General features: G+C 60.4%; 47 protein-coding genes and 1 pseudogene (1 of these 48 running past the window's edge). 21 read left to right on the top strand and 27 right to left on the bottom strand.

Going from position 1 to position 57,671, the window contains the following annotated elements; all coding sequences use genetic code 11:
• The 8 genes from PMI21_RS19145 to bioB form a co-directional block, all read right to left on the bottom strand.
• Positions 1-132, bottom strand: the 5' end (the start) of a protein-coding gene (locus PMI21_RS19145; protein ID WP_033063903.1) for a GGDEF domain-containing protein. 1,158 nt of this gene lie to the left of the window's left edge; the window shows 132 of its 1,290 coding nt (coding positions 1-132); the start codon lies at positions 130-132; the stop codon falls past the left edge of the window.
• A gap of 227 nt (positions 133-359) precedes the next feature.
• Complete coding sequence (locus tag PMI21_RS19150; RefSeq protein WP_007936490.1) at positions 360-2,165, bottom strand: phenylacyl-CoA dehydrogenase; 1,806 nt, start codon at positions 2,163-2,165, stop codon at positions 360-362.
• Between the two features lie 277 nt (positions 2,166-2,442).
• A complete protein-coding gene (locus PMI21_RS19155) occupies positions 2,443-2,739 on the bottom strand; it encodes a hypothetical protein (protein ID WP_007936482.1) in 297 nt (98 codons plus the stop codon).
• 120 nt (positions 2,740-2,859) lie between these two features.
• Complete coding sequence (gene bioD, locus PMI21_RS19160) at positions 2,860-3,540, bottom strand: dethiobiotin synthase (protein ID WP_007936480.1); 681 nt, start codon at positions 3,538-3,540, stop codon at positions 2,860-2,862.
• Positions 3,537-4,349 carry a malonyl-ACP O-methyltransferase BioC gene (gene bioC / locus PMI21_RS19165; protein ID WP_007936479.1) on the bottom strand — a complete coding sequence of 271 codons (813 nt, stop codon included), beginning with the start codon at positions 4,347-4,349 and terminating at the stop codon, positions 3,537-3,539. The genes bioD and bioC overlap by 4 nt, the downstream gene beginning before the upstream one ends.
• The gene (locus PMI21_RS19170; RefSeq protein WP_007936478.1) at positions 4,342-5,073 is read right to left on the bottom strand and encodes an alpha/beta fold hydrolase; all 732 of its coding nucleotides are present in this window, start codon (positions 5,071-5,073) and stop codon (positions 4,342-4,344) included. Before PMI21_RS19170 ends, bioC begins: the two co-directional genes overlap by 8 nt.
• The gene (gene bioF / locus PMI21_RS19175; protein WP_007936477.1) at positions 5,066-6,244 is read right to left on the bottom strand and encodes an 8-amino-7-oxononanoate synthase; all 1,179 of its coding nucleotides are present in this window, start codon (positions 6,242-6,244) and stop codon (positions 5,066-5,068) included. Before bioF ends, PMI21_RS19170 begins: the two co-directional genes overlap by 8 nt.
• A 140-nt stretch (positions 6,245-6,384) precedes the next feature.
• A complete protein-coding gene (gene bioB / locus PMI21_RS19180) occupies positions 6,385-7,440 on the bottom strand; it encodes a biotin synthase BioB (RefSeq protein WP_007936476.1) in 1,056 nt (351 codons plus the stop codon).
• 90 nt (positions 7,441-7,530) lie between these two features.
• On the opposite strand from bioB, the gene PMI21_RS19185 reads away from it, so the two are divergent.
• The 5 genes from PMI21_RS19185 (at position 7,531) to rarD (ending at position 13,287) form a co-directional block, all read left to right on the top strand.
• Positions 7,531-8,271 carry a ComF family protein gene (locus PMI21_RS19185; RefSeq protein ID WP_007936474.1) on the top strand — a complete coding sequence of 247 codons (741 nt, stop codon included), beginning with the start codon at positions 7,531-7,533 and terminating at the stop codon, positions 8,269-8,271.
• Positions 8,272-8,334: 63 nt separating this feature from the next.
• Positions 8,335-9,099, top strand: coding sequence for a TOBE domain-containing protein (locus PMI21_RS19190; RefSeq protein WP_007936471.1), 765 nt, complete (start codon positions 8,335-8,337; stop codon positions 9,097-9,099).
• Between the two features lie 94 nt (positions 9,100-9,193).
• Positions 9,194-11,095: a PhoX family protein gene (locus PMI21_RS19195; protein ID WP_007936470.1), complete on the top strand. Its 1,902-nt coding sequence runs from the start codon at positions 9,194-9,196 to the stop codon at positions 11,093-11,095.
• Between the two features lie 192 nt (positions 11,096-11,287).
• Positions 11,288-12,262, top strand: coding sequence for a serine/threonine protein kinase (locus PMI21_RS19200; protein WP_007936469.1), 975 nt, complete (start codon positions 11,288-11,290; stop codon positions 12,260-12,262).
• Between the two features lie 137 nt (positions 12,263-12,399).
• Positions 12,400-13,287, top strand: coding sequence for an EamA family transporter RarD (gene rarD, locus PMI21_RS19205; protein ID WP_007936468.1), 888 nt, complete (start codon positions 12,400-12,402; stop codon positions 13,285-13,287).
• A gap of 215 nt (positions 13,288-13,502) precedes the next feature.
• Here the strand turns inward: rarD and PMI21_RS19210 are convergent, their stop codons facing one another.
• Positions 13,503-14,021, bottom strand: a complete 519-nt coding sequence (locus tag PMI21_RS19210; protein WP_007936467.1) for a glycine cleavage system protein R — start codon at positions 14,019-14,021, stop codon at positions 13,503-13,505.
• 476 nt (positions 14,022-14,497) lie between these two features.
• Here PMI21_RS19210 and PMI21_RS19215 point away from each other — a divergent pair, with 476 nt between their 5' ends.
• Positions 14,498-16,675, top strand: a complete 2,178-nt coding sequence (locus PMI21_RS19215) for a malate synthase G (RefSeq protein WP_007936466.1) — start codon at positions 14,498-14,500, stop codon at positions 16,673-16,675.
• Positions 16,676-16,848: 173 nt separating this feature from the next.
• On the opposite strand, the gene PMI21_RS19220 is transcribed toward PMI21_RS19215, so the two are convergent.
• A complete protein-coding gene (locus PMI21_RS19220) occupies positions 16,849-17,301 on the bottom strand; it encodes a response regulator (RefSeq protein WP_007936465.1) in 453 nt (150 codons plus the stop codon).
• Positions 17,302-17,560: 259 nt separating this feature from the next.
• Between PMI21_RS19220 and PMI21_RS19225 the strand changes: the two genes are divergently transcribed.
• The 8 genes from PMI21_RS19225 to PMI21_RS19260 all read left to right on the top strand — a co-directional run bounded on the left by PMI21_RS19225 (position 17,561) and on the right by PMI21_RS19260 (position 26,710).
• Complete coding sequence (locus PMI21_RS19225) at positions 17,561-19,495, top strand: putative nucleotidyltransferase substrate binding domain-containing protein (protein ID WP_338010000.1); 1,935 nt, start codon at positions 17,561-17,563, stop codon at positions 19,493-19,495.
• Positions 19,492-20,199 carry a 3'-5' exonuclease gene (locus PMI21_RS19230; RefSeq protein ID WP_007936456.1) on the top strand — a complete coding sequence of 236 codons (708 nt, stop codon included), beginning with the start codon at positions 19,492-19,494 and terminating at the stop codon, positions 20,197-20,199. The genes PMI21_RS19225 and PMI21_RS19230 overlap by 4 nt, the downstream gene beginning before the upstream one ends.
• A gap of 282 nt (positions 20,200-20,481) precedes the next feature.
• Positions 20,482-21,000 (top strand): RNA polymerase sigma factor, encoded by a 519-nt coding sequence (locus PMI21_RS19235; protein ID WP_033063900.1) that lies wholly within the window; start codon positions 20,482-20,484, stop codon positions 20,998-21,000.
• On the top strand, positions 20,997-21,968 hold the full coding sequence (locus PMI21_RS19240; protein ID WP_007936451.1) for a FecR domain-containing protein: 972 nt from the start codon (positions 20,997-20,999) through the stop codon (positions 21,966-21,968). The genes PMI21_RS19235 and PMI21_RS19240 overlap by 4 nt, the downstream gene beginning before the upstream one ends.
• A gap of 234 nt (positions 21,969-22,202) precedes the next feature.
• Positions 22,203-24,632, top strand: a complete 2,430-nt coding sequence (locus PMI21_RS19245) for a TonB-dependent siderophore receptor (RefSeq protein WP_007936449.1) — start codon at positions 22,203-22,205, stop codon at positions 24,630-24,632.
• A gap of 72 nt (positions 24,633-24,704) precedes the next feature.
• Positions 24,705-25,835, top strand: a complete 1,131-nt coding sequence (locus PMI21_RS19250; RefSeq protein ID WP_007936448.1) for a PepSY-associated TM helix domain-containing protein — start codon at positions 24,705-24,707, stop codon at positions 25,833-25,835.
• A complete protein-coding gene (locus tag PMI21_RS19255) occupies positions 25,832-26,011 on the top strand; it encodes a hypothetical protein (RefSeq protein ID WP_007936447.1) in 180 nt (59 codons plus the stop codon). Before PMI21_RS19250 ends, PMI21_RS19255 begins: the two co-directional genes overlap by 4 nt.
• A gap of 69 nt (positions 26,012-26,080) precedes the next feature.
• Entirely contained in the window at positions 26,081-26,710 is a 630-nt protein-coding gene (locus PMI21_RS19260) for a glutathione S-transferase (RefSeq protein ID WP_007936445.1), read from the top strand.
• 181 nt (positions 26,711-26,891) lie between these two features.
• Here PMI21_RS19260 and creD read toward each other — a convergent pair whose 3' ends face one another.
• From creD to rloA2, 4 genes are all read right to left on the bottom strand, one after another.
• Positions 26,892-28,262, bottom strand: coding sequence for a cell envelope integrity protein CreD (gene creD, locus PMI21_RS19265; RefSeq protein WP_007936443.1), 1,371 nt, complete (start codon positions 28,260-28,262; stop codon positions 26,892-26,894).
• 119 nt (positions 28,263-28,381) lie between these two features.
• Positions 28,382-29,809, bottom strand: coding sequence for a two-component system sensor histidine kinase CreC (creC, locus tag PMI21_RS19270; protein ID WP_007936442.1), 1,428 nt, complete (start codon positions 29,807-29,809; stop codon positions 28,382-28,384).
• Positions 29,809-30,489 carry a two-component system response regulator CreB gene (creB, locus tag PMI21_RS19275; RefSeq protein ID WP_007936441.1) on the bottom strand — a complete coding sequence of 227 codons (681 nt, stop codon included), beginning with the start codon at positions 30,487-30,489 and terminating at the stop codon, positions 29,809-29,811. Before creB ends, creC begins: the two co-directional genes overlap by 1 nt.
• A gap of 59 nt (positions 30,490-30,548) precedes the next feature.
• Positions 30,549-31,055 (bottom strand): retropepsin-like aspartic peptidase RloA2, encoded by a 507-nt coding sequence (rloA2, locus tag PMI21_RS19280; protein WP_007936440.1) that lies wholly within the window; start codon positions 31,053-31,055, stop codon positions 30,549-30,551.
• Positions 31,056-31,323: 268 nt separating this feature from the next.
• Between rloA2 and PMI21_RS19285 the strand changes: the two genes are divergently transcribed.
• The gene (locus tag PMI21_RS19285; protein ID WP_007936439.1) at positions 31,324-32,208 is read left to right on the top strand and encodes an acyltransferase; all 885 of its coding nucleotides are present in this window, start codon (positions 31,324-31,326) and stop codon (positions 32,206-32,208) included.
• A 1-nt stretch (position 32,209) separates the two neighbouring features.
• On the opposite strand, the gene PMI21_RS19290 is transcribed toward PMI21_RS19285, so the two are convergent.
• On the bottom strand, positions 32,210-32,824 hold the full coding sequence (locus PMI21_RS19290) for a DUF2780 domain-containing protein (protein WP_007936434.1): 615 nt from the start codon (positions 32,822-32,824) through the stop codon (positions 32,210-32,212).
• A gap of 373 nt (positions 32,825-33,197) precedes the next feature.
• Here PMI21_RS19290 and PMI21_RS28745 point away from each other — a divergent pair.
• Together PMI21_RS28745 and PMI21_RS19295 are read left to right on the top strand one after the other, a co-directional pair.
• A pseudogene (locus tag PMI21_RS28745) lies at positions 33,198-33,320 on the top strand (cold-shock protein); the annotation flags it as partial.
• 255 nt (positions 33,321-33,575) lie between these two features.
• A complete protein-coding gene (locus tag PMI21_RS19295; RefSeq protein WP_007936432.1) occupies positions 33,576-33,926 on the top strand; it encodes a hypothetical protein in 351 nt (116 codons plus the stop codon).
• A gap of 74 nt (positions 33,927-34,000) precedes the next feature.
• Here PMI21_RS19295 and fdhA read toward each other — a convergent pair whose 3' ends face one another.
• The 8 genes from fdhA to PMI21_RS19335 form a co-directional block, all read right to left on the bottom strand.
• Complete coding sequence (fdhA, locus tag PMI21_RS19300; protein WP_007936430.1) at positions 34,001-35,200, bottom strand: formaldehyde dehydrogenase, glutathione-independent; 1,200 nt, start codon at positions 35,198-35,200, stop codon at positions 34,001-34,003.
• 138 nt (positions 35,201-35,338) lie between these two features.
• Complete coding sequence (purU, locus tag PMI21_RS19305; protein WP_007936422.1) at positions 35,339-36,196, bottom strand: formyltetrahydrofolate deformylase; 858 nt, start codon at positions 36,194-36,196, stop codon at positions 35,339-35,341.
• A gap of 142 nt (positions 36,197-36,338) precedes the next feature.
• Positions 36,339-36,971: a sarcosine oxidase subunit gamma gene (locus tag PMI21_RS19310; RefSeq protein ID WP_007936420.1), complete on the bottom strand. Its 633-nt coding sequence runs from the start codon at positions 36,969-36,971 to the stop codon at positions 36,339-36,341.
• 58 nt (positions 36,972-37,029) lie between these two features.
• Positions 37,030-40,047, bottom strand: a complete 3,018-nt coding sequence (locus PMI21_RS19315) for a sarcosine oxidase subunit alpha (protein WP_007936417.1) — start codon at positions 40,045-40,047, stop codon at positions 37,030-37,032.
• The gene (locus PMI21_RS19320; RefSeq protein WP_007907563.1) at positions 40,044-40,373 is read right to left on the bottom strand and encodes a sarcosine oxidase subunit delta; all 330 of its coding nucleotides are present in this window, start codon (positions 40,371-40,373) and stop codon (positions 40,044-40,046) included. Before PMI21_RS19320 ends, PMI21_RS19315 begins: the two co-directional genes overlap by 4 nt.
• A 14-nt stretch (positions 40,374-40,387) precedes the next feature.
• Positions 40,388-41,638: a sarcosine oxidase subunit beta gene (locus PMI21_RS19325; protein ID WP_007936415.1), complete on the bottom strand. Its 1,251-nt coding sequence runs from the start codon at positions 41,636-41,638 to the stop codon at positions 40,388-40,390.
• Between the two features lie 23 nt (positions 41,639-41,661).
• The gene (glyA, locus tag PMI21_RS19330) at positions 41,662-42,915 is read right to left on the bottom strand and encodes a serine hydroxymethyltransferase (protein ID WP_007936413.1); all 1,254 of its coding nucleotides are present in this window, start codon (positions 42,913-42,915) and stop codon (positions 41,662-41,664) included.
• Between the two features lie 181 nt (positions 42,916-43,096).
• Complete coding sequence (locus PMI21_RS19335) at positions 43,097-43,813, bottom strand: TraX family protein (protein WP_007936411.1); 717 nt, start codon at positions 43,811-43,813, stop codon at positions 43,097-43,099.
• Between the two features lie 127 nt (positions 43,814-43,940).
• On the opposite strand from PMI21_RS19335, the gene PMI21_RS19340 reads away from it, so the two are divergent.
• From PMI21_RS19340 to PMI21_RS19350, 3 genes are all read left to right on the top strand, one after another.
• Entirely contained in the window at positions 43,941-44,981 is a 1,041-nt protein-coding gene (locus PMI21_RS19340; RefSeq protein ID WP_007936409.1) for a threonine aldolase family protein, read from the top strand.
• Positions 44,982-45,218: 237 nt separating this feature from the next.
• Positions 45,219-45,752, top strand: coding sequence for an REP-associated tyrosine transposase (locus PMI21_RS19345; protein ID WP_007936408.1), 534 nt, complete (start codon positions 45,219-45,221; stop codon positions 45,750-45,752).
• Between the two features lie 230 nt (positions 45,753-45,982).
• Positions 45,983-46,807, top strand: coding sequence for an SDR family oxidoreductase (locus PMI21_RS19350; RefSeq protein ID WP_007936407.1), 825 nt, complete (start codon positions 45,983-45,985; stop codon positions 46,805-46,807).
• A 72-nt stretch (positions 46,808-46,879) separates the two neighbouring features.
• Here the strand turns inward: PMI21_RS19350 and gbcB are convergent, their stop codons facing one another.
• Complete coding sequence (gene gbcB, locus PMI21_RS19355; protein WP_007936406.1) at positions 46,880-47,980, bottom strand: glycine-betaine demethylase subunit GbcB; 1,101 nt, start codon at positions 47,978-47,980, stop codon at positions 46,880-46,882.
• 282 nt (positions 47,981-48,262) lie between these two features.
• On the opposite strand from gbcB, the gene gbcA reads away from it, so the two are divergent.
• On the top strand, positions 48,263-49,558 hold the full coding sequence (gene gbcA / locus PMI21_RS19360) for a glycine-betaine demethylase subunit GbcA (RefSeq protein ID WP_018928791.1): 1,296 nt from the start codon (positions 48,263-48,265) through the stop codon (positions 49,556-49,558).
• A gap of 133 nt (positions 49,559-49,691) precedes the next feature.
• Here gbcA and PMI21_RS19365 read toward each other — a convergent pair whose 3' ends face one another.
• The 3 genes from PMI21_RS19365 to PMI21_RS19375 form a co-directional block, all read right to left on the bottom strand.
• Positions 49,692-50,936, bottom strand: coding sequence for a metallophosphoesterase family protein (locus tag PMI21_RS19365; RefSeq protein WP_007936404.1), 1,245 nt, complete (start codon positions 50,934-50,936; stop codon positions 49,692-49,694).
• Between the two features lie 26 nt (positions 50,937-50,962).
• A complete protein-coding gene (locus tag PMI21_RS19370; RefSeq protein WP_007936403.1) occupies positions 50,963-52,831 on the bottom strand; it encodes a hypothetical protein in 1,869 nt (622 codons plus the stop codon).
• A gap of 184 nt (positions 52,832-53,015) precedes the next feature.
• Positions 53,016-56,468, bottom strand: coding sequence for a GMC family oxidoreductase N-terminal domain-containing protein (locus PMI21_RS19375; RefSeq protein ID WP_007936402.1), 3,453 nt, complete (start codon positions 56,466-56,468; stop codon positions 53,016-53,018).
• Positions 56,469-57,671: the final 1,203 nt, after the last annotated feature.

Raw genomic sequence — 57,671 nt, 5'->3', positions numbered from 1 at the left:
AGTAGGCAGCACGTTGAACAGCGAAGTGAAGAAGACGTTGAGATCCTTGACGTAGGCAGCCGCAAGCCCCGCGAGCAACAACAGCAGCGATGGCAAAAAATGGCTGAAACGTACAGCGGAAGAACGCGGCAAGGGTAAAGCTCCGACCCGGCAAACAAAGATGGCATTGTGCCTGCATTTGGCGCAGCTAAGCACGTGTAATGTGACGCACATCACATTGCAGCCTCTTTAACGGCAGCCAAGTCGTTTTTCTTAGCGTTTTGGTCGGGAATATTTACCGGTACAGTCATTAGCGCCGGGCACAAAAAAGCCGCTGCCTCCGAAGAAGCAGCGGCTTTTGTGAAGAGACTGCGAAGGGCTTAGTAACCCAGTGCGAAGTCTTCTTCTTTCATGTCCATCAGGTTGTTGGCACCCGACAGCATAGTTGCAACGTGAGTGCGGGTACGCGGCAGGATACGCTGGAAGTAGAAGCGCGCAGTCTGCAGCTTGGCGGTGTAGAACGCCTCTTCGGTGGTGCCGGCAGCCAGTTTCTCGGCCGCCAGACGCGCCATATCGGCCCAGAAGTAGGCCAGGCAGGCGTAACCGGAGTACATCAGGTAGTCCACCGACGCCGCGCCGACTTCTTCGCGGTCTTTCATGGCCGCCATACCGACCTTCATGGTCAGCTCGCCCCATTCTTTGTTCAGCGCAGCCAATGGCTCGACGAACTCTTTGACCGCGTCATTGCCTTCGTTGCTCTGGCAGAACTTGTGGACGATCTTGGTGAAGCCTTTGAGTGCTTCGCCTTGAGTCATCAGCACTTTACGGCCCAGCAGGTCGAGTGCCTGGATGCCGGTGGTGCCTTCGTACAGCATCGAAATGCGGCTGTCGCGAACGTTCTGCTCCATGCCCCACTCGGCGATGAAGCCGTGGCCGCCGTAGATCTGCACGCCGTGGTTAGCGGATTCGAAACCAACTTCAGTCATGAAGGCTTTGGCGATCGGCGTCATGAAGGCCAGCAGTGCGTCGGCTTTCTTCTTCTCTTCTTCATCGACGCCATATTTGACGATGTCGACTTGCTTGGCGGTGAAGTAAACCATCGCACGGTTGCCTTCGGCGAAGGCCTTCATAGTCAACAGCATGCGACGTACGTCAGGGTGAACGATGATCGGGTCAGCGGCTTTGTCTGGTGCTTTCGGGCCAGTCAGGGAGCGCATTTGCAAACGATCGCGAGCGTATTTCAAACCACCCTGGAAGCCGATCTCGGCGTGTGCGAGACCTTGCAGCGCGGTACCCAGACGTGCGGTGTTCATAAAGGTGAACATGCAGTTCAGGCCTTTGTTCGCCGGGCCGATCAGGTAACCGGTGGCTGCGTCGAAGTTCATCACGCAGGTGGCGTTACCGTGGATGCCCATCTTGTGTTCCAGGGAACCGCAGCTCACAGCGTTGCGTGCGCCGATGGAGCCGTCTGCGTTCGGCAGGAATTTCGGCACGATGAACAGCGAGATGCCCTTGGTGCCGGCCGGTGCATCCGGCAGACGTGCCAGCACGATGTGGACGATGTTGTCGGCCATGTCGTGTTCGCCGGCGGAGATGAAGATCTTGGTGCCGGACACTTTGTAGGAGCCGTCGGCCTGAGGCTCGGCCTTGGTACGCAGCATGCCCAGGTCGGTGCCGCAGTGCGGTTCGGTCAGGCACATGGTGCCGGTCCATTCGCCGGAGACCAGTTTGGTCAGGTAAGCCTCTTGCTGCTCAGGCGTGCCGTGCTCGGAAATAGTGTTCATCGCGCCATGGGACAGGCCTGGGTACATGCCCCACGACCAGTTGGCTTCACCCACCATTTCGCTGACAGCCAGGCCCAGAGACTCCGGCAGGCCCTGGCCGCCGTGCTCTACGTCGTGGGCCAGGCTTGGCCAGCCGCCTTCGACGAATTGCTTGTAGGCTTCTTTGAAACCGGTCGGGGTTTTAACGCCGGACTCGCTCCAGGTGCAACCTTCAGTGTCACCCACGCGGTTCAGCGGAGCCAGCACCTGCTCACAAAACTTGGCGCCTTCTTCGAGAATGGCGTCAACCATGTCCGGAGTTGCGTCCTGGCAAGCCGGAAGGCTCTGATAGTGCGCTTCGTAGCCGAGCAGTTCGTCACGAACGAAGCGAATATCACGCAAGGGGGCCTTGTAGTCAGGCATAGCGATAAACCTCTGCTGATGTAACCGGGAATGAACGACCGTGATGATTTGTTGTGACGGTCAAACAGTTGTTTGAAACATACGTTTACGCCCAAATCTTGTCAAGCGCCGATCTTTTGCCGTTCGTCTTCGATCTATGGAAATCACGGGCGCGCAGTTGCGCAGCGCCGTTGATTGAGCAACACGCCATGTAGGAGAGATTAGTTGAGGCAGAAGGACTTACGCAGAAAAACGCCGCGAACAAGCGCGGCGTTGGGGTAGCGGATTCAGCGAGGAATCAGGCGAAGGTATCGATCAGCGTACCGAGCATTTCATCCGAGGCTTTGGCGACTTTGACACCGAGTTCCACCTGGAACTTGCCTTGGGACATCTCGACCACATTGCTGGCCAGATCCGATTGCTGGCTACGGTCTACCGAGCGCAGACGATCGACCTGAACCTCGGAGGACTGACTGGTGACCGAACGCTCGATGGTGTTGTTGGCGATCTGCCCTGAAGCCTGATCGACACGGTTCTGCCCTGTCTGAATAGTGCTCAGACCGGCATAAAAAGCGGTGTTTCCTGAGATTTCCATTGGGGAACTCGTCCTACAGAGGATCAACAGCGGCCATTGAACCAGACACGCCGCCAAAAGGCCCGACAAAAACACTAATGGCACTGTGCCTTATCATAGGTAAAACCCACGCCAGAAACTTCAGTCCAGCAGATCCAGCTGTAGATGCTCCGCCACCGCTTCGGCTGTCACCGACTTGAGTTTCGGCACCCGCCCCAGGCACGGCGCGGGAATGCGTTCGGCCAGCGTCGCGAGGTTTTCTTCCAGGCGCGAGGTTTTCGGATCGATGATGTTGGCCACCCACCCTGCCAACTGCAAACCATCCCGAGCAATTGCCTCGGCCGTCAGCAGCGCATGGTTGATGCAGCCCAGGCGCACGCCGACCACCAGGATCACCGGCAGATCCAGCGCCATGGCCAGGTCCGACAGATTGTCCTGATCCGCCAACGGCACTCGCCAGCCGCCAGCGCCTTCGATCAAAGTGAAGTCCGCCTGCAGATCAAGAATCTGCCGCATCGGCGTCAACAACGATTGCACGGTCAACGCCACACCAGCCTCCCGCGCCGCCAGATGCGGTGCGATCGCCGGCTCGAACGCGACCGGATTGACCTGATCGTAGGTCAACGGTATCGAGCATTCGGCCAGCAGTGCCAGTGCGTCGGCATTGCGTAATCCCTTGGGCGTCAGCTCACACCCGGAGGCTACGGGCTTACCCGCAGCCGTGCTCAAGCCTGACAATCGCGCGGCATGCAGTAAACCTGCGGCGACGGTGGTCTTGCCGACATCGGTGTCAGTACCGGTGATGAAATAGGCTGCGCTCATAAGGGTTTCTCCAGAACGGCGTAAACCACTTGATAAGTCGCCGGCAGTCCCTGTGCCTGACGAAACTGCTCGTAAGCCTCGATCAAGCCGAGGATCCGCGCCCTGCCGGTCAAACCGCCCGGCCGACCGGGGTTCAGGTTATGCGCCCCGAGTGCCTTGAGCTCATGGGTCAGGCTGCGGACATCGGGGTAATGCAATACATGTGGATGTGTTTCAAGGCTGATGACCTTCAAGCCACTGCCCGCGCAAAGCTGCTGGTAAACACCGAACTCGCGGAAGCGGTTGACGTGCACCATGCCATCCACCTGACGCCAGCTGTCGCGCAATTCGTACAGCGTGCCTACACACAGACTAGCAAACGCAAAAATACCGCCTGGTTTCAGCACCCGATACGCTTCGTTGAGCACCGAGGCGAAATCCGCGCACCATTGCACCGCCAGGCTGGAGAAGACCAGGTCGCAGGTCGAATCCTGCAACGGCAAGCGTTCGGCATCACCGGCGATGAAATGGGTGGCGCCGCCCAAGGGACGGGCGTGATTGAGCATCCCCTCTGCAATATCAAGGGCCAGCCCGTCACCGGCAGGAAAACGCTCACCGAGCGCACGGCTGAAATACCCGGTTCCACAGCCCATATCCAGCCATCGAGCCGGGACAAAATCTTCCGGCAACCGATGTAACAGCTCGCTGCCAACATCGCGTTGCAATTCAGCCACGCTGTCGTAACTCGCCGCCGCTCGGGAAAAGGACGCCGCCACCTGGCGTTTATCGGGTAAGCCGCCGGGCAGGTTGGGAAGGGACAAATCAGTCATCACCGGACTCATGCAAAAAGGCCTGAATCGCCCCCGCCACACCGTGGGGGTCTTCCAGAAGAAACGCGTGGCTGGCCTGTTCAATCAGACCGATTTCGACATCCGGCAGCAGCGCCAACAAGTCCCCTGCCGCTTCGGCCGGGACCAATCCGTCGAGGCCACCAAACAAATGCAATTGCGGGCCGCGAAACGCTTGCAACGCTTGCCGGGTATCCAGTTGTGCGAGCAACTCCAGGCCGCTCATCAGCACCGACGGAGACGAAAGCGGTGCGCCAGCGAGCAACAGCCGCGATAGCCCGCGCGGGTCTGCGGCACCTTGAGTGCACAGCAGCGAGAAACGTTTCAACGTCATGCCTGGGTCGGCTTTGCAACCGGCCAGAAACGCATCGAAGGTTTCGCCGGGCATCGCGCTCGACCACTGCTCATGGGCAACAAAAGAAGGGTTACTCGCCAGGGTCAGCAAGCCGCAGCAACGGTCACCACGCCTCGCTGCCAATTCGGACGCCAGCATGCCGCCCAATGACCAGCCACCGAGCCAGGCATCCTGGGGCAGCGTTGAATCCAGCTCATCGAGCCATTCTTCAAGGTCGCTCGAATCCAGCTCCGGCAACGGTTCGATCTCGACGCGCAGGTGCTCATCCAGGCCTTGCAAGGCAGCCGCCAAGGGTTCCAGCGGCGAAATCCCGAGACCCCAGCCCGGCAGCAGAATCAGACGATCACGCATGGCTTGGCTCCGGTCCCAGTTGTTGAAAACAATCGGCCAGTCCATTTAACAATAGCTGTACCTGCGCCTCGCTGTGAGCGGCGGTCAGGGTTACGCGCAAGCGGGCGCTGCCGGCGGGCACGGTCGGTGGACGGATCGCGGTCACCATCAGGCCACGCTCACGCAGCATCTGAGACAACCGGACCGCGCGCCCGGCATCGCCAATCATGATCGGCTGGATCGGCGTGAAGCTGTCCATCAACTCCAGGCCAATCTGCTCGGCGCCTTGGCGGAACTGGCGAATCAACGTATTCAGATGCTCACGTCGCCAGTGTTCGCTGCGCAACAATTCCAGGCTCTTCAGCGTCGCGCAGGCCAGCGCCGGCGGTTGGCTGGTGGTGTAGATGTAAGGGCGGGCGAACTGGATCAGGCTCTCGATCAACTCTTCACTGCCAGCCACAAAAGCACCGGCCGTACCGAACGCCTTACCGAGAGTGCCGACCAGTACCGGCACATCTTCCTGACTCAGGCCGAAATGCTCGACGATTCCGCCGCCATTGGCACCCAGCGGACCAAAACCGTGAGCGTCATCGACCATCAACCAGGCACCTTTGGCCTTGGCTTCCCGCGCCAGCGCCGGCAGGTCGGCGATGTCGCCGTCCATGCTGAACACACCGTCGGTGACCACCAGCGTATTGCCGGTAGCCTTCTCAAGGCGCTTGGCCAGACTGGCCGCGTCGTTATGCAGATAGCGATTGAAACGCGCACCGGACAGCAGACCGGCATCCAGCAATGACGCGTGATTGAGACGATCTTCCAGCACCGTATCGCCCTGCCCGACCAATGCGGTGACCGCGCCGAGGTTGGCCATGTAGCCGGTGGTGAACAGCAGTGCGCGCGGGCGGCCGGTGAATTCGGCGAGGGCTTCTTCCAGCGCGTGATGCGGGCCGCTGTGGCCGATCACCAGATGCGAAGCACCACCGCCCACGCCCCAACGCGACGCGCCGGCGCGCCAGGCTTCGATCACTTGCGGGTGATTGGCCAGGCCCAGGTAATCGTTGTTACAGAACGCCAGCAACGGCTGACCATCGACCACCACTTCCGGGCCTTGAGGGCTTTCGAGCAGCGGACGCTGGCGATAAAGGTTTTCGGCACGACGGGCAGCAAGGCGTGCGGCGAGATCGAAAGACATGCAGGCCTCGCGAGTAGGAAAGAGGCACGAACATCTGTAGGAGCTGCCGAAGGCTGCGATCTTTTGATCTTGCCCTTATCAGCGTCGATCCAGAAAAGATCGCAGCCTTCGGCAGCTCCTACAGAAAAGCCTGAACGTGGTTAAACAGCAGCGTTATAGAACTGCTCGCTGCTCTTCTGCTCCACCAGTGCCTGTTCGATGGCGGCCTGATGCACTTCGTCGGCGTGCTCTTCGCGGGCTTCCGGCAGGATGCCCAGACGCGAGAACAGTTGCATGTCCTTGTCGGCCTGCGGGTTGGCGGTGGTCAGCAGTTTTTCGCCGTAGAAAATCGAGTTGGCGCCGGCAAAGAACGCCAGGGCCTGCATCTGCTCGTTCATTGCCTCGCGGCCGGCGGACAGGCGCACGTGGGATTTCGGCATCAGGATGCGTGCGACCGCGAGCATGCGGATGAAGTCGAACGGATCGACGTCGTCGGCATTTTCCAGTGGCGTGCCGGCGACTTTCACCAGCATGTTGATCGGCACCGATTCTGGATGCTCCGGCAGGTTGGCCAACTGGATCAGCAGGTTGGCTCGGTCGTCGAGGGACTCGCCCATGCCGAGAATGCCGCCGGAGCAGATCTTCATCCCCGAATCACGCACGTAGGCCAGGGTTTGCAGGCGCTCGCTGTAAGTGCGGGTGGTGATGATGCTGCCGTAGAACTCTGGCGAAGTGTCGAGGTTGTGGTTGTAGTAGTCGAGGCCGGCCTTGGCCAACGCTTCGGTCTGCTCCTGATCCAGGCGACCGAGGGTCATGCAGGTTTCCAGGCCCATGGCCTTCACGCCTTCGACCATCTTCAGCACGTAAGGCATGTCTTTGGCCGACGGGTGTTTCCACGCCGCGCCCATGCAGAAACGGGTCGAACCGATGGCCTTGGCGCGAGCAGCCTCTTCGAGGACCTTCTGCACTTCCATCAGTTTTTCTTTTTCCAGGCCAGTGTTGTAGTGGCCCGACTGCGGACAATATTTGCAATCTTCCGGGCAGGCGCCGGTCTTGATCGACAGCAGGGTGGAAACCTGGACGCGATTGGCGTCGAAATGCGCGCGGTGCACCGTCTGCGCCTGGAACAACAGGTCGTTGAATGGCTGAACGAAGAGTGCTTTGACTTCAGCCAAAGACCAGTCGTGACGCAGGGTGGCAGTGGTGCTGGCGCTCATGGGCGATTCCTTGGTTATGCTTGGCAAGCGGCTGTGGAATGGAATACCCACAGACGCGACACGGATGTTCGGCATATTTAAGGAAGACTCATGCACTGTCAACCACGATACGAAGGACCGGTTTACATCTGGTTAAAAAACAAACAATCCTGTTTGCTCTGCTCAGAGGTCGCGGACGACACCATACCGATCTGCATGGCCTGCGAAACCGAGTTGCCCTGGCTGGGCGACCAATGCCAAACCTGCGCCCTGCCCTTGCCCGCCACGGGCCTGACGTGCGGCCAATGCCTGAAACAACCGCCAGCCTTCGAGCGAGTCGCCGCTCCCTGGACTTACAGCTTTCCCGTCGACAGTTTGATCACCCGCTTCAAGCACAGCGCAAAGTGGCCGTTCGGCCGCCTGCTCGCTGAACTTCTTGCTCAATTCCTGCAACATCGCTTCGATGAAGATCTGGATCGGCCCGACGCGCTGATACCGGTACCGCTGGCCCCCAAGCGGCTGCGCCAGCGGGGTTTCAACCAGGCGGCAATGCTCGCCCGCTGGCTCAGCACTGGCCTCGGCATTCCTTGCGACGAGACGCTGTTGCTGAGGACTCAGGACACCAGTGCACAACAAGACCTTAATGCCGATGCACGTAAAAAGAACCTGCGCCACGCCTTTGCCCTCGCGCCCGAGGCTTCGATCAAGGGCCGTCACTTCGCACTGGTGGACGATGTACTGACTACCGGAGCCACCGCACAGGCCCTGGCCTGGCTGTTGATGGCGGCGGGCGCAACGCGGGTCGACGTCTACTGCCTGGCCCGTACCCCCAAACCTGGCGACGGGGCCTGACTTGACTCCCGCACGCCAAGCCGCCAACGTCCTCCCCATCGTCACAGCCCACAGCGCCTTGCCATGTCCTTACCTACGTTGTTGTCCCAGCACATTGTCCGTCGTCCGCAGCGCATCGCGTTGCTGCAACACATCGCCGAACAGGGCTCGATCACCCGCGCCGCGAAAAGCGCTGGCCTAAGTTACAAGGCCGCGTGGGACGCCATCGACGAGCTGAACAACCTCGCGCAGAAACCGCTGGTGGAGCGCAGCGTTGGCGGCAAGGGCGGCGGCGGCGCCAAACTGTCCAGCGAAGGTGAGCGCGTGTTGCGCCTGTATCAAAAGCTGCAAGCGTTGCAGGCCCAGGTACTGGAAGCTGCTGAAGAGGCCAGCGACCTGGACCTGCTCGGTCGACTGATGCTCAGAACCAGCGCGCGCAATCAACTGCACGGCAAGGTCGTGGCGATCGATGCCCAAGGGCGCAACGACCGGATCCGTCTTGAACTGGCCGAAGGCTTGCTTATCGATGCGCAGATCACTCACGACAGCACCCTGCGCCTGGAACTGGAAAACGGCACCGAAGTGGTCGCACTGATCAAGGCCGGTTGGCTGGAACTGCTGAGCGTCGATCAAACCACAACATCCGGTAACAATTGCCTGAAGGGCAGCATCGAAGAAATCCTCGACGCCGAAGACGGCCCCAGCGAAGTGCGCATCAGCCTGCCCAATGGCCAGACACTTTGCGCCCTGGCCGAGCCGCTGCACCTGAAAACCCTCGGGCTTGGCGCTGGTAAACCGGTGCAGGTGCAGTTCGCGCCCTCGAACATCCTGCTGGGTACGCCGCTCTAGCCCAAACACTGCTACAAAGATCAATGCATCGGCTGCAACAAAAGCTTCATCGACCACCATTAAGGTGGCTGCAAAAACCCGCAGGGAGCCTGATGTGAGCCTATTAGAAGACAACCAACCCACCGACCTCGAAAAAATGGTCGGCCTCAGCCGTCGTGGCTTCATCAGCGCCGGCGCCCTCTGCGGTGCGGCCATGTTTCTCGGTGGCAACCTGCTGAGTCGCAGCGTGCTGGCCGCCAGCGTCAGCGCCGGCTCCAGCAAACTGTTGGGCTTCGACAGCATCGCCGCCGCCACCACCGATACCATCACCCTGCCGCCGGGCTACAAATCCTCGGTACTGATCAGCTGGGGCCAGCCTCTGCAAAAAAATGGCCCGGCATTCGACCCGAGCGGCAACGGCACGGCCGAGCACCAGGAAGCCCAGTTCGGCGACAACAACGACGGCATGAGCCTGTTCGAGTTTCCCGGTGACAAAGACCGGGCGCTGATGGCGATCAACAACGAATACACCAATTACCGCTACCTCTATCCCCACGGCGGCATGCCGCAATCGGCGGCAGAGGTGCGCAAGGCCCTGGCCTGCGAAGGCGTGTCGGTGATCGAAGTGCAGCGCAAGAACGGCCAATGGCAATTCGTCCAAGGCTCGCGCTACAACCGGCGCATTCACGGTAACGCGCCGATCAGCCTGAGCGGCCCGGCCGCCGGTCACGAGCTGCTGAAAACCAGCGCCGACAAACATGGCAAGAAAGTCCTCGGCACCTTCCAGAACTGCGCCAACGGCAAGACGCCGTGGGGCACTTATCTGACCTGCGAAGAGAACTTCACCGACTGCTTCGGCAGCAGCAATGCCGAGCAAAAATTCGACGCCGCGCAGAAGCGCTATGGCGCAGTGGCGGCCAGTAAAGATATCAACTGGCACCAGCACGATGAACGCTTTGACCTGGCGAAGAACCCCAACGAGCTCAACCGCCACGGCTGGGTGGTGGAAATCGACCCGTTCGATCCGCAATCGACGCCGGTCAAACGCACCGCGCTGGGCCGCTTCAAACATGAAAATGCCGCCCTGGCTGAAACCAGTGACGGTCGCGCCGTGGTGTATATGGGCGACGACGAACGTGGCGAGTTCATCTATAAATTCGTCAGCCGCGACAAAATCAACCACAAGAACCCCAAGGCCAACCGCGACCTGCTGGATCACGGCACCTTGTACGTGGCGCGTTTCGACGCGGGCGACGGCAACGCCGATCACCCCAAAGGCCAGGGTCAGTGGATCGAACTGACCCACGGCAAGAACGGCATCGACGCCAGCAGCGGTTTTGCCGATCAGGCCGAAGTGCTGATTCATGCACGCCTCGCAGCCAGTGTGGTAACCGCCACGCGCATGGACCGCCCGGAATGGATCGTTGTCAGCCCCAAGGACGGCCAGGTTTATTGCACCCTGACCAACAATGCCAAACGTGGCGAAGAAGGCCAGCCGGTGGGCGGCCCGAACCCGCGCGCGAAGAATGTCTACGGGCAGATCCTGCGCTGGCGCACCGACCGCGACGATCACGGTTCGAATAGCTTTGCCTGGGACCTGTTTGTGGTCGCCGGCAACCCGGGCGTCCACGCCGGCACGCCGAAGGCCGGCTCTTCGAACATCACCCCGCAGAACATGTTCAACAGCCCGGACGGCCTGGGCTTCGACAAGGCCGGGCGCTTGTGGATTCTGACCGACGGCGACTCGAGCAACGCGGGCGACTTCGCGGGCATGGGCAATAACCAGATGCTCTGTGCCGACCCGGTGACCGGCGAGATCCGCCGCTTCATGGTCGGGCCGATAGGTTGTGAGGTGACGGGGATCAGCTTCTCGCCGGATCAGAAGACCTTGTTTGTCGGGATTCAGCATCCAGGGGAAAACGGCGGTTCGACGTTTCCTGAGCATCTGCCCAATGGCAAGCCACGGTCTTCGGTGATGGCGATTACCCGCGAGGATGGCGGGATCGTCGGCGCCTGATAAGCGCCCCCCATGATCGTTCCCACGCTCTGCGTGGGAATGTAGCCCGGGACGCTCTGCGTCCCAAAATCGGACGCGGAGCGTCCGGTGAGGCATTCCCACGCAGAGCGTGGGAACGATCCCCCTAAAGAAGCCCCGTCTGCGCTACCATGCTTGGCCGGACGCGGCAGCCTGCCGCGCGCAGGAGTCAGCATGGCCCACCCGTTTGAAACCCTCACCCCAGACCTCGTGCTCGATGCCGTCGAAAGCATCGGCTTTCTCAGCGATGCGCGCATCCTGGCGCTCAACAGCTACGAGAACCGTGTCTATCAGGTTGGCATCGAAGACTCCGAGCCGCTGATCGCCAAGTTTTACCGTCCGCAACGCTGGACCAACGAAGCGATTCTCGAAGAACACCGTTTCACCTTCGAGCTCGCCGAGTGCGATATCCCGGTGGTCGCGCCGCTGATCCACAACGATGAAAGCCTGCACGAACACGCCGGATTCCGTTTCACCCTGTTCCCGCGCCGGGGCGGCCGCGCTCCGGAGCCGGGTAATCTCGATCAGCTGTATCGGCTGGGCCAATTGCTGGGGCGTCTGCACGCCGTGGGCGCTACCCGACCGTTCGAACACCGTGAAGCGCTGGGGGTGAAGAATTTTGGTCATGACTCGCTGACCACCTTGCTCGAAGGCAACTTCATCCCGCGCAGCCTGCTGCCCGCCTACGAGTCCGTGGCCCGCGACCTGCTCAAGCGCGTGGAAGAGGTCTACCAGGCCACGCCACACCAGAACATCCGCATGCACGGCGATTGCCACCCCGGCAACATGATGTGCCGTGACGAGATGTTCCACATCGTCGACCTCGACGACTGCCGCATGGGCCCGGCGGTGCAGGATATCTGGATGATGCTGGCGGGTGACCGCCAGGAATGTCTAGGGCAATTGTCGGAACTGATGGACGGCTACAGCGAATTCCACGACTTCGACCCGCGGGAACTGGCACTGATCGAACCGCTGCGCGCCTTGCGGTTGATGCATTACAGCGCCTGGCTCGCCCGTCGCTGGGACGACCCGGCCTTCCCTCGCAGCTTTCCGTGGTTCGGCACCGAGCGCTATTGGGGCGATCAAGTGTTGGCGTTGCGTGAGCAATTGGCGGCGCTGAATGAAGAGCCGTTGAAGCTTTTTTAATTTCAAGATCAAAAGATCGCAGCCTTCGGCAGCTCATACGCGCCTTAGGGCGCCGCGATCTTTTGCATTCGGGCACGACACATCTATACAACCTCCTTACAATCCCTTCTTTGTTAGCTGCCTAAGCAAGGATTCTCATGCAAGCCGCCAACCCGCGTCGCGGGTACATTCTGGGCCTGAGTGCCTACATCATCTGGGGATTGTTCCCGCTCTACTTCAAAGCCATCGCCAGCGTGCCCGCCGTGGAGATCATCATCCACCGGGTGCTTTGGTCCGCGTTGTTCGGCGCCTTGCTGCTGCTCGTCTGGAAGCATCCCGGCTGGTGGCGCGAGCTGCGTGAGAATCCGCGACGACTGGCGATCCTGGCCCTGAGCGGCACGCTGATCGCGGCCAACTGGCTGACTTACGTCTGGTCGGTGAACAACGGACGTATGCTTGAGGCCAGCCTCGGTTACTACATCAACCCGTTGGTAAACGTGTTGTTGGGCATGCTGATCCTCGGCGAACGGCTAAGGCGCATGCAGTGGATTGCGGTGGGGCTGGCGGCGGTCGGTGTCGCCCAGCAAGTGTGGCAAGTCGGCAGTCTGCCGTGGGTGTCGCTGGTGCTGGCATTGACCTTCGGCTTCTACGGCCTGATCCGCAAGCAGGCGCCGGTCAAGGCGCTGCCGGGGCTGGTGGTGGAAACCTGGATGCTGGTGCCGATTGCCCTCGCCTGGCTGCTGTTCAATCCGACGGCGACCAGCGCCCAAGCCGCATTCTGGACCAGTTCCGAAGCCTGGTGGCTGGTAGCCGCCGGTCCGGTGACGTTGGTGCCGCTGGTGTGTTTCAACGCCGCCGCCCGGCATTTGCCCTACACCACCCTCGGATTTCTCCAGTACCTGGCGCCGACGCTGGTGTTGCTACAAGCCGTTCTGCTGTTTGGCGAGCACTTGTCGTCCAGCACGCTGGTGGCGTTCATCTTTATCTGGGCAGGTCTGGCGGTTTACAGCGTCGACGCGTGGATAAGTCTGCGCCGCCGCAGCTGATCAAAAAACGCACAAACCTCTACAGGCCACGTCTCCCGTGGCCTGCATCCATCCTTCCCAAGGTTATCCACAGTGTGATCCCCGGCGTTTGTGCGCAAGTCACTGAAACTGCTGGTTTTTTGACCAATTCTTGAAGAGCCCCGGCCGGCGTGGGCTGGCGGGGTGTCTCTACAGGTTATCCACAGGCAGGTGCACGTATAACTTGGATAACCTTTTCAAGGTTCGCTGCGCAGCACCAATTCGACCATCAGATCGTCCGCCAGGGTTTCCAGGCGCGATTGCAGCACTTCCAGCGACAAGGTCAGTGGCACAGCGAGAATTGCTTCGGCATGGAACAACGGCTCGCTGCTCATCGGCGCCGGACGCACTTCAGTCACCAGCCGCTCCAGGCTCACCCCCTGCTCACTCAGCAGACGCGTAATGTCGCGCACAATGCCCGGACGATCATTGCCCACCAATTCCATGGCAATCGGCTTCCAGGTGCAGGATTGTTCGATGCTGCTCTCGGCAATCATCACGCGGATGCCCTGCGTCGACAGCCCCTGTAGGGCGTCTACCAGTTCATCGTAGGCTTCGGCCGGTACGCCCACCCGAAGAATCCCGGCGAACTGCCCGGCCATGCGCGACATGCGGCTCTCCAGCCAATTGCCGCCGTGCTCGGCAATGCATTGGGCAATGCGCTCGACCTGCCCGGGCTTGTCCGGGGCGAATACCGTAAGTACGAGGTGGTCCATGGCGCAGCCCTCTTGTCATGACTTTTGTTATGGAAAGGCAAGTATAGGCAAGGGTGGGGACCACGTTGATTCGTCTGGCGCCATCGCCGACGAACCTGCCAACAAACAAATCGTGTACAAGTTTTTATATTTAGCTGGAACAATCCAATAGTTTTTTGAGAACATCCCGTTCCCCGACATGACTGCAATGCGTCATAGGGTCGCAGAACGACGTAATTAGTCTAATTTTCACAACCGCAATTGATCATGTAGTATGCCGCAGCGCGCACTACATAACGTTGGATCGATGTCTGCCACAGGCGCCGTCGCAACCCTGAAAGCCCCGTCAGCAAGGCCGCAATGCCGTTGATCGGACCGAACCCAGCCGCCAGCAATGGCATGTACTGGTAGAAGGGTTTGTGGTTTAAATGGCCAGAGGCTTCATTGTTAAATTGAAGAGCTGAAAAGCGAAATAGCTGAGCAGAGTGAGGCAAGCAATGACTGAACACGTTCAAGTCGGTGGCCTGCAGGTCGCCAAAGTCCTGTTCGACTTCGTGAACAACGAAGCCATTCCCGGTACCGGCCTCACCGCCGACACGTTCTGGGGCGGTGCCGACAAGGTCATCCATGACCTGGCGCCGAAGAACAAAGCCCTACTCGCCAAACGCGATGATTTCCAGGCACGCATCGATGCCTGGCACCAGGCTCGTGCAGGTGTTGCGCACGATGCGGTGGCCTACAAAGCCTTCCTGCAAGACATCGGTTATCTGCTGCCAGAAGCGGCCGATTTCCAGGCAACGACGCAAAACGTCGATGACGAAATCGCCCGAATGGCCGGTCCACAACTGGTGGTGCCGGTGATGAACGCGCGCTTTGCGCTCAACGCCTCGAACGCCCGCTGGGGTTCGCTGTATGACGCGCTCTACGGCACCGACGCTATCAGCGAAGCGGACGGCGCGGAAAAAGGCAAAGGCTACAACAAGGTGCGCGGCGACAAGGTCATCGCCTTCGCCCGCGCCTTCCTCGACGAAGCCGCGCCACTGGCTGCCGGCTCCCACGTTGACTCCACAGGCTACAAGATCGTTGACGGCAAATTGGTGGTCGCCCTCAAAGGCGGCACCAACACTGGCCTGCGCAACGATGCACAACTGATCGGTTTCCAGGGCGACGCCAATGCTCCGATCGCGATCCTGCTGAAAAACAACGGCCTGCATTTCGAGATCCAGATCGATGCCAGCACCCCGGTCGGCCAGACCGACGCCGCCGGTGTCAAAGACATCCTGATGGAAGCCGCGCTGACCACCATCATGGACTGCGAAGACTCGGTTGCCGCCGTCGATGCCGACGACAAAGTGGTGATCTACCGCAACTGGCTCGGCCTGATGAAGGGTGACCTGGCGGAATCCGTTGCCAAGGGTGGCCAGACTTTCACCCGTACCATGAACCCGGATCGCACCTACACCAAAGTCGACGGCAGCGAACTGACCCTGCACGGCCGCTCACTGTTGTTCGTGCGTAACGTCGGTCACCTGATGACCATCGACGCGATCCTCGACAAGCATGGCAACGAAGTGCCGGAAGGCATCCTCGACGGCCTGGTGACTTGCCTTGCGGCGATGCACAACCTGAGCGGCAACACCACGCGCAAGAACACCCGCACCGGTTCGGTCTACATCGTCAAACCGAAGATGCACGGCCCGGAAGAAGCCGCGTTCACCAACGAGCTGTTCGGTCGCATCGAAGACGTCCTCGGCCTGCCGCGCAACACCCTCAAAGTCGGGATCATGGACGAGGAGCGCCGTACCACGGTCAACCTCAAGGCCTGCATCAAGGCTGCCAGCGAGCGCGTAGTGTTCATCAACACCGGTTTCCTCGACCGCACAGGCGATGAAATCCACACCTCCATGGAAGCCGGCCCGATGGTGCGCAAGGCCGACATGAAAGCCGAGAAGTGGATCAGTGCCTACGAGAACTGGAACGTCGACATCGGTTTGAGCACCGGCCTGCAAGGTCGCGCCCAGATCGGTAAAGGCATGTGGGCCATGCCCGACCTGATGGCCGCCATGCTGGAACAGAAAATCGCTCACCCATTGGCCGGTGCCAACACCGCCTGGGTTCCATCGCCGACCGCTGCAGCGCTGCACGCGTTGCACTACCACAAGGTCGACGTGTTCGCCCGTCAGGCCGAACTGGCCAAACGTGCGCGTGCTTCGGTGGACGACATCCTGACTATCCCGCTGGCGGTGAACCCGAGCTGGACCGCGGAACAGATCAAGAACGAACTGGACAACAACGCCCAGGGCATTCTCGGTTACGTGGTGCGCTGGATCGACCAAGGTGTGGGTTGCTCGAAAGTGCCGGACATCAACGATGTCGGCCTGATGGAAGACCGTGCGACGCTGCGTATTTCCAGCCAGCACATCGCCAACTGGCTGCGCCACGGCATCGTCACTGAAGAGCAAGTGATGGAAAGCCTCAAGCGCATGGCGCCGGTGGTGGACCGTCAGAACGCCAACGACCCGCTGTACCGCCCGCTGGCACCGAACTTCGACAGCAACATTGCCTTCCAGGCAGCGGTCGAGTTGGTGGTCGAAGGCACTAAACAGCCGAACGGCTACACCGAGCCGGTTCTGCACCGTCGTCGTCGCGAGTTCAAGGCTGCCAATGGCCTTTGAGTAAACGCTGACGCCGGACGTGAAAAAGCCCTGATCGAGAGATCAGGGCTTTTTTATTTGAATTGATTGATCGTTCCCACGCTCCGCGTGGGAATGCAGCTCGGGACGCTCCGCGTCCCAAAAGCGGACGCAAAGCGTCCATGGAGGCATTCCCACGCAGAGCATGGGAACGATCACGGCAAAATCTCAATCCCCAGCTCATGCTTGACCAATTCAAGCAGTTTGCCGCTATCGATGGGCTTGAGCAGAAAGTCCACCACGTGCAAGTGCATGGCTTCGATCGCATCCTTCACGTCGGCGTCGCCGGAAACGATGATGATCGGCAACGCCGCACGTGGCGACTCCCGCACCAGGCGGATCAGTTCCAGGCCATCGACGTGGCCCATCCGCAGGTCGGTAATCATCAGACCGATCGATGGCCTCGTCTCCAGCAATTTGAGCGCCGTTTCGCCGCTGGCCGCCGTCATGCAGTGAATGCCATCCAGACCCAGAATTTCCGACAGCAACTCCCTGGCATCCTTATCGTCATCGACGACCAGCACCCGCTGCGGCGGCAAGTCAGGTTCCAACATGACGGCACTGAGCGCTTCGCGCTCGGCATCACTCAAAATATCGTGGTCAGACATGGCGTTCTCAACGTTTTCGGTTCGATCCCTGACACAGGGTGTCAGACATCACCCAGCAGAGCTTCAATGTGTACTTCGTTGGAAACATTTCCAATAGACAATGTAGGAGGTTTTTCCCACAGTTGTGCCAGACATTTCCCATATTAAGGCCACTGCACTGCCTACCTAGACTTACGTCCAATGGGCACCCTGCCCGCAGGGGTCGACCATGGCCGGAACAATCCGACACAACAATTCGAAAAAGACTGCGGTAATGGTTATGAGTAAAGCGGACGCCTTCACCCAGGCAGGGAAAACCGCGGTGTTGCAGAACATCCAGGGCACTTTGCAATTCCTGCAGCGCTTCCCCCCCTTCAACCAGATGGAAAACGCCCACCTGGCCTATCTGGTCGAGCAATGTCAGCTGCGTTTTTATGCCCCCGGCGAAAGCATCATCAAACCCGCCGATGGCCCGATCGAGCATTTCTACATCGTCAAACAGGGCCGGGTCGTGGGGGAACGCCCACACACGGCCAAGGGCGGCACCGAAACCACCTTCGAAATCACCACCGGCGAGTGCTTCCCCCTGGCCGCACTACTGGGAGAGCGGGCGACCCGCACCGAGCATCTGGCGGCCGAAGATACCTTTTGCCTACAGCTGAATAAGCTGGCGTTCATCAAACTGTTCGCACTGTCCAACCCGTTCCGCGACTTTGCCCTACGGGGTGTCAGCAGCTTGCTGGATCAGGTCAATCAGCAAGTCCAGCAAAAAGCCGTGGAAACCCTCGGCACCCAGTATTCGCTCAATACCCGGCTGGGCGAATTGGCCATGCGTCACCCGGTAACCTGCAGCCCGATCACGCCCCTGCGTGAAGCGGTGACGCTGATGCACGATCAGCAAGTCGGCAGCATTGTGGTGGTCGATGAGCAAAAGGCGCCGCTGGGCATTTTCACCCTGCGCGACTTGCGGCATGTGGTGGCCAACGGCACCAGCGATTTCAACGAATCCATTGAGCGGCACATGACCCGGGCGCCGTTTTTCCTGACGCCGGACCACAGCGCCTTCGACGCAGCGATCGCCATGACCGAGCGACACATCGCCCACGTCTGCCTGGTCAAGGATCAGCGCCTGTGTGGCGTGGTTTCGGAACGCGACCTGTTTTCCCTGCAACGGGTCGATCTGGTGCACCTGGCACGAACCATTCGCAGTGCCCAGCGGGTGGAAAACCTGGTGGCGATTCGCGGCGAGATCGGCCAATTGGTCGAGCGGATGCTGGCCCACGGCGCGTCCTCGACGCAGATCACCCACATCATCACCCTGCTCAACGACCACACCGTGTGCCGGGTGATCGAACTGGCCCTCGCGGAGAAAGGCGACCCCGGCGTGCCATTCAGTTGGCTGTGTTTTGGCAGCGAAGGCCGCCGCGAGCAGACGCTGCACACCGATCAGGACAACGGCATTCTGTTCGAAGCCCGCGACGCGGTCCACGCCGCCGAGATTCGCGGCAAATTGCTGCCCATCGCCCAGCAGATCAATCAGAGCCTGGCGCTGTGCGGCTTTACCCTGTGCAAAGGCAACATCATGGCCGGCAACCCTGAGCTGTGTTTGTCCCGAGTGGAATGGGCGCGACGCTTTGCGGCGTTTATCCGCGAGGCGACACCGGAAAACCTGCTGGGGTCGAGCATCTACTTCGACCTGCGTGTGGTTTGGGGCGATGAGCGAGGCTGCGAGCAACTGCGCCGGGGCATTCTCGACCAGGTCGGCGACAACCGGTTGTTCCAGCGCATGATGGCCGAGAACGCCCTGCGCAATCGCCCGCCCGTAGGGCGTTTCCGCGAATTCGTGCTGGCGCGCAAGAATGGCGAGAAAGCCACCCTCGACCTGAAACTTCAGGGCCTGACCCCATTCGTCGACGGCGCGCGAGTGCTGGCCCTGGCCCACGGCATCGACGCCAACAACACCTTGGAGCGCTTTCGCCAATTGGTGGAAAAAGAGGTCATCGAACAGCTGGACGGCGCGGCCTATGAAGAGGCATACCACTTCATCCAGCAAACCCGCATGCAGCAACATCAGCTACAGACCCGGGAGAACTTGCCCTACTCCAATCGCGTCGATCCCGACAGCCTCAATCATCTGGACCGACGGATCCTGCGTGAATCCCTGCGCCAGGCTCAACGCCTGCAAAGCAGCCTGGCCCTGCGGTATCAGCTATGAGCCTGTTTTCATGGCTGCGCCCGGCCAGTCCCGTTTTGCCCGGCGAACTGCAACAGCGTCTGCAGCGTTTGCCTGCCGTGGCCGAGCTGAGCGACTGCAGCCTGCGCGAGCAACGCTGGGTAGTGCTCGACCTGGAAACCACCGGGCTGAATCTGAACAAGGATCGGCTGCTGTCCATCGGCGCCGTGGTGATCGAAGACGGGGCGATCGACTTCAGCCAGCAGTTCGAGCGCACGCTGCAATGCACCGAACTCAAACTCGGCCCCAGCGTGTTGATTCATGGGCTGGGTCCGAGCGCCATTGCCGCCGGCAGCGACCCGGCGCAAGCCTTGCTCGAGTTCATGGAGTTCGTTGGCGACAGTCCGGTGTTGGCCTTTCATGCGCCGTTCGACCAGCACATGCTCGGGCGCGCGCTGAAAGAACATCTGGGTTACAAGCTGCAGCATCCGTTTCTGGATGTGGCAGACATCGCCCCGCTGCTTTGTCCCCAGGCGCACTTTCGTGAGGCCGGGCTGGACGAGTGGATCGACTGGTTCAAGCTTGAGGTCTTCGAGCGGCATAACGCCAGCGCCGATGCCTTGGCGACGGCGGAGCTGATGCTGATTCTGTTCAGCCGGGCGCGACGGCAGCAGATTCATAGCCCGTTGAACCTGCAGCAGCGGCTGAGACAGTGGAAGCGGCGGCGGCAAGCACCGTCTTTCTGACCTGTGGCGAGGGGGCTTGTCGGACCGCCGCACCGCCCCGTTGGGTCGCGAAGCGGCCCCCTGCATTCCGCCATATAGACCGCATTCGGCGGTTTTACGACTGCTGCGCAGCTGAACGGGGCGGTGCGGCGGTCCGACAAGCCCCCTCGCCACAGGTTAGTGTTCGCCTTCAGACTTTGTGGCTCAAATCACCCGACCAGCGCCAATTGCTTACCTCCCCCGCCTCTGCCACAATCGCGAACAATTCTCGTTACTTAATACTTCCCCCATCGGTGATGTTGCGTGTCGTCAGTCCAAAGCCCTCAAAGTGAGCTCGTTGGTGCGTTGTATCGCGACCATCGCGGTTGGCTATTGGCCTGGCTGCGGCGCAACGTGGCCTGCCCACAACGGGCCGAAGACCTGAGCCAGGACACTTTCGTGCGCTTGCTGGGTCGTGATGAACTGAAAGAACCTCGCGAGCCCCGGGCGTTTCTGGTGGCGATCGCCAAGGGCCTGCTGTTCGACTACTTCCGCCGCGCCGCGCTGGAACAGGCCTACCTCACCGAATTGATGCTGATCCCCGCAGGCGAACAACCGTCGGTGGAAGAGCAACAACTGATCCTCGAAGACCTCAAAGCCATCGACCGCTTGCTGGGCAAACTCTCGAGCAAGGCCCGGGCGGCGTTTCTGTATAACCGGCTCGATGGCCTCGGCCATGCAGACATCGCCGAGCGTCTGGGTGTGTCAGTGCCGCGTGTTCGTCAGTACCTGGCCCAAGGTATTCGCCAGTGCTACATCGCCTTGTACGGTGAGCCGGTATGAGCCCGGTCAGCTCCAAGCCTGTGTCGGCGCAGGTTCTGGATGCCGCGATTGCCTGGCAACTGTCGCTGGATTCCGGCAATGCGGTGGAGCGCGAAGAGTTCGCCAAATGGCATGCGGCCCACGAAGAACATGCTCGGGCCTGGCGTCAGTTGGGCATGCTCGACCAGCGTTTCAGCGTCGCCAACGGCCCAGCGCGCACCGCCTTGCTGCAGTCGCGTGAAGGCATTCGGCGGCGGGTGCGCAAGCTGGGCAGTGGCCTGGCCAGCATCGTCGCGGTGGTCGGCCTGGCGCTGTTCGCCGGTGAGCGTTATCTGCCCATCGACTATTGGCTGGCCGACCAGCGCACTGCCACCGGCGAGCAGCGCACCCTGCGCCTGACCGACGGCACGCTCATCAACCTCAACACCCACAGCGCGGTGGATGTGCGCTTCGACGAGAAGCAGCGGCGGATCGTCCTTCAAGAAGGGGAAATCCTCGTCGAAACCGGCCATGGCGATGCCCGGCCGTTTATCGTCGAAACCCGCGAAGGCAGCCTGCGCGCACTGGGCACGCGGTTCCTGGTCAAGCGTGAAGACCAAGGCACGCGCCTGAGCGTGTTGCAATCCGCGGTGGCGGCTCATCCCGAATCGAGCTCCGAGGAACAGATCCTGCGCGAAGGCCAGCAAGTGCTGATGCGCAGCAATGGCCTGGGGCCCATCATCGCGCTCAACCTCGGCGCCGATGCCTGGACCCGCGGCATGCTGGTGGTGGACAACACGCGGCTGGAGGATCTGGTCCAGGAGCTCGGCCGCTACCGTCGCGGGCATCTTGGCGTCACGCCAGAAGTCGCCGACCTGCGCATCACCGGCAGCTTCCCGCTCAACGATACCGACAAGGCGCTGAGCGCACTTTTACCGACGCTGCCGGTGCAGATCGAACGGCACACACCTTGGTGGGTAAGGGTCGCGAAGGCCGAGACCAAGCCCTGAGTTCAAGCCCGCTAAATGATCGTTCCCACGCTCCTGCGTGGGAATGCAGCCCGTGACGCTCCGCGTCACATTCAAGAGCAGACGCAGAGCGTCCATAGAGGCATTCCCACGCAGAGCATGGGAACGATCGGCTCAGATGACTGAATCAAAATTATTTTCCTCCTGCCCTATCACTTTTTGATTCTCGTCCGGCATCCAGGCAATTGAGAAATATTTCCATTCAGGAGCCGCTGTATGTCCCGTTCGCTAGACACCGTGTTGCGCCCCCATTTGCTGGCGGTCGCCATTGCCCTTTGTGCCCCTCTGGCCAGCAGTCAGTTGATGGCGGCCGAACAGGCGTCCAGCGTTCGCGCCTACAACCTGCCGGCTGCGCCACTGGCCAATACTCTGAACCAGATCGCCAGCCAGGCCGGCCTGGCGTTGTCGTTGAATCCGTCGCTGGCAGCGGGCAAGACTTCGGCGCCAGTGAAGGGCCAGTTCGACGCCACCGGCGCCCTGCGTGAAGCCTTGCGCGGCACCGGTCTGCAACTGGAACAAAGCAGCGCCGGCACCTACAGCCTGGTGGCCGTGCCCGAAGGCGTGATGGCCCTGCCGGAAACCGCCGTCATCGGCGTGGAAAATGCCGAAACTGCCTGGAGCCCGGTCGAAGGTTACGTTGCCACACGCACCGCCGCTGGCACCAAGACCGACACCGCGCTGGTCGAAGCGCCGCGTTCGATTTCCGTGGCCACCCGTCAGCAAATGGAAGATCGCGGTGTGCAAAACCTCGATGACGCTGTGCGCTATATGCCTGGCATCGTCGCCAGCAGCTACGGCAGTGACACTCGAGACGACTGGCTGCGGGTACGCGGTTTCGAGCCGACCCAGTTTCTGGATGGGCTGCCCCTGCCGAGAGGCGTTTACGCCAACCCGAAACAGGAAACCTGGAACCTTGATCGCCTGGCCCTGCTGCGCGGCCCGGCCTCTTCGGTTTACGGCCAGACCCCGCCGGGCGGCCTGCTGGACATGGTCAGCCGCCGTCCCAGCGCCGAGTCGAGCCATGAAATCCAGCTGCAATACGGCAGCGACAACTATCGTCAAATCAGCTTCGCCAGCACCGGCAAGATCGATGACGAAGGCCGCTTTCTCTATGGCCTGAGCGGTGTATTGCGCGACAGCGGCACACAGGTCGATCACATCGACAACAAACGCTACAACATTGCACCGAGCCTGACCTGGAACATCGACCCTGACACCAGGTTCACGCTGCTGACGCAATTTACCCGCGACGACACAGGCATCACCAGCCAGTTCCTGCCGGTGCAAGGCACGAAGATCCGTTCGCCGCTCGGCGATATCTCCCATCACAAAAACCTTGGAGACCCGGACTGGGAATACTACGACCGCACCTACTACGCACTGGGCTATGCCTTTGAACACCGTTTGAATGATGTCTGGCAATTCAAGCAGAACCTGCGTTACACCAAGACGGACCTGTCCTTCCAGGCCCTTACGCCGGGCGCCTACCCGTTCACCCAGGTTGATGCCCAGGGCAACGTGGGTCGTACGAGCACCAGTGTCGACGAGGACATCAGCCAGTTCGCCGTGGACAATAACTTCCAGGGTGACTTTGCAACCGGCGACATCCGCCACACTCTGCTGATCGGTCTGGACCACCAGCGTACCAACAGCAACTACACCTCGATCTTCGGCGACGGCCTGACCACCAACGTCAACAACCCGATCTATGGCCAGCCAATCGTTCGCCCGTCGCGCTCGACGGCGTTCTATGACTATGACCAGAAGACCTACCAGACCGGCTTGTACGTCCAGGACCAAATGGCCCTCGACCAATGGCGTCTGACCCTCGGTGGTCGTGAGGACTGGGTCCACACGGGCACCAGATTCTTCAACAAGGGTGATGCCACCAACACCGAACGGGACAAGAAATTCAGCGGCAACGCAGCGATCAGTTATGTGTTCGACTCAGGTCTAGTGCCCTACCTGTCCTACGCCGAGTCGTTCCAGCCGACCAGCAAAGCCACCGCATCGCCGACCGAGTCGTTCAAGCCGACTGAAGGCAAGCAGTGGGAACTGGGCATCAAGTACCAACCGCCAGGCAGCAACACCCTGCTCACGGCTGCGGTCTATGACCTGACCCAGAAAAACGTCTCCGTCACCACGACTAACTCGGACAACGTCTCGATTACCAGCCAGACCGGCGAAGTAAAGGTCAAAGGCCTGGAGCTGGAAGCCGTTTCCGACGTCACCGACAACCTGAAAGTCATCGCCGCCTACACCCTGGCCAAGTCCGAAGTGCAAAAGGGCGACTTCAAGGGCAATCGCCTGCAACTGATGCCTGACCAGCAAGCGTCGCTGTGGGCCGATTACACCTGGCACAACGGTGTGCTGGATGGTTTCGGCATCGGTGCCGGTGCACGCTACACCGGCAATACTTATGGCGACCAGGCCAACACCTGGCTGGGCAAGGCTGATGCCTACACGGTGTTCGACGCGGCGGTCCATTACGACCTGGGCCGTCTGGATAACAGTCTGAAAGGTGCGTCGCTGGCACTGAATGCCACCAACCTGTTCGACAAGGACTACATCTCCACTTGCGACAGCTTCTACTGCTACTACGGCGACCAACGCAGCGTCGTCGCCAGCGCTACGTACAAGTGGTAATCGCCTGAACTGACACGTGCCACGACCAGGCCGTCCTTCGAGGACGGCTTTGGTCTTTCTGAAGGCAATGAAATGAAGAGTAAAACCATCCGCCGCTGGTCATTCGTTCACACCTGGACCAGCCTGATCTGCACGGTATTCCTGCTGATGCTGGCCCTCACCGGCCTGCCGTTGATCTTCCACCACGAGATCGACCACCTGCTGGGCGATGCCGCCGAGTTGAAAGCAATGCCGGCCGATACCCCGCAGCTGGATTTGCAGCAGTTGGTGCAGGCCGCTGAAAAACATCGCCCCGGCGAGGTCATGCAATATTTCGGCTACGACGACGAAGACCCCAACGGCGTGATCGCAATCATGGCGGCCACCGCCGGCACCGAGCCCAACTCGTCCCACACCTTCATGCTCGATGCTCGTACCGGCGAAGCGCTGGAGATGCCGTCGGCCAACGGCGGGCTGATGATGGTCATGCTGCGCCTGCACGTGGACATGTTCGCCGGCCTGCCGGGCAAGTTGCTGCTGGCGTTCATGGGCATCCTGTTTGTGTTGGCGATCGTCTCCGGCACGGTGTTGTACCTGCCGTTCATGCGGCGTTTGAAGTTCGCCACCGTGCGCCACGACAAATCCACCCGTCTGCGCTGGCTCGACCTGCACAATCTGATCGGCGTGGTGACCCTGACCTGGGCGCTGGTGGTCGGCGTTACAGGCGTGATCAGCGCCTGCGCCGACTTGCTGATCGCCGCATGGCGCAACGACAGCCTGAGCGCGATGATCGCGCCCTATCGCGATGCGCCGCCACTGACGCAATTGGCGCCCGCGAGCCGTTTGCTCGACATCGCCAAAGACGTCGCGCCGGGCATGCAACCGGACTTCATCGCCTTCCCCGGCACCCGGTTTTCCAGCGAACACCATTACGCCGTGTTCATGAAAGGCAGCACCCACCTGACCTCGCATTTACTGACGCCAGTGTTGATCGACGCCAGCACCCTGCAAGTCACGGCGGTGGCCGAGCGGCCGTGGTACATGGACGCCATGGGCATGTCGCAGCCGCTGCACTTCGGTGACTACGGCGGCATGCCGATGAAAATCCTCTGGGCGATCCTCGATGTGCTGACCATCATCGTGCTCGGCAGCGGGGTTTATTTGTGGGTGGTGCGGCGCAAGGCAGCCCAACCTGTGCTCGATAAAGTGGAGAGCGCAGCATGAGGCCGAGGCAATCGAGTTTCTGGAAGGTCTTCGCCACGCCCACGGTCATCGCCCTGCTCAGCGCCGCCGGGCTGTTTGCCGCGTTACTGGGCGATGGCGTGTGGGATGCATTGAGCTGGCTCGGGCTGGGCCCCCCTGCCGCCCTCGCCTTGCGCGGGTTGCTGCAACGTCACTGAACGGCTCGCTCCCACACTTAAACACTAAAGCGCTATGCTCCCGACACTGTCCATGATCGAGATGCCGACATGTCCGCTCCCAGCATGACCTTGTTCCACAACCCCGCGTCGCCCTTTGTTCGCAAAGTCATGGTGCTGCTGCACGAGACCGGTCAAACCAACCGCGTGGCGCTGCAAGCCAGCCAGCTCACGCCGGTCAGCCCGGACCCGGCTCTCAACGAAGACAACCCGTTGGGCAAGATTCCGGCGCTGCGCCTGGCCGACGGCAATGTGTTGTACGACAGCCGGGTGATCCTCGATTACCTCGATCACCAGCACGTCGGCAATCCGCTGATTCCTCGTGAAGGCTCGGCGCGCTGGCGGCGCTTGACCCTGGCCTCTCTGGCAGACGGGATCATGGATGCCGCCGTGATGATTCGTTATGAAGTGGCCCTGCGCGCCCCGGAAAAACATTGGGACGCATGGCTCGACGGTCAGCGCGACAAGATTCGTCGCGCCCTGGCGCTGCTGGAGGCCGACGCGATTGCCGAGCTGACCAGCCATTTCGATGTGGCGGCGATCAGTGTGGCCTGTGCCTTGGGTTATCTGGATTTGCGCCATCCGGATCTGGAATGGCGCAAGGAAAATCCAAAGTTGGCAGAGTGGTATTTCGAGGTGAGTCAACGGCCGTCGATGATTGCGACGATGCCCAAGGTTTGATCTTTGGCCGGCCATGCCGACCTCAGAAGATCGCAGCCTTCGGCAGCTCCTGCGCCGAACGTGTGTTCCTGTAGGAGCTGCCGCTGGCTGCGATCTTTTGATCTCTGTGCAAACAACCCGGCAATCCGCGTCGCCAACACCTCCCCCACCCGTTGATCCTCGCGCAACCCCAACCACCGGCTCACTCCACGGCACCTATATCAAAGTCCAAAGGCTTCGCGGTTTTCTGCCCGATCCCGTACCAGTCCAGCTTACGGGTCAGCACCATGAACACGCCCAGCAGACCGAACAATAGCAGCGAGCCCATCAACAGCGCGTAATCCTCGGCACTCAACAAGCCGTAAAGCAGCCCATACAACGCCGCCAGCCCCGCTGAAAAGCTCAAGCCGTGACGCACGCTGCGCAGCACATGGCAGACATAAAAACCGATCAACGCCACACAGCCACTCGCCGATAGCAGATACGCCAGGGCAAAGCCGATGTGTTCAGACAGCGACAACAGCAACAGATAGAAGAACGCCAGCGCTACACCCACCAAGGCGTACTGCACCGGGTGTACCGCCAGGCTTTTCAGCACTTCGAAGAGGAAGAAACCGGCGAAGGTCAGGACGATGAACAGCAGCGCGTATTTGATTGCCCGGTCGCTTTTCAGGTACTGGTCCACCGGGTCGATGAAACTCACGCCGAAACTGCGACCGTTGAACGCCTCGCACTGACCACCGGACACGCAACTGTTCAACGCCTCTTGCAGGTTGGTGGAGAAAAACGACGTCTGCCAATTGGCCGTAAAGCCCTGATCGGTGATTTCCCGCTGGGCCGGCAGGTAATTGCCGATGAAGCTGGGGTGAGGCCAATTGGCGGCCAGTGACACTTTGCTGGTCTTGCCCACCGGCAGAATCTGCAACTGGCCGGTGCCTTGCAGACGCAAGTCGAAACCGAATGCCAGCTCCGTGGCCTGTTGGGTGTCCAGCACCGGCAACGTCACGTGCACACCCTCGCCCAGCCAACCCACCTGGCTACCCGGTACAAAATCCAGCTTCTGGCCATTGAGTTCGAGTTTCAGGGCATTCTCGATGCCGCGAATGTCGCTGATGCCGACAGCCAGGAACGGTTGATCGAAGCGGTAGTCGGCGAAATCTTCCTTGATGCCCAGTTGTACCGGAACCGAAAAATGCCCGCTGATGCGGTTGTCGGCATGGAATAGCCGCGCCTCGTAGATGCCCCGGGCGCGCAGCTCGGTCTGGACCTGGCCGTCGAGTTCGAAACGCTCCGGCAGGAAATACAAACGTCCGCGCTCCTCGCCGACATCCTGATAACGCTGGTTGGTTTTTTCGTTGGTTTTCCAGGTACGCACCGTCTTGCGATAGGGCACCACCATCAGCGGTCCGCTCAATTGCTGGCTATAACTGGAACTGCGGGCGATGTCTTCGAGTACACCGTCACGCAGTTGCTGGCGCTCCTGGATCACGCCGTTGATCATCAGCAACGGGATCAGCAACAACAGAATCAGCAGGGCAATTGCCCCGAGTTTTAGGGTCAGGCTTCGGTTCATGGGACTCTCCCTGTTTGGATGGGGAAAGTCTGGATTGGGTATGTGGGAGATTTGTGGGGCGAATGTGGAGAGTGTGTGGAGTTTGCACTCGGCGTAGGAGCTGACGAAGGCTGCGATCTTCAGCGGCCTGAAGGCAACCGCAAACTCACTTGAACGCCGCCATCGACGTTACCGATACTCATCGCACCGCCATGCAGCTTGACCACTTCTTCAACGAAATTGAGCCCCAACCCCGTGCTCTTGCGCCCACTGTCCGGGCGCGGCAGTGAGTAGAAACGCTCGCTCAAGCGTGGCAACGCATAATCGGGAATCGCCTCGGCCTGGTTGAACAGCCTGAACTCAATCTGCTCACCGACTCGTTCGGCACAAAATCGCAGCACGCCATACGCCTGGGTGAAGTCCAAGGCATTCTCCAGCAGATTGCCCAGCGCCTGGCGCAACAGAAACGGCTCGCCGAGCAGATTCAGATCCGCTGCAATTTGCCGTTCCACACGCAACTGCTTGCCTTCGATTCGCGCAGCCTGCGCGCTCAACAGTTCTTCCACCAAGCCCGCCAAGGGCACCGCCACCCGCTCCTCCAGTCCTTGGCGTTGTTCAACCTGCGCCAGGTTCAACAGCCGTTCGATCAACTGCTGCATGCGCGCACTTTCGCTGTCGATGTTACTGACGAAGCGCTGCTGCTGGGCCGGCGGCATTTCGCCTTGCAGCAGCTCCGCCGCGCCACGAATCGCCGCCAGCGGGCTTTTCAATTCATGGGTCAGGGTGTGCACATAACGCTCGACGTAAGCCTTGCCTTCGAGTTGGGTGCGCATGTGCTCCAGCGCCGTGGCCAGTTGTTCAAGCTCGCCGCCACGGTAATGCGGCACCTCGACCCGGCGGCCTTCACTGACGGCCTGGGCATAGGCCGTCAACCGTCGCAGCGCCGCGCTCAGCCACCAGGACAACAGCGCACCGAACAACAAACCAAGGCCGATCAGCCCGGCGCCATACGCCAACAATCGCCGTTCGGTGCGATCAACATACGGCTGCAGTGAGCTGTTGGGTTTGGCCACCGTCACCACGCCGATGATCTGGCCGTTGTCGCGAATCGGTGCCCCGACGTGCATCACCGACGAGTTCGAATCACCCGGATTGCTGCGCGTCGAACGCGCGCCATACTCGCCACGCAGGGTCAGGTAGACGTCGTTCCAGCGCGAGTAGTCCTGGCCCACCGCAATACCGCTGGAATCCAGCACCACAATGCCCTTGGCATCGGTTACGTAAATGCGGTGGTTGACCTGATTCTTCGACAGGCCCCAGATTTTCGCCTTCGGTTGCCGCTCGCCATAAGCCTTGAGCAACTCGGGCCAGCGGTTCTGGCTGAGAGTGCCGGCCTTGAAGTCGTCACGCAGGATCTCGGCCATCAGGTTGGCGGTGTCCACCAGGGTTTCTTCGGTGGACTGGCGCACACCGGGGCGGATTTCTTCCATCACGGTATTGAGCACGAAGTAACCGGTCAGGCCGATGAACAGCACGTAGACCAGAAAAATCCGGATCCCCAGTGACATCAGCTGTGCCCCGGGCAGTAGCTGTAACCGAGGCCGCGATGAGTCTGGATCGGCTCGGCGTCAGCCTTCACCAGGCGCAATTTGGCGCGCACGCTCTTGATGTGGCTGTCGATGCTGCGCTCGTAACCGGCATCGGCGGCCACGCCCAGCGCATCGAGCAATTGCTCGCGGCTGAAGACTCGCTCAGGTTGTTCCAGCAGGCATTGCAGTAAACGAAACTCATGGCGAGTCAGGCTCAGCGGCTGGTTGCGATAGCTGATCTGCACCCGTTCGCCGTCGATGCGAAACAGCGCTGACGCCACCTCCGCCACCGGTCGTGGCGCCATGCGCTTGAGAATCGCCCGGACCCGCGCCGCCACTTCCCGAGGGCTGAACGGCTTGACCACGTAGTCGTCGGCGCCGATTTCCAGGCCCACCACGCGGTCGATCTCGGCGTCACGGGCACTGAGGAAGATCACCGGCACGTCGCTGAAACGCCGCAACTGCTTGCAGGTCTCGAAACCGCTGATATCCGGCAGGCCGATATCGAGAATGATCAGGTCGGCCGGCGTGGCGCGCTGATGTTCGAGTGCCGCCGCGCCAAGGCTCAACCAGGTGGTGGTGAAGCCCTCGCCCTGCAAGGCGAAAATCAGGGTGTCGGCAATCGCCGCTTCGTCTTCGACAATCAGGATATGAGGCATGGCGTCCGAGCCCGGCTATTAAGTTGCCGAACGGTGCCCCAAGGCTGATTCGCCGTCAATCAGCAGTCGGGTTTGTCGGCTGTAAAGCGACGCGCCGGGTTCACTGCCGCGCCGAACTCACGCAGGGCTTTGGCGCCGATCAGCAGCGGGTAATTGAAGCTACTGCGGTCGGTCAGGTTGACCTCGACGGTGCGCTTGACGTTGCCCAGGCACAGTTCCAGATCGACCACCGGACGCCTGGTCACTTCGCTCACGTCCTTGTCTTCATCTTCTTCATCGGCACGGCTTTTGATCTTGCTGATCCGCGCGACCTTGTGTTCGTAGACCTTGTTGCTCGCGCCTTTGGTGGCGAGGCGAAAGCGCACCCACTCGTCGCCGTCGCGGGTGAAGGTTTCGATGTCTTTGGCCGACAGCGACGCGGTCAGGGCGCCGGTGTCCATTTTGGCCTTGAGGACTTCACCGCCGATTTCCGGCAACGCGATGTATTCATAACGCCCGTACAGGGTCGGCTCAGCAGCCAGAACCGGCAGGGCCACGAGGGCAAGCAGTGCAAGGAGAGATTTCACGTAAGGGGCTTCCTTGGAGAGTGGGCAGCGGGATTTTAGAACCGTTGTCTGGACGATCGTTCCCACACTCCGCGTGGGAATGCCTCATGTGACGCTCTGCGTCACGCTTTGGACGCGGAGCGTCCCGGGCTGCATTCCTTTGCTGCGCGTGGGAACGATCGGTACAAGGAGGTTACTGGTGCCAACGTGAAACATTCGTCACCACCGATTTGGTCTGTCACCCGAAGCTGCTTATCATGGCGCGCCCACACGCTTTCAAGAGTTATCTATGCGCCGCCTGCTCACCGGCTGTCTCGTTACCCTGCTGCTATTGCTCAACACGCTGGTCCTGTTCGGGCCTTTGATGGTGTTCGCGCTGCTCAAACTGCTCCTGCCCGGGCGCTTTCGTGATTACGCCTCGTGGGCGGTGATGTGGATTGCCGAAACCTGGGCTGAAATCGACAAGCTGATCTTCCGTCTGTGCATTCCCACCCAATGGGACATTCGCGGCGGCGATGAGCTGCGCGGCGACACCTCGTATCTGGTGATCGGTAACCATCAGTCCTGGGTCGATATCCCGGCGCTGATCCAGGCACTTAACCGACGCACGCCGTTCTTCAAATTCTTCCTCAAGAAAGAACTGATCTGGGTGCCGTTCCTGGGCCTGGCGTGGTGGGCGTTGGACTATCCGTTCATGAAGCGCTACAGCAAGGCGTTCCTGGAGAAGCACCCGGAGCTGGCCGGCAAGGACCTGGAGATCACCAAACAAGCCTGCGAGTTGTACAAGCGTCAGCCGGTGACGGTGGTCAACTACCTGGAAGGTACCCGCTACACCGCAGCGAAAAGCGCCCAGCAGCAGTCACCGTTCACCCACCTGCTCAAGCCCAAGGCGGGCGGCGTGGCGTTCGTGCTGGCGGCGATGGGCGAACAGCTGGACGCCATTCTCGATGTGACGGTGGTGTATCCGCAGCAGAAGATTCCGGGGTTCTGGGATTTGCTCAGCGGCAACGTGCCCAAGGTGATCATCGACATCCACACCCGCGAACTGGACCCGGCACTGTGGCAAGGCGATTACGAAAACGATCCGGTGTTTCGCGAAACAATCCAGAACTGGGTCAACCAGCTCTGGATCGAGAAAGACCGGCGCATCCAGGCACTACGCGCCGAGGGCTGACTCAGCTACCGGCGCCAGTGCCCCAGATCCCGCCGAGGTTTTGCAGCAACGAACCGGCGACGCCTTGCTGACCGAGGTATTGCAGGATCACCGGGGCAAACACGCCGACCATCCCGGTGTCCATGCCCAAGGCGCTGAAGGCGTTGTTCAGGTCCTTGGTGTCCTTGACGTTACCCAGCAAGCCATCGAGCAACGCATTCTTCTCCGAGCCCGCACCGAGCAGCCCACCCAAGCCAGTCAGACCACTGATCGCGCTGTTGCCGGCGATCTGAGCGAGGCCCGGCACGTTTTTGCTCAGTTCGGAGAAGTCCTGGCCGCTAAGCTGATTCCTCGCCAGCCCCAGCATCGCACCGGCGCCGCCGATGGCCTGTTCCGGGGTGATGTCGAGTTGCGAGCCCAGGGTATTGAGCAAACCGGCCGCCTTGGGCGCCGCCGCCACGATGCCATTGACATCATCGGCCTCGACACCCTCAACATCCTCGTCGTCCTGCATCGTCGACACCGCCTTGACCGCATCGCTGAGGCTGAACTGTGCAAAGGCCGGGCTGGCGGCCAGCGTCGTCAATGAAGCGACAGCCATGAGCGATGCCAGTGCAAAACCGCGTGAAACGTTCATCCAGACATCCTCTTGTGCCATGAAAAACCGCTCGGTAACGGGAGCGGTAAAACTGCCGATTGGACCGGATGTGCGCCGGCATGTTCCTCATCTGCGCGGGCATTTTCCCCCAGGTGGCCTCGATGAAACCTGCCCCTTGGGACGCAACCGATGAACGGTATGACCGAACCGGCTGCCGCTCCGCCATCGCTTGAAAATGGCTATTCCCCATCCCGACGCTGAACAAGTCTTCTAGAACTGTCAGATCTGACAGTAGGCACCACAAGAAATCAGCGCGACCATGGACACCCGAATAAAGGTAAAGGAATACACGTTATGTTGATGAAGACTATCGCTAGTGTTTTCGCGGTCGTGGTTATGGCGGGCTACGCTTATGCACTTCAAAGATATAGAGTCTGATGGTTTTAAATCTCTGAAAGAGGGCCAGACAGTGTCTTTCGAACCAAAGAAAGGTGCGGCGAAGGGAATGGAGGCCAAAGAGGTACGACCCGAGTGAAACTGGCTCCTTCGGGTCCCTGACTGTGCGATGAGGCCTGCGCTTGCTGCCTGATAGTAGGGCGTAGGCCGTTTTGGGAAAACTGCGCGAATAAAGATCGGACGAACATGAGAAAAAAAGACACCTTATTCTGTAGTGTTCTAGATAATTCATCCTATTATTTCAAATCGACATAAAAAACTATCAAATCTGACAGTAGGCACAAAAAGGAAAGCCCACCAGCATTGGCACTCCAATTACGTAACGGAGTACACAATGATGCAAAGCAAAATTGCGGTGGGTGTGTTTGCAATGATGGCGCTGATGGGCAATGTTTATGCAGCAGACGTCAGCACTTGCCCTAAAGTGAGCGATATCAAATCATCGCCTTATACAAGTGACGACAAGAATATTCCCGCCCCTTTCAATGAAGGTTACAAATACACCGCGACCGCCAATGGCAAAACATGGACCGGCGTCACAATGGCTACCAACGATGATTATCTGGCCAAAAAATACGAACTGAAAGCCGAAAGCTTTGATGGCTCCATCTGCAGCTACGGCGGCAAAACGTTAGTAGAGAATGGCGAGACAGCGGTTCCATACTTAAAGCTCAAGGCAAGCTAATGCCGGGTACCTTTTACTGAGTACCTTTGATTCATATAAAAAACGGGCGACCCAAAGGCCGCCCGTTTTTTTATTTATGCCGCACTAAACAACTTGTGCGGATCGATCACAAACTTCTTCGGCACGCCCGCATCGAACTCGCCGTAACCCCGTGGCGCGTCATCCAGGCTGATGACTTCCACGCCAACGATGTCGGCAATCTTGATGCGGTCCCACATGATCGCCTGCATCAACTGGCGGTTGTACTTCATCACTGGCGTCTGGCCGGTGTGGAAGCTGTGGGATTTGGCCCAGCCCAGACCGAAGCGGATGCTCAGGCTGCCCATTTTCGCGGCAGCGTCCACTGCACCCGGGTCTTCAGTCACATACAGGCCAGGGATACCGATTTTGCCGGCAACGCGAACCACGCCCATCAGCGAGTTGAGTACGGTGGCCGGAGCCTCGTGCTTCACGCCGGCATGGCCGTGACCGCGAGCTTCGAAGCCTACGGCATCGACGGCGCAGTCCACTTCTGGTTCGCCCAACAGTGCGGCGATTTGTTCGTGCAGCGGGGTGTCCTGAGACAGGTCAGCGATTTCGAAACCCTGTGCCTTGGCATGGGCCAGGCGGATCGGGTTGACGTCACCGACGATCACCACCGCAGCGCCCAGCAGGCGAGCGGAAGCTGCAGCCGCCAGGCCAACCGGGCCGGCGCCGGCGATGTACACCGTGCTGCCAGGGCCAACGCCGGCAGTCACTGCGCCGTGGTAACCGGTGGGCAGGATGTCGGAGAGACAGGTCAGGTCACGGATTTTTTCCATGGCCCGGTCGCGATCCGGCAGTTTCAGCAGGTTGAAGTCGGCATACGGCACAAACGCGTATTCGGCTTGGCCACCGGTCCAGTCACCCATGTCGACATAACCGTAGGCACCACCCGGACGCGCCGGGTTAACGCTCAGGCAGACGCCAGTATGTTGCTCTTTGCACGAACGGCAACGGCCACAGGCAACGTTGAAAGGTACCGACACCAAGTCGCCGATCTGCAGGTTCTCGACACCGCTGCCCTTCTCGATCACTTCACCGGTGATCTCGTGGCCCAGCACCAGACCGGTCTGAGCGGTGGTACGACCGCGCACCATGTGCTGATCGGAACCACAGATGTTGGTGGAAACTACGCGCAGGATGACGCCGTGCTCGATCTTCCTGCCGCGTGGGTCCTGCATTTTGGGATAGTCGATTTTCTGTACTTCGACCTTGCCTGCGCCGAGATACACCACACCACGATTACCAGACATGCTTTCACCTCGCTGTTGTTTTTATGTAGCGGTCGCGTCGCCAGGAAGCGGCGGCGCGTTGATTGCTCGGTAAATCAAAAGATCGCAGCCTGCGGCAGCTCCTGCAGAGCCGTGCGATCTTTTCAGGCAGTAAAAACGCTAGAGAACAACTGTCCTGTTAGCGTTAAGGAACACGCGTCTTTCAATGTGATAACCCACGGCCCGCGCCAGCGTCAGCCCTTCGATATCCCGCCCCTTGGCGATCAAGTCTTCGGGATAGTGGCTGTGATCCACGGCTTCCACGCCCTGGGCGATGATCGGGCCTTCGTCCAGGTCGTTGTTGATGTAATGCGCCGTGGCGCCGACCAGTTTCACGCCCTTGTTATAAGCCTGGTGATACGGCTTGGCGCCCTTGAAGCCCGGCAGCAGGGAGTGGTGAATGTTGATCGCCTTGCCGTCGAGTTTGCGGCACAGCTCTGGCGACAGAACCTGCATGTAGCGGGCAAGAATCACCAGTTCGGCGCCGGCCTCTTCGATCACCTGCCAGACCTGGCGCTCTTGCGACGGCTTGTCGTTCGGGTCCAGCGGAAAATGGTAGTACGGAATCTGGTGCCAGTCGGCCAACGGTTTGAGGTCCGGGTGGTTGGAAACCACGGCGACCACGTCCATCGACAACTGACCGATGCGTTGGCGGTAGAGCAAGTCGTTGAGGCAGTGATCCGCCTTGGAGACCATGATCACCACTTTTGGCCGGTAGTTCGGCGGGGTCAGCTCGAAGATCATCCCGAAGGCGTCACCACGCTCCGCCAGACCTGCGCGGAAGGCTTGTTCGTCGAAACCGTCGGGTTGCCGAAATTCCACGCGAATGAAGAAACGGCCCGAGAGCCGGTCATCGAAAGAGTGGTGCTCGGTGACGTAGCAGCCCTGCTCGAACAGAAAGCGGGTCACCGCATCCACGGTGCCGAGGACGCTGGGGCAGTCGGCGGTCAGAATCCATGTGTCTGGGGCGCGGCTCATAGTGCGGTGACTCCTGTTGTTATGGGCAACCGCTTCGCGGTTGATCGCGGGCAAGCCTCGCTCCTACGGTGGACCGCGTCGTTCCGACATCTCATGGTCGACATGAATCCCGTAGGAGCGAGGCTTGCCCGCGAAGGCAATCTCAAGCCTGGACGCTAAGCCCGTACTCGGCCGCCGCATCCTGCAACCACAACCACCAGTAATCAGAGAAGCTGCGGCGGATCAGCAGTTCCCAGGTGTCTTCGGCGGTATGGCGGATCACCAGTTGCGACTTGGCGAACACCGTGCCAACAGCCTTGCCCACCGGGAAGTTGTTGGGGTGCACGTCGTAGCTGGTGGATTTCATCAGCACCTGACGCACGTTCGGGCCGCTGAGTTCGAGGATCTGCTGGCCACCGCTGACGTTGACGATCTGAATGTGCAGGTCGCCCAGCGCTTCACGGAGTTTTTTCTCGGCGGCGAATTCTTCACCGCTCGGCACGATCAGCAGCCATTCATCCGGCCCCATCCATTGCAGGCTGGTTTCGCCTTTGATGATCACGGTCAACGCACCTGGCAATTCGATGCCGAGGGCCTTGTGCACTCCGGCGGCGAACGCGGCATCGTGGCCATCGCCACGGATGGTCAGGTGACCGAGGAGTTTTTTCTCACGCACGATCACGCCGGCGTTCTTGCGACCCTTGCCCACCAGGCTGGCGAGGTCGGCATGATGCAGCGACGACTCGGCCTTGGCCCCGGTGGTTGGGCGTTGTTGGTAAACATTGGCTGCGGTCATAAAGCACCTGTTCCTGAATTCTTTGTCGCCCCCCGCGCCTGGCGCGGGGGGTGATCGATTACACGTTCTGGCGATCGCCTTTCGGATCGAAGAACACCGAAGAAACGATTTCCGCCTCGATCACGCTACCGTCGGCCAGCGGTGCGAACACTCGCTCACCCATGCGCTTCAAGCCGCCTTTCACCACGCCCATGGCAAACGAATAGCCCAGGGAGTTGTGCAGGTAACTGGAAGTCACGTGACCCACCATGGTCATCGGGATGGCTTGCTTGGTGTTGAACACCAGCTGCGCACCTTCCGGCAGCCATTTGGTCGGATCGATCGGCTTCAGGCCAACCAGCTGCTTACGCTGATCACGCACGCAGTCTTCGCGGTTCATGCCACGCCAGCCGATCCACGAGAACGGTTTGGTGCGACCGACACACCAGCCCATGTTCAGGTCGTCCGGGGTCATCGAGCTGTCAGTGTCCTGACCGACGATGATGAAGCCCTTCTCGGCCCGCAGCACGTGCATGGTTTCAGTGCCATATGGCGTCAGGTTGTACTTCTTGCCAGCATCAACAATTTTTTCCAGCACGCCCATCGCATAGTCGGCCTGCACGTTGACTTCGTACGACAGCTCACCGGTAAACGAAATCCGGAATATCCGCGCCGGCACGCCACCGACCAGGGCTTCTTTCCAGGTCATGAACGGGAAGGCTTCGTTGCTCAGGTCGGCGTCGGTGACTTCGCTGAGCAGCTTGCGGCTGTTCGGCCCGGACAGGGTCATGGTTGCCCAGTGATCCGTCACGGAAGTGAAGTACACCTTCAGGTCTGGCCATTCGGTCTGGTGGTAGATTTCCAGCCATTGCAGCACGCGTGCAGCGCCGCCGGTGGTGGTGGTCATCACGAAATGGTTGTCGGCCAGGCATGCAGTCACGCCGTCGTCGAACACCATGCCGTCTTCTTTGCACATCAGGCCGTAACGGGCCTTGCCCACGTCGAGCTTGGTCCAGGCGTTGGTGTAGATGCGGTTGAGGAACTCGCGGGAGTCCGGGCCCTGGATGTCGATCTTGCCCAGGGTCGAAGCGTCCAGCAGGCCGACGCTGTCGCGCACGGCTTTGCATTCGCGTTTGACCGCGGCATGCAGGTCTTCACCGTTTTTCGGGAAGTACCAAGGACGTTTCCACTGACCGACGTCTTCGAACTCGGCACCGTTTTTCACGTGCCAGGCGTGCAGCGCGGTGTAGCGCACCGGCTCAAAGATGTGCCCACAGTGACGACCGGCCACGGCGCCGAAAGTCACCGGCGTGTAGTTCGGACGGAACATGGTGGTGCCCATCTGCGGGATGGTCACGTTCAGCGAACGGGCGGCAATGGCCAGGCCGTTGACGTTGCCGAGCTTGCCCTGATCGGTGCCGAAGCCCAGTGCGGTGTAGCGCTTGACGTGCTCGACCGACTCGAAGCCTTCGCGGGTCGCCAGTTCGATGGCGGCAGCGGTGACGTCGTTCTGCAGGTCGACGAATTGCTTCGGCGCACGGGCAGTGGCTTTTTCGTGAGGCACCTGGAACAGCGCCAGAGTCGGCTCTTCCAGACGGCTCAGGGCTTTGGGCAGTGCGCCTTCGACCACGCTGAAACCGGCTTCGCTGGCAGCGCGAGCACCGCCTTCAAAACCATCGGCCAACGAATCGCCGAGGCTGTAGACGCCATTGATGCCACCGACGCACACGCGTTTCTGCGGTGCTTCGCCCGGTACGAAACCGAGGATGTCTTCACGCCAGATCGGCTTGCCGCCCAAGTGCGAAGCCAGGTGAACCACCGGGCTGTAGCCGCCGGAACTGGCGACCAGGTCGCAATCGAGCCACTCGCCCGGGCTGGTCACGGTGTGTGCTTTTACATCAATCGCTGCAACGCGAGCGGCGGTCACGTGCTTGCTGCCACGGGCCTCGATCACGGCGCTGCCGGTCAGGATGCGAATGCCTTTGGCGCGCGCTTCTTCCACCAGCGCACCGCGAGGGTTGCTGCGGGCGTCGGCGATGGCCACCACTTGCAGGCTGGCGTCGAGCCAGTCCAGGGCAACGCGGTAGGCGTGGTCGTTGTTGGTCGACAGCACCAGCTTCTTGCCCGGTGCCACGCCGTAACGGCGAACATAAGTCGACACAGCGCCGGCGAGCATGTTGCCCGGCACGTCGTTGTTGCCGTAGACCAGTGGACGCTCGTGGCTGCCTGTCGCCAGCACCACACGCTTGGCGCGAACCCGGTGGATGCGCTGACGCACCTGGCCGATCGGGGCGCGGTCGCCGAGGTGATCGGTGAGGCGCTCGTGAATGGTCAGGAAGTTATGGTCGTGGTAACCGTTGACCGTGGCGCGCGGCAACAGCAGCACGTCAGGGGTGTTTTTCAGCTCGGCGATGACGCTGGCAACCCACTCGGTAGCTGGTTTGCCGTCGAGGCTTTCGCGGGAATCGAGCAGGCTGCCGCCGAACTCTTCCTGCTCATCGGCCAGGATCACACGGGCACCGCTGCGGGCAGCCGCCAGTGCAGCCGCCAGACCCGCAGGGCCAGCGCCGACAATCAGCACGTCGCAGTGCTGGTTCATGTAGTCGTAGGTGTCCGGATCGTTCTCGGTCGGCGAACGGCCAAGACCTGCTGCCTTACGAATGTACTTCTCGTAAGTCATCCAGAACGATTGCGGGTACATGAAGGTTTTGTAGTAGAAGCCCGGTGGCATCAGCTTGCCGCCGACCTTGCCGAGAATCCCCATCATGTCGTTGTTCACGCTTGGCCAGCCGTTGGTGCTGGTGGCGACCAGGCCTTGATACAGCGCCTGTTGCGTGGCGCGTACGTTCGGGATCTGCGTGGCTTCGGTCGCACCGATCTGCAGCACGGCGTTCGGCTCTTCGGCACCGGCGGCGAAGATGCCGCGTGGGCGCGAGTACTTGAAGCTGCGGCCGACGATGTCGACACCGTTGGCCAGCAAGGCAGCGGCCAGGGAGTCGCCTTCAAAGCCTTTGTAGACCTGGCCGTTGAAGGTGAAGCTCAGCACTTTGTTGCGGTCGATGCGTCCGCCGTTGGACAGGCGATTGATCTGGCTCATACCTTCTCTCCCAGAGCCGTGGCGGCCGCTTTCGGGCTGTCGGTCTTGTCGGTGAACTGCGGCTTGGTGCCGATCTTGTAGGTTTCGAGAATCTCGTAGGTCACGGTGTCACGGGTCACGTTGAAGTACTGACGGCAACCGGCGACGTGATCCCACAGTTCGTGGTGCAGACCGCGAGGGTTATCGCGGAAGAACATGTAGTCGCCCCACTCCTCGTCGGTGCAGCTGTTCGGATCCAGTGGACGCGGGATGTGCGCCTGGCCGGATGCATGGAATTCCTCTTCGGAGCGCAGTTCGCCACAGTGAGGACAGAAGATATGCAACATAGGGATTTCTCCTGTTAGTGGGCGACTGCTGCAGCGCCGTGTTCGTCGATCAACGCACCGCTGTGGAAGCGGTCGATGGAGAAAGGTGCAGCCAATGGGTGCATTTCACCCTTGGCAAGGCTTGCGGCAAACACGTTGCCCGAGCCAGGTGTTGCCTTGAAGCCACCGGTGCCCCAACCGCAGTTGAAGAACATGTTCGGTACCGGAGTCTTCGAGATGATCGGGCACGCATCCGGCGTGGTGTCGACGATGCCGCCCCACTGACGGTTCATGCGTACGCGGGACAGCACCGGGAACATCTCGACGATGGCCTGGATGGTGTGCTCGATCACCGGGTACGAACCACGCTGTCCGTAGCCGTTGTAGCCGTCGATACCGGCGCCGATCACCAGGTCGCCCTTGTCGGACTGGCTGATGTAACCGTGTACGGCGTTGGACATGATCACGCTGTCGATAATCGGCTTGATCGGCTCGGACACCAGCGCTTGCAGCGGGTGCGATTCGATCGGCAGACGGAAACCGGCGAGTTTGGCCATGTGCCCGGAGTTACCGGCAGTCACCACGCCGACGCGCTTGGCGCCGATGAAGCCCTTGTTGGTTTCAACACCGATGCACACACCGTTTTCCTTACGGAAACCGATGACTTCGGTCTGCTGGATCAGGTCCACGCCCAAGGCGTCGGCGGCGCGGGCAAAGCCCCACGCCACGGCATCGTGACGGGCCACGCCGCCGCGACGCTGGACGGTGGCGCCCATTACCGGGTAGCGAGTGTTCTTCGAGCAGTCGAGGTACGGGATCTCGTCGGCGACTTGCTTGGCATCGAGCAGTTCACCGTCCACGCCGTTGAGGCGGTTGGCACTGACCCGACGCTCGGAATCACGAATGTCCTGCAGGGTGTGGCACAGGTTGTAGACGCCACGCTGGGAGAACATCACGTTGTAGTTCAGGTCCTGGGACAGGCCTTCCCACAATTTCATCGCGTGTTCGTACAGGTGGGCCGATTCGTCCCACAGGTAGTTGGAGCGCACGATGGTGGTGTTGCGCGCGGTGTTACCGCCGCCCAGCCAGCCTTTCTCGACCACGGCCACGTTGGTGATGCCGTGCTCCTTGGCCAGGTAGTAGGCGGTCGCCAGGCCATGCCCGCCACCGCCGACGATAACCACGTCGTAGACCTTTTTAGGGGTCGGCGTGCGCCACATGCGCTGCCAGTTTTCATGGTGGCTGAGGGAGTGTTTGAAGAGGCCGAAGCCCGAATAGCGTTGCATAGTCATTTACTCCAAAACCGCGCTCAGCGATAAACCGGGAAGTCCGCGCACAGGGCTGCCACATGCTGCGCAACATTGGCCTCGACATCGGCGTCGCCGAGGTTGTCGAGGATGTCGCAGATCCAGCCAGCCAGTTCAACACACTGGGTAACCTTGAAGCCGCGAGTGGTCACCGCCGGGGTGCCGATACGCAGGCCGGAGGTCACGAACGGCGACTGTGGATCGTTCGGGACAGCGTTCTTGTTCACGGTGATGTGGGCACGACCGAGTGCTGCGTCCGCCTCTTTACCGGTGAGGCCCTGACGGATCAGGCTGACCAGGAACAGGTGGTTATCGGTACCGCCGGACACTACATCGTAGCCGCGTTTGATAAATACGCCGGCCATCGCCTGGGCGTTGTCGATCACTTGTTGCTGGTAGGCCTTGAAGCCAGGCTCCAGTGCTTCCTTGAAGCACACTGCTTTACCGGCGATGACGTGCATCAGCGGGCCGCCCTGGGCACCCGGGAACACGGCAGCGTTGAGCTTCTTCTCGATTTCTTCGTTGGCCTTGGCCAGGATCAGACCGCCACGTGGACCACGCAGGGTCTTGTGGGTGGTGGTGGTGACCACGTCGGCGTACGGCAGCGGGTTCGGGTACAGGCCGGCAGCGACCAGACCGGCAACGTGGGCCATGTCGACGAACAGCAGGGCACCGACCTTGTCAGCGATCTGGCGGAAGCGTGGGAAATCGAGGGTCTTGGAGTAGGCCGAGAAACCGGCAACGATCATCTTCGGCTTATGCTCGACGGCCAGGCGCTCGACTTCGTCGTAGTTGATCAGGCCGGTGTCGGTGTCGATGCCGTACTGCACAGCGTTGTACAGCTTGCCCGACGACGACACTTTGGCGCCGTGGGTCAAGTGACCGCCATGGGCCAGGCTCATGCCCAGGATGGTGTCGCCGGCTTGCAGCAGGGCCAGGTACACGGCGCTGTTGGCTGAGGAACCGGAGTGCGGCTGGACGTTGGCGTAATCGGCACCGAACAGTTGCTTGGCGCGTTCGATGGCCAGCGCTTCGACTTTGTCGACGTGCTCGCAGCCACCGTAGTAGCGCTTGCCTGGATAGCCTTCGGCGTATTTGTTGGTCAGGCCACTGCCTTGCGCTTCCATCACGCGTTTGCTGGTGTAGTTCTCTGACGCGATCAGCTCGATGTGATCTTCCTGGCGTTGCTCCTCGGCATTCATCGCCGCCAGCAGTGCATCGTCGTAACCCTGGATCTGGTCTTGCTTGCTGAACATCGCGTCTCTCCCAGCGGCATCTATGCGCCATTCGTCTCGGTAAGGCACTGGCGTTACGGCAGTGCCCTTTGGATGCGATGGTATGACCGGCGCAGACAGGTCAAATGCCTATGGACGCCACGCAAAGGTGCGTTTACGACATGGACAGCGGGAGCGGGGTTTTGCACGCCTCTGCAGGGGTTCAGGCAATGAGTTGGCGCAAGGCCAGAAGTGCGAGGAAATGCCCGGGATAGAGCGCGTAGGCCCAGCGGCGCATCGGCGGCGGCTGAATGCCTTGGGCGTGTCGCAATAGCAGCAGCCCCAACAATGGCGCAATCAGACAAACGGCGATGCCGAGAATCGCCGCACCGCTGCCGAACCAGGCAGCAGAATACAGCACCTGCCATTGATTGGCCGCCAGGCACACCAACCCTGGCAGCAGGCTGAAATACCAGGGCCGCTGGATCACCAGCAACATCGCCAGCGGCAACAGCACGCCGAAGAAACCGAACATCAGTCGCTGCGGGAACAGTACCGCCAGCAACAAGGCAAGCGCCGCCAACAGTCGCGATTGCGGCGTCCCGTGCTGCCAGCCGCGCGCCACCAACAACCCCAGGGCCAGCGTGGGCAACACGTTTAAAGTGACGGGATCGGGGATGTACATCCGGTAGGGAATTTCGCTCAGAGCACTAAACAGCAACAACCAACCGAGGTAGCGCCACTGGCCGTCGGTCGTCACTGCGCGAACACGCGACAGATTGGCCGCCATCGCCAGACAGAACCACGGAAACGCCAGCCTGCCCGGAACATAAAGGAAATCGACGGAATAACCGACATATCGCAGGTGATCGAGCACCATGCTCAGCAGCGCCAGCCACTTGAGCAGATCCAATGCACCGTCCCTCGGCGTCATGTGCATAATTGCCCGAGGCGTTTGTATTTTTCTGACAGACTCACCCCGTGTGCTCCCCGGACGATCTTCGGTAAAGTGCACATCATCATTGACCAACGAAGCGCCACAAGCGCCTCGATCACGGAAGCCGGCCATGACCGACAAGAGCCAACAATTCGCCAGCGACAACTATTCCGGCATCTGCCCTGAAGCCTGGGCTGCCATGGAACAGGCCAACCACGGCCACCAACGCGCTTACGGCGACGATGAGTGGACCGCACGCGCGTCCGATCAATTCCGTAAGCTGTTCGAAACCGACTGCGAAGTGTTCTTCGCTTTCAACGGTACCGCGGCCAACTCGCTGGCCCTGTCGTCGCTGTGCCAGAGTTACCACAGCGTGATCTGCTCGGAAACCGCCCACGTCGAAACCGACGAATGCGGCGCGCCGGAGTTTTTCTCCAACGGTTCCAAGCTGCTCATCGCCCGTACCGAAAACGGCAAGCTGACGCCGGAATCGATCCGCGAAATCGCCCTCAAGCGCCAGGACATCCACTACCCGAAACCACGCGTCGTGACCCTGACCCAGGCCACCGAAGTCGGCAGCGTGTACACCCCGGATGAAATCCGCGCCATCAGCGTCACCTGCAAAGAACTGGGTCTGAACCTGCACATGGACGGCGCCCGCTTCTCCAACGCCTGCGCGTACCTGGGTTGCTCGCCAGCCGACTTGACCTGGAAGGCCGGTGTCGATGTGTTGTGCTTCGGTGGTACGAAAAACGGCATGGCGGTGGGCGAAGCGATTCTGTTCTTCAACCACAAACTGGCCGAAGACTTCGACTACCGCTGCAAACAGGCCGGGCAACTGGCGTCGAAGATGCGCTTCCTCTCAGCCCCTTGGGTCGGGATTCTGGAAAACGACGCCTGGCTCAAATACGCCCGCCACGCCAACCACTGCGCGCAGTTGCTGGCCGAACTGGTGAGCGATATTCCTGGCGTCGAGCTGATGTTCCCGGTGCAGGCCAACGGCGTGTTCCTGCAACTGTCGGAACCGGCAATCGCCGCACTGACCGCCAAGGGCTGGCGCTTCTACACCTTCATCGGCAACGGCGGCGCACGGTTCATGTGCTCGTGGGACACCGAAGAAGAACGCGTGCGGGAACTGGCGGCGGATATTCGGCACGTGATGGCAGCCTGACGCCCCACCACTGATCGTTCCCACGCTCTGCGTGGGAATGCCTCTTGGGACGCTCCGCGTTCCTCGCAATGCCCAACACCGCAGTGACGCAGAGCGTCACAGGCTGCATTCCCACGCAGAGCGTGGGAACGATCACGGTCGCGCATCGCAATTTCTTACTCGCTCCGCGTCATTGTCCTCTAGCCTCCTCATGCAATCCTGCTCACCCTAGTCATTCCCCCGCAAAGGAATGCATCCATGGGTCGAAGCCGCTACGCCATCACCGAACCCGACAAACCCCATTTCCTGACCTGCACAATCATGGAATGGCTCCCACTGTTTATCCGCCCCTACATTGTCGATCACCTGCTCAACTGCTGGCGCCACCAACAAACTCATCAGAACCTGCAGCTGTATGGCTATGTGATCCTGGAAAACCATTTGCACTTCGTCGCCGAAGCTCCAGACCTGGGCAAATGCCTCAGCCAGTTCAAATCCTTCACCGCGCGTCAAATCATCGATGACCTGCAAAGCAAAGGTGCCGAACGCGCCTTGCAACGGTTGCGCTTCAGCAAACGGGCTCATAAGAAGGATCGGGTTTATCAGCTGTGGCAGGAAGGCTCGCACGCGGAAATGGTGTACAGCGAAACGGTGATGCGCCAAAAGCTCGATTACATCCATTACAACCCGGTGAAGCGTGGATATGTGGATTTGCCGGAGCAGTGGCGCTACTCCAGTGCGAGAAACTATGCAGGGATGGAGGGCTTGATCGAAATTCAGCGCTGGTACTGAGGGTGCCCCATCTGATCGTTCCCACGCTCTGCGTGGGAATGCAGCCCGTGACGCTCTGCGTCACAACGGTTTCAGATGCTACGCAGGTGATGAGGCAGGAACGCGGAGCGTCCCGAGAGGCGTTCCCACGCAGAGCGTGGGAACGATCATCAGTGGCGGCTGGAGAGTTGGTCTACATTGACTGCGAGCCGTTTCGATCCACTCGGATCACGTCAATCGGGAGCGTCCGCATGTCATTACAAGGCAAAACCCTGTTCATCACCGGCGCCAGTCGCGGGATTGGTCGTGAAATTGCGCTGCGGGCCGCGCGCGACGGGGCCAATATCGTGATTGCCGCGAAAAGCGCCGCCCCTCACCCCAAACTGCCTGGCACCATCTTCAGCGTGGCAGCGGAAGTCGAAGCCGCGGGCGGCAAGGCGTTGGCCCTGGAGGTGGATGTACGCGATGAAACCATCGTGCGCCAGGCCTTGGCCGACGCCAATGAGCATTTCGGCGGCATCGACGCGCTGGTCAACAACGCCGGGGCGATCAAGCTGACCGGCGTGCAACACATCGAACTCAAGCGCTTCGACCTGATGCACCAGATCAACACCCGCGCCGTGCTGCTGTGCAGTCAGGCCGCCCTGCCCTATCTGAAACAATCCAGCGGCCACATCCTCAACCTGTCACCGCCGCTGAACCTGGCCACCCGATGGTTCGCCCAATACAGCCCCTACACCGTCACCAAGTACGGCATGAGCATGCTCACCCTGGGCATGAGCGAGGAATTCGCCGCTTACGGTATCAGCGTCAACTCTCTATGGCCGCAGACGATGATCGCCACGGCCGCCATCGAGTTTCAGCTCGGGTCGCGCGAATCCTTCAAGCATGCCCGCACACCCGCGATCATGGCGGATGCCGCCCACGTCATTCTCGACAGCAGCGGTCGCAGCATTACCGGTCGATTGTTGATTGATGAGGAGATTTTGCGCGAGCAGGGGGTGACGGATTTTGAAGGGTATCGGTTTGCGCCTGACTCCACCGACAAACTGATGCCAGACCTGTTTGTCGACTGATTGAAGCGCGCCCTCTGTAGGAGCTGCCGAAGGCTGCTCCTACAGAGGTTATTCAGCGATCATCTCGACCGATTAATACTCGATCCGCACATCCCCCTTCGGCACGCTGCAGCACGACAGGATGAACCCTTCGGCTTCGTCTTCCTCGGTAATCCCGCCGTTGTGCTCCATTTCCACTTCGCCGGCTAGCTTCATTACCTTGCAGGTGCCGCAGATGCCCATGCCGCAGGCCTTGGGGATCATCAGGCCCAGTTTGGCGGCAGCGGCGTGGACGGTTTCGCCCGGGGCCACGCGGATGCTCTTGCCGGAGGCGGTGAACTCCACCTGGTGCAGGTCGGCGGCGTCGATTGCGGGGGCGTCGGCCGCTTGTTCAGCGTGTTCCTCTGCATCGGCGATAGCCTCTGGTGGTGTCGCGCCGAAGGACTCTTCGTGGTAGCGCTTCATATTGAAGCCGGCGTTCTCCAGCAAGCGCTTGACCGCGTTCATGTAAGGCGTCGGGCCGCAGCAGAACACTTCCCGCTCAAGGAAGTCCGGGACCATCAGTTCGAGCATCTTGTGGTTGAGATAACCGCGGTATCCGGCCCACGGCTCACCGAAACCGTGTTTCTCGCAGATCAGGTGCAGGCTGAAGTTTTCGATCCGCGACGCCATGTGCTCCAGCTCGCGGTGATAAATGATGTCTTTCGGCGAGCGGGCGCTGTGGATGAAGGCCATATCGACATTGCCGTTGGTATCGAAGAACCAGCGCGCCATGGACATCACCGGGGTGATGCCCACGCCGCCGCTGAGGTACAGCACTTTCGGGTTCGGAAAGTCGATGGCGTTGAACAGCCCGACCGGGCCGTGCACCGCCAGTTCGTAGCCTTCATGCAGGGTGTCATGCAACCAGTTCGAGACCTTGCCGCCCGGTACGCGCTTGATCGTCACCGAGAAGCTGTACGGCACCGACGGCGAGCTGGAAATGGTGTACGAACGCATGATCTGCTGGCCTTCGATTTCCAGCTCCAGGGTGACGAATTGCCCCGGTTTGAAGAAGAACATGATCGGCTGGTCGGCCATAAAGCAGAAGGTGCGCACATCCCAGGTTTCCTGGATGACTTTGACGCAACGGACAATGTGTCGACCATTGGCCCAGGTCTGGGTGGTTACCGGGTTCAGGAAGTTGTTGGACATGCTGATCTCCACGGCCGACTACCGGCCTTTATGTTGGCGATTCTGCGTATAGAGCAGCCCCGCCATTTACCTATCTGCGACATTCACATACTTATCGCGACCAGCCCCCAATTACCGGGGGTTGCGCGTCGGGAACAGATTGGGCCATGTCGCCCATGGATAAGGTTCCGGGGAGCGCCGGCCCCACACTCGCCCCATACCAAGACACAACCTTTACACCTTGCGTAGCAAACCTGATCAGCCACTTTCGCGGCCACGCAGATGGCCTTGAGGAAACACATGATGGACGTCACCACTACCCTGAGCCTGGGCGATCCACTGGAACCCGCACGCAAGGCCACCGCGCAGATGCTGCAAGAGCGCGAGCGCACTTTCTCGCTGCCGCAGCCTTTTTACTCTGACGAGCGGCTGTTTGATATCGACATGCAGGAAATCTTCCAGAAAGAGTGGTTGATCGCCGGCATGACCTGCGAGATCCCGACCAAGGGCAACTACCTGACCCTGCAAGTCGGCAAGAACCCGATCATCGTGATTCGCGGCGCCGATGGCGTGGTGCATGCGTTCCACAACGTCTGCCGCCACCGTGGTTCACGCCTGTGCACCAGCGAAAAAGGCAAAGTCGCCAAACTGGTCTGCCACTACCACCAGTGGACGTACGAGCTGGACGGTCGCCTGCTGTTCGCCGGCACCGAAATGGGCGCCGACTTCGACATGAAGCAATACGGCCTCAAACCGGTGAACGTGAAGACCGCCGGCGGTTACATCTTCATCAGCCTGGCGGAAAACCCGCCGGCCATCGATGACTTCCTGTCGACGCTCAGCCATTACATGGAACCGTACGACATGGAGAACACCAAGGTGGCGGTGCAAACCACCTTGATGGAAAAGGCCAACTGGAAACTGGTACTGGAAAACAACCGCGAGTGCTACCACTGCGGCGGTTCACACCCGGAATTGTTGAAAACCCTGCTGGAATGGGACGACGTCACCGACCCGCGTGCCGACCAGGCCTTCAAGGACCACGTAGCCGCTTCCGCCGCTGCCTGGGAAGCCGAGAAGATCCCTTACGCCCACGCCAGTTTCGGCCTGCGTAACCGTATCGTGCGCATGCCGCTGCTCAAGGGCACCGTGTCGATGACCATGGACGGTAAACAGGGCTGCGCCAAACTGATGGGCCGGATCAAGAACCCGGATCTGGGCTCGATGCGCATCCTGCACCTGCCGCACTCGTGGAACCACTGCATGGGCGACCACATCATCGTGTTCACCGTGTGGCCGATCAGCGCCCAGGAAACCATGGTCACCACCAAGTGGATCGTCCACAAGGACGCGGTTGAAGGCGTGGACTACGACGTGGAGCGCATGCGCCAGGTCTGGGATGCCACCAACGACCAGGACCGTCGCCTGGCCGAAGAGAACCAGCGCGGGATCAACTCCACCGCGTACCAGCCAGGGCCTTACTCCAAGACCTATGAGTTCGGTGTGGTGAACTTTGTGGATTGGTACAGCGAGCGGATGCTGAACAACCTCGGGGCCGAGCCTGCGCCTTACCTCAAAGGCGTTCCTGTCCAAGGCTGACCTGTCACTCTGATCGTTCCCACGCTCTGCGTGGGAATGCCTCGACGGACGCTCTGCGTTCGGCTCTTGGGACGCAAAGCGTCCCGGGCTGCGTTCCCACGCAGAGCGTGGGAACAATCATTCGGTCACCCCGCTAAACTGAAGACCACCGCACTGACCCATCCTCGCCAATAAACGTCTCTTCGATGTTCTCCCCCACCAGCCGCACCTTCACATAACCGTTCAGCACCCGATCCGGGTACGCCTCATCCCGCGCATTCTGGGTTTCCGACCACAGCACCCGCGAATGCCCGTTCAGCTCGCTGGCATTGCCGTAGGGAATCGCCCCGTGCCCGGCGCAACGCGCATGCAAGCCACCTTGAGTGGCATAGCAGATGCCGTTGTGCAAATGCCCCCAATACCAGTAATCCGGCTCGCGTCCCAAGGCATCGCACACCGGCTTATACAACGCCGTCTTGTCATGCCCGGTAATGTCGAAGCCCTGATGGTGACTGAGCACCATGATCTTCTTGCGTTGGGGCAGGTCTTTCATCCAGTCGATCTGCTGTTTGTTCAGCGCACCGTCCATGTACAGGTTCATCGGATCCGAGGCATAAGCCGTGTCGAGCCCGATCACCAGCCAGTCATCGTTGTACAACGCAAAATAACTGGTGCCCTGCTGCGCTGGAAAACGCTTGGCCAGTTCCTTGAAGTAGCCATGGGCGCCGCTGTACATCTCGTGGTTGGAGTTGAGGGTGAACGAACCGTGCTTGCCCATCGGCCAGCCGGCCATGTCCACGTCTTCCTGGGAGCGGGTGCCGGCGTAATACACATCCCCCAGATGAATGGTGAAGTCGGCCTGGGCCAGTTGCATCTGATTGGCCACTGCTACCGCCGGGGCATGGCTGTCGAACGGCCCGGTGCCCCAGTCACCGGCAATGGCCAGCGTGACGTCACTGTCCATGCGCATCAACGCCGGATTGGTGGCGAACGGCGCGTGATGCCGCAGGTTCTCGATCCACTTCAGTAGCGCTTCGCTCCACAACAGATCCAGCAGCTCCCATTTGCGACAACCCAGCAGGCTGCCGTCCTTGAGCACTTGGGTTTGCAGCTCGTCCACCGACTGCGGCAAAGGGCTGGCGTTGCCGATGTGCAAGATCGACAAGCCGTGCGCCAACTCCCACGGCACGCTCGGCCGATCGTCCGGCAAGTCGCCGTGCTTGAGCACGTATTGCGCCTGATCGTGCCCCCGTTGCAGTAGCGCGACGATGGCCTGGTACTCCTCCGGCTCAAGCTCGCTGACAAGCTTTTTCCAGGCCATTTCCAGGCGGGTGAACAAGCCGTGCAAGCGCAGCTTGACCTTGTCGTACTCGTGTTCCCAATGACTGACCAGTGACATATCGCCTTCCTCCATCCGTAGTGGAATCACAGGGTTTTCATGAACTCGATGAGCGCCCGCTTATCGAGTTCCGACAGTTGCGTGCCGTACAGGTGGCCACCGTTGTGGTTGCCCTCCAGACGCGTGTCGTATTTGAAGTCCGCCGAGGCTTTCATCTGCTCGCCGCTGGTGATGAAGCCGACCTTGTCCTTGTCGTAAATGTCGGAACCGGTGAAGAACACCTGCGGCCGCAGTTCCGGTGGTTGCAGCAAATCCCACAGGGTCGGCACCGAACCGTTGTGCAAGTACGGCGCGCGCAACCAGATGCCGTCGGTGGGCGTGTTGCTGTAGCTCTGAGTCTTGCGGTAGGCACCAAAGTCGAACGGCGGTTTCTTGAAGCCGTGGAAAGCCGTCACCAACCCCGTGGTGAACGAGTTCAGCCGATGGGGATCGGTGCCCAGCTCATCAATAGTGGTGGTGACCTGACCGGTATCGGTGCGGCCGAAGTCATGGCAACCGGCGCAATTTTTTTCCCAGACCGGCTTGCCCCGGACGACCTTGGCCTGATCCAGCGCGAACGGCCAGGCCGGCGCCTTGTGGCCCAGCAGCCAATTGGTCACCCGGTTGAAACTCTCCGGCAGCACCGACTCCGGCGTCGCGCCCACGGCCATCGCCGCCGCGTAGTTGCGCTCATGGATGTCGTTGTTGTTGCCATCCCAGTGCAGGTACAGCGACTCCCGGGGTTTCTGGTTCCAGACTTGCGGCAAATCGACGGTGCCGATGGTCGAGTCATCCGGGAAGCCGAACACCACCATTTTCGTCGGGTTGAAGGTGTCGGTGCGCCCTGGCCCTTGCGGTGCGCGCAGTTGCTGCCAGGCGTAGGCCTGTTTCTGCTTGATCAGCGCGCTCGTGGCCATCGGGATGATCAGATAACGGTTGTACAGCCGCTCGAAAAACCCGAGCTGGAACTTGCTGTTGATCGCAGTCATCACCGCGTCAGGCGTGAATTTGGGGTCGCTCGCGCAATCGTAGGCGAACCACTGGAAGGCCTGCAGCTGCAGGGTATTGGCCGGCGCGGAGGCCACCGGGGTAGCAACGTCGCTGGCATTGGCGCGGTAGGAGCCGGTGTGGCACAGAGCGCAGTTGGGCTCCACGGTCGGGTAGCCGATTTGCCGCTTGGCCATGCCGATCGGCAGGTCCTTGCCGTTCTCGTAGAGGAAACCGAACACTTCGTAGCCGCCGGGTTTCGGCAGTTTTTCCGGGCACATCTGCGGCAACACGGCGAACAGGTAATAGGGAATCCGCGCTTCGATGCCCAGGCCGATGGCGGCGTATTTGTAGTGATCTTCGTCGGAGGCGTATTGCTCGGCCGGCACCACTCGCAGCATCTGGTACCAGGTTTCGTAGCCGATAAACCCCAGTGCCAGCACCACGACCAGCGTGGCGACTTTGAAGCTGTGCCGCCGCCAGCGTCGCACCCACGCTGCGCACCACTCACGCCAGCCGTCGCGAAGCAATGCGAAAGGCCGATTGGCCGGCGCGCTGCCCAGGTACAGCAGAATCCCGAGGATCAGGAACATGCCCAGATCGCCCAGCAGCATCGGCACGAACACCTGGGCCTGGTTGCTGGTGTTGATCAGGTAGATCCAGAACGCCACGGCGACCAGCCGCGACAACACGCACAGCCACGAATGCACCACGTATTTGGGCGCATTGAAGCCTGACGGCATGTAAAAAAGGCTGATCCCCACCAGCAACATGCCGGCGTTCTCCAGCCAAGGATCGGAGAGTTGGGGAGGCATTCCGAGCATCGAGGTCAGCAACGCCGGCGCGAACAGCGCCGGAATCGCGAAGACCATGTTCATCACAATGCCTATCCAGATGAAGCGTTGAAACCAGCGGATGTAACTGTCCATATCATCCATTTCCTTTTGTCCATTTCGGGCACGACGGATATCCGTAGCAGCTGCCGCCAGGCTGCGTTCGGCTGCGCAGCAGTCGTAAACCGAATGCCCGCGTTTTATCTGAACAAACGCGGTGTCTGGATTACGTCCGCTACGCGGCCGAACGCAGCCTTCGGCAGCTGCTACCCGGAGTGCGTCAACCCTGGGCGGTTTTCTCCAAGTGTTGCAGGATGATCGGGTACACATCGACCACCGCGTTCTTGCCGAACATGCAGTCGATATGCCCGTAGCCCGGCACCACATGCCGGCTGTAGCGCTCCGGTCCATGGACTTTGCACACGCGCTCATAGGTCCTGAGCGTGCTTTCCGGCAAGTAGCACTGGTTGTCTTCGCCGCTGATGAAGCAGATCGGCATGGTCAGCCGGTCGAAGTGCGGCATGTAGACGTCCTGACCCTTGAAGTCCACCAGATGGCCTTTGCGCAGGATCAGCGCCAGGTGCTCGAAAGTCTGTATGTTCGACTCGCCGAACAGCTCGTGCAGGTTGTCGTGCAGGGTTTCGTTGAGCGTGTCATGGCGATACAACGACGCGTACATGAAGGTGATGCGGTGGCACACCGGGTTGGTGCAGTAGCCTTGAGCCTCAATCCTGGCGTAGATGTTGAGGGCCTTGTCGTAGAGTTTGTTGAACCAGCTCTCCTTGTTGTCGGCATACGCGGTGAGGGATTTGATGCCGATGGCGTCGAGCATCCCCGGCAAATGCAAACCGGCCTTGAGTCCCGTTGCCGTGGCGACCACCGTGTCGGCGGCAATCTGCGAACAGACCACCGAACGCACGCCCTGCAACCCGGCCAGCAGCGACATGAAGAAGGTCGTCGCGCCGTAGCAATGCACCACGCACTGCACGTCAGCGGCGAGGGTTGCCTGCTGGATATGCTCGATGGCGGCCTTGAAGTCATACTTGGCAATCTGGTCGCCGTTCCATTCGTGCTTGCTGGCCGGCAGCAGGATACTGACCCGGAAATCCAACAGCCAGACGTCGTACTCGTGCTTGCACAGGTACTCCAACAGGTTGGTCTGGATGGTGTCGGTGGAGAAAATATTCGAGCCCACCCCCAGGCCATGGACCAGCATCACCGGCCCCTTGCTGCCGCCCTGATAACGGGTCAGGCGTAGCTGGACGCTGTCTTCGGTCTGGAAGAACTGCACGCTCGGGGTCGGCGCATCCAGCGGACGTTTCTGCCGGGGCGGCGCATCAGGGTTGAAGTAGATATCGCCCGCGAACACCCCGCCGTAGCTCTCCCACAAAATGCCGGCGAAGAACTTGCCGAACCGCGCCAGCCCTTCAATGCGCTCGCGTTCGTTACGCGCGTTGAGCACTTTCATGGTGGTCATCTGCTTGGCAAAATCAGCCGGCTCGATGTGCATCACCCCGGAGCCGATCACCTCGCCCGTCTTGTCCGGCCCGCGATACAGCGTCACGTAGAGGGTGCTGGTGTCGTGCCAGACGTTCAGCACGCCGTTGTCTTCGGGCACGGTCTTGAATGCGCTGAAGTAATAATCGCTGCCGTCCTCGGCGGTCAGTTTCATGTCGTAATTCATGTGCCGCACGCCAACCTGCTCCTGATACTCCTCGAACAGATTGAACACACCGTTGCTGGCGGTCAGCGGCTCTGGCGACAGGCCCGGCGCATCCAGGGTGCCGACCAGTGTCGCGGCATGCTCCGGCTCCTTGATCATGCGATTGAGGTCGTTGGCGGTGATGGTCAGGGTGAATTCGATCGGCGAGTTATCCGACTTGCCGCGTTTGGCCGCCGCTTCGTAGAGCTTGAGATCGGTGCCCTGGGGCTGGGTGAAATCTTTGGAGAAATAGCCCTTCATGGTTTCGGTGAACTGCACGCCGAGGGTTGGCGCCGCCACCGGTTTGCGTGGCGCCGAGGGCAATGTGTAGTCGATGTGCCAGCCGCGATCGGCGGCCAGCAGGCCCATGTTGCGCTCGCTCACGGCGGAGATAGTCAGCAACGGGTTGACCGCCAGAGAGGTCGGGATCACCGCGCCATCGGCCACGTACAACCCGGCATAGACATCGGTGCCACTGACGCCGCTGAACACCTGGCCCTTGTGGTTGACCACGCCTTGCGCCGCATCCTCACCCATCACACAACCGCCCAATGGGTGCACGGAAACGATGCTGTGTTTGAGCAGCTCGGTCCAGATCGGGTTCTCGACCCAGATCCCGCCCAAGGCCTTGGTGCTCTGGTGCAGGCGCTCGTTGCCGATCTTGACGTTTTCCTGCTCGCCAACGCCTGGCCAGTCGATGCGCAGCTGATCCTTGCTGTCGAGCACCATGCGGCCCTTGCCGTCGTCGTGGCTCATGATCAGGTAGGTCTGCATGTTGTGCAGGGCGCCGTGGTACGGGCCGCGCAGGAAGCTTTCGGCTTCGCGCTCGGCGTATTTGAGCTTGCCGGTGAAGCTGTCATCGGTGGGTTTGCCGATCAACCCGGCGAATGTGGCCATGCTCGGCACCATGGGCCGGCCCAGCGCGCCGGGGATCGAGCCTTCTTCGATGACCATCCGGCTGCGCCAGTCGCCTTCGGTGCGCATGTCGATGATCGAGGTGATGCACGGGCCGACCGGCTCCATTTCCTTGGCCGGATGGGCGCCGAAACCGATGCCGTTGATCGTTTCATCGCAGTTGTGGCCGAAACCGAGGATGTCGCCGTTGCCGCTCATGTTTTCGCCGAGCTGATGGGACGTCGACAGGCCTTTGTCCCGAGAGCGCAGGAGAATTTCGGTGGAACCCAGGGTGCCGGCCGACACCACCACAATGTCCGCCTTGACGAACAGCGTCGGCGCGGAGAATTTCTCACGGCCGCTGTCCAGGTATTGGAAGTGCACGATCCAGCCATCGCCGTCGCGCTCCAGATGCCGCACCTCGGCCTGGCAGAAAATCTCTGCGCCGTGGTTGCAGGCATCCGGCAGGTAATTCATCAGCGTGGTGTTCTTGGCCTTGTTGTTACAGCCCGAAACGCAGTCGCCGCAGTGGTTGCACGGCAACTGTTCGACGCCAACGTGGTTGAGGTTGTTCGGCAGTTTGTCGAAGGTCACGTTGATCGGTGGCTTGTAGAAGTGCGCGCCTTGCTTGAGGTAGTCGGCAGACTTCTGGTTAGCCTCGAGCTTGGGCAAGGTCGGAGCAGTTTTCGGATAGGGATTGGGCTTGAGCATTTCCCGAGCCCGGGCGTAACCGTCCTTGAGCAACGTGTCACGATGTTCACGCACCGCCAGCGGCCAGCGCGGGTCGTCGAACACACCGGGCTCCGGTTCCAGCGCGACGTTGGCATTGATCAGCGACGTGCCGCCCAGGCCGCAACCGACCACTACGTTCTGCTGGGCGTTGACGTGCAGGTCGAACAACCCGGTGCGCGAACCGATGTGCCCGTCCGGATCATGCACTTGCAGCTCGTCAGTGGCCGCCAGCATCGTATTGGGGTATTCGCCGGGCTGGATTTCCCGGCCTCGCTCCAGCAGGCATACCCGCTTGCCGGCCCGGGACAGGCGCGACGCCGCGATCCCGCCGCCGTAGCCGGAGCCAATGACGATCACATCGTAATGTTCCTTGATATCGCTGATGGGCGTGGCGATCCGTGTCATGGGTCTTTCCTCTCGGGCAGATGGGGCAACTCTGCGGTTGCCTGCAATCGATAGACGAACAAACGCCTGGTCACCGGGCACGGTCGGGCCTCAATGGCAGCTGCGTTATGGCAGGGGAATGGGGATCAGGCGCTATAGACGAGCGCGCTGATTGGCGGCGCGACGGTGAATCCGCTTGTGCAACAAGGTGGCGGGTGTCGGGACACAGGTCGTGCAGGGGCTTGGGTGCGAATGTGGCTGCGAGCGATGTGGCTGGCTATCCATCACGCGTTCTCCCTGAACCAGATGTGGATAAGCGATGGCTGTCCGTGTGCCATGAGAGTGAAGACAGGCGACAGATCGAAGTCAAGGAGTGCCTTAGAACTGTATGAAATCTGATCTATCGCGTTCCAGCCTATGCGGGCCGTGGCTTGCAGGGTTCAGCGAACAAGTTATCCACATCTCCACCCACAGCAAATGGGGACAACTGTGGATGACAGGCTAAATCTATTCACAAAAACCGAAGAAAAACCGTGACTTATCCGGAAGCAGGGTTTTGGCCAGGCACTGGTTGTTTTTTAATCAGAAGCTTGCAGACCACGTTTTACATGGCGTACAGGGGATGGCGAACACCTTATCCACAGAAGCACCAACAGACTTTGGGGGCAACTTTGCTCGTTCTGTGGAAAACCGCTGAAAACCGCGAGAGTTCGGGGTTTGCGGAAGGATTAGCGAGGGAAAACGTCGAATTGGACAATATTTGATCAACCCACTGAAAGCACCGATCTGTATGGGCTGTAGCGGACAGCGAACATCTTATCCACAGAAGCGCCAACAGAGATTGGGGGCAAGTATCGGCCAGTGAGCGAGGTTACGCTGTGGAAAAAGCCCGAAAAAACCGTGGGTTAGGCTGGTTGTTTTTTGTACTGGGGGCTGGAGGGCTTGATTGGTGTGGGGTGTAGCGAGGGGCGAACATGTTATCCACAGAAGCGCTAACAGGGATTGTGGGTAATGTTGGGGGCCAGGTGTTGGGAGTGCATATCCATTTCTGCGGTAACGGCGGCTTATGGTTCCGCTCTTACAGCGGGTCACTTTGGAAAAGCGCCAAAGTAACCAAAACGCTTTGCCCCGCCATTCGGTGCCTCGCCTAGGCTCGGCATGCCCTCACTCCGGCATTGCTCCGGGGGCCCGCCGCCATCGGCCATCCATGGCCGGGGGCGGCTA

This window comes from Pseudomonas sp. GM18, from assembly GCF_000282195.1.
Classification (GTDB): Bacteria; Pseudomonadota; Gammaproteobacteria; order Pseudomonadales; family Pseudomonadaceae; genus Aquipseudomonas.
This window is presented reverse-complemented; position numbering and strand designations above follow the sequence as displayed.

Coding starts and splice junctions, on each gene's coding strand:
- PMI21_RS19170 (WP_007936478.1), bottom strand. CDS start 5,073: ATGCGTGATCGTCTGATTCTGCTGCCGGGCTGGGGTCTCGGGATTTCG.
- PMI21_RS19325 (WP_007936415.1), bottom strand. CDS start 41,638: ATGCAACGCTATTCGGGCTTCGGCCTCTTCAAACACTCCCTCAGCCAC.
- PMI21_RS19285 (WP_007936439.1), top strand. CDS start 31,324: ATGCGCCGCCTGCTCACCGGCTGTCTCGTTACCCTGCTGCTATTGCTC.
- gbcB (WP_007936406.1), bottom strand. CDS start 47,980: ATGTCCAACAACTTCCTGAACCCGGTAACCACCCAGACCTGGGCCAAT.
- PMI21_RS19350 (WP_007936407.1), top strand. CDS start 45,983: ATGTCATTACAAGGCAAAACCCTGTTCATCACCGGCGCCAGTCGCGGG.
- PMI21_RS19225 (WP_338010000.1), top strand. CDS start 17,561: ATGAGTAAAGCGGACGCCTTCACCCAGGCAGGGAAAACCGCGGTGTTG.
- PMI21_RS19375 (WP_007936402.1), bottom strand. CDS start 56,468: ATGACACGGATCGCCACGCCCATCAGCGATATCAAGGAACATTACGAT.
- purU (WP_007936422.1), bottom strand. CDS start 36,196: ATGAGCCGCGCCCCAGACACATGGATTCTGACCGCCGACTGCCCCAGC.
- PMI21_RS19150 (WP_007936490.1), bottom strand. CDS start 2,165: ATGCCTGACTACAAGGCCCCCTTGCGTGATATTCGCTTCGTTCGTGAC.
- PMI21_RS19365 (WP_007936404.1), bottom strand. CDS start 50,936: ATGTCACTGGTCAGTCATTGGGAACACGAGTACGACAAGGTCAAGCTG.
- glyA (WP_007936413.1), bottom strand. CDS start 42,915: ATGTTCAGCAAGCAAGACCAGATCCAGGGTTACGACGATGCACTGCTG.
- bioF (WP_007936477.1), bottom strand. CDS start 6,244: ATGTCTTTCGATCTCGCCGCACGCCTTGCTGCCCGTCGTGCCGAAAAC.
- bioD (WP_007936480.1), bottom strand. CDS start 3,540: ATGAGCGCAGCCTATTTCATCACCGGTACTGACACCGATGTCGGCAAG.
- PMI21_RS19260 (WP_007936445.1), top strand. CDS start 26,081: ATGTCCGCTCCCAGCATGACCTTGTTCCACAACCCCGCGTCGCCCTTT.
- bioC (WP_007936479.1), bottom strand. CDS start 4,349: ATGACTGATTTGTCCCTTCCCAACCTGCCCGGCGGCTTACCCGATAAA.
- PMI21_RS19240 (WP_007936451.1), top strand. CDS start 20,997: ATGAGCCCGGTCAGCTCCAAGCCTGTGTCGGCGCAGGTTCTGGATGCC.
- PMI21_RS19230 (WP_007936456.1), top strand. CDS start 19,492: ATGAGCCTGTTTTCATGGCTGCGCCCGGCCAGTCCCGTTTTGCCCGGC.
- creC (WP_007936442.1), bottom strand. CDS start 29,809: ATGTCACTGGGGATCCGGATTTTTCTGGTCTACGTGCTGTTCATCGGC.
- PMI21_RS19250 (WP_007936448.1), top strand. CDS start 24,705: ATGAAGAGTAAAACCATCCGCCGCTGGTCATTCGTTCACACCTGGACC.
- PMI21_RS19200 (WP_007936469.1), top strand. CDS start 11,288: ATGGCCCACCCGTTTGAAACCCTCACCCCAGACCTCGTGCTCGATGCC.
- creB (WP_007936441.1), bottom strand. CDS start 30,489: ATGCCTCATATCCTGATTGTCGAAGACGAAGCGGCGATTGCCGACACC.
- PMI21_RS19255 (WP_007936447.1), top strand. CDS start 25,832: ATGAGGCCGAGGCAATCGAGTTTCTGGAAGGTCTTCGCCACGCCCACG.
- PMI21_RS19155 (WP_007936482.1), bottom strand. CDS start 2,739: ATGGAAATCTCAGGAAACACCGCTTTTTATGCCGGTCTGAGCACTATT.
- PMI21_RS19220 (WP_007936465.1), bottom strand. CDS start 17,301: ATGTCTGACCACGATATTTTGAGTGATGCCGAGCGCGAAGCGCTCAGT.
- PMI21_RS19190 (WP_007936471.1), top strand. CDS start 8,335: ATGTCCTTACCTACGTTGTTGTCCCAGCACATTGTCCGTCGTCCGCAG.
- PMI21_RS19185 (WP_007936474.1), top strand. CDS start 7,531: ATGCACTGTCAACCACGATACGAAGGACCGGTTTACATCTGGTTAAAA.
- rarD (WP_007936468.1), top strand. CDS start 12,400: ATGCAAGCCGCCAACCCGCGTCGCGGGTACATTCTGGGCCTGAGTGCC.
- PMI21_RS19320 (WP_007907563.1), bottom strand. CDS start 40,373: ATGTTGCATATCTTCTGTCCTCACTGTGGCGAACTGCGCTCCGAAGAG.
- PMI21_RS19245 (WP_007936449.1), top strand. CDS start 22,203: ATGTCCCGTTCGCTAGACACCGTGTTGCGCCCCCATTTGCTGGCGGTC.
- gbcA (WP_018928791.1), top strand. CDS start 48,263: ATGGACGTCACCACTACCCTGAGCCTGGGCGATCCACTGGAACCCGCA.
- PMI21_RS19295 (WP_007936432.1), top strand. CDS start 33,576: ATGATGCAAAGCAAAATTGCGGTGGGTGTGTTTGCAATGATGGCGCTG.
- PMI21_RS19340 (WP_007936409.1), top strand. CDS start 43,941: ATGACCGACAAGAGCCAACAATTCGCCAGCGACAACTATTCCGGCATC.
- PMI21_RS19310 (WP_007936420.1), bottom strand. CDS start 36,971: ATGACCGCAGCCAATGTTTACCAACAACGCCCAACCACCGGGGCCAAG.
- PMI21_RS19290 (WP_007936434.1), bottom strand. CDS start 32,824: ATGAACGTTTCACGCGGTTTTGCACTGGCATCGCTCATGGCTGTCGCT.
- PMI21_RS19345 (WP_007936408.1), top strand. CDS start 45,219: ATGGGTCGAAGCCGCTACGCCATCACCGAACCCGACAAACCCCATTTC.
- bioB (WP_007936476.1), bottom strand. CDS start 7,440: ATGAGCGCCAGCACCACTGCCACCCTGCGTCACGACTGGTCTTTGGCT.
- PMI21_RS19370 (WP_007936403.1), bottom strand. CDS start 52,831: ATGGACAGTTACATCCGCTGGTTTCAACGCTTCATCTGGATAGGCATT.
- PMI21_RS19215 (WP_007936466.1), top strand. CDS start 14,498: ATGACTGAACACGTTCAAGTCGGTGGCCTGCAGGTCGCCAAAGTCCTG.
- PMI21_RS19315 (WP_007936417.1), bottom strand. CDS start 40,047: ATGAGCCAGATCAATCGCCTGTCCAACGGCGGACGCATCGACCGCAAC.
- PMI21_RS19335 (WP_007936411.1), bottom strand. CDS start 43,813: ATGCACATGACGCCGAGGGACGGTGCATTGGATCTGCTCAAGTGGCTG.
- PMI21_RS19210 (WP_007936467.1), bottom strand. CDS start 14,021: ATGGACCACCTCGTACTTACGGTATTCGCCCCGGACAAGCCCGGGCAG.
- fdhA (WP_007936430.1), bottom strand. CDS start 35,200: ATGTCTGGTAATCGTGGTGTGGTGTATCTCGGCGCAGGCAAGGTCGAA.
- creD (WP_007936443.1), bottom strand. CDS start 28,262: ATGAACCGAAGCCTGACCCTAAAACTCGGGGCAATTGCCCTGCTGATT.